At 69.6% G+C, this 55315-nt stretch carries 56 protein-coding genes, 2 tRNA genes and 1 pseudogene (1 of these 59 cut by a window edge); 29 read left to right on the top strand and 30 right to left on the bottom strand.

The window, feature by feature from the left end; all coding sequences use genetic code 11:
* Both gpmI and DP107_RS15940 read right to left on the bottom strand, forming a co-directional pair.
* Positions 1 to 1498: the 5' portion of a 2,3-bisphosphoglycerate-independent phosphoglycerate mutase gene (gpmI, locus tag DP107_RS15945; RefSeq protein ID WP_144263130.1), read on the bottom strand. Its footprint begins 23 nt before the window's first position; only the first 1498 of its 1521 coding nucleotides appear in the window; it begins with the start codon at positions 1496 to 1498; its stop codon lies beyond the left edge, outside the window.
* Between the two features lie 519 nt (positions 1499 to 2017).
* Complete coding sequence (locus DP107_RS15940; protein ID WP_144263129.1) at positions 2018 to 2686, bottom strand: DUF7344 domain-containing protein; 669 nt, start codon at positions 2684 to 2686, stop codon at positions 2018 to 2020.
* Positions 2687 to 2963: 277 nt separating this feature from the next.
* Here DP107_RS15940 and DP107_RS15935 point away from each other — a divergent pair, with 277 nt between their 5' ends.
* The gene (locus DP107_RS15935) at positions 2964 to 3902 is read left to right on the top strand and encodes a hypothetical protein (RefSeq protein WP_144263128.1); all 939 of its coding nucleotides are present in this window, start codon (positions 2964 to 2966) and stop codon (positions 3900 to 3902) included.
* A gap of 182 nt (positions 3903 to 4084) precedes the next feature.
* Here the strand turns inward: DP107_RS15935 and DP107_RS15930 are convergent, their stop codons facing one another.
* Positions 4085 to 4717, bottom strand: a complete 633-nt coding sequence (locus tag DP107_RS15930) for an NUDIX hydrolase (protein ID WP_144263127.1) — start codon at positions 4715 to 4717, stop codon at positions 4085 to 4087.
* Between the two features lie 143 nt (positions 4718 to 4860).
* Between DP107_RS15930 and DP107_RS15925 the strand changes: the two genes are divergently transcribed.
* Positions 4861 to 6303 (top strand): arylsulfotransferase family protein, encoded by a 1443-nt coding sequence (locus tag DP107_RS15925; RefSeq protein WP_144263126.1) that lies wholly within the window; start codon positions 4861 to 4863, stop codon positions 6301 to 6303.
* 459 nt (positions 6304 to 6762) lie between these two features.
* Here DP107_RS15925 and DP107_RS15920 read toward each other — a convergent pair whose 3' ends face one another.
* On the bottom strand, positions 6763 to 8118 hold the full coding sequence (locus DP107_RS15920) for an aryl-sulfate sulfotransferase (protein ID WP_144263125.1): 1356 nt from the start codon (positions 8116 to 8118) through the stop codon (positions 6763 to 6765).
* 65 nt (positions 8119 to 8183) lie between these two features.
* Positions 8184 to 9014 carry a DUF5781 family protein gene (locus DP107_RS15915; protein ID WP_144263124.1) on the bottom strand — a complete coding sequence of 277 codons (831 nt, stop codon included), beginning with the start codon at positions 9012 to 9014 and terminating at the stop codon, positions 8184 to 8186.
* 131 nt (positions 9015 to 9145) lie between these two features.
* On the opposite strand from DP107_RS15915, the gene DP107_RS20550 reads away from it, so the two are divergent.
* Both DP107_RS20550 and DP107_RS15905 read left to right on the top strand, forming a co-directional pair.
* Positions 9146 to 10012, top strand: a complete 867-nt coding sequence (locus DP107_RS20550) for a J domain-containing protein (RefSeq protein WP_144263123.1) — start codon at positions 9146 to 9148, stop codon at positions 10010 to 10012.
* Positions 10013 to 10131: 119 nt separating this feature from the next.
* Positions 10132 to 12318 (top strand): elongation factor EF-2, encoded by a 2187-nt coding sequence (locus tag DP107_RS15905; protein ID WP_144263122.1) that lies wholly within the window; start codon positions 10132 to 10134, stop codon positions 12316 to 12318.
* Positions 12319 to 13022: 704 nt separating this feature from the next.
* Here the strand turns inward: DP107_RS15905 and DP107_RS15900 are convergent.
* Positions 13023 to 13247, bottom strand: a complete 225-nt coding sequence (locus tag DP107_RS15900) for a hypothetical protein (RefSeq protein WP_144263121.1) — start codon at positions 13245 to 13247, stop codon at positions 13023 to 13025.
* 162 nt (positions 13248 to 13409) lie between these two features.
* Positions 13410 to 13544 (bottom strand): hypothetical protein, encoded by a 135-nt coding sequence (locus DP107_RS21170; RefSeq protein ID WP_272949854.1) that lies wholly within the window; start codon positions 13542 to 13544, stop codon positions 13410 to 13412.
* Positions 13545 to 13741: 197 nt separating this feature from the next.
* Between DP107_RS21170 and DP107_RS15895 the strand changes: the two genes are divergently transcribed.
* The 7 genes from DP107_RS15895 to DP107_RS15865 all read left to right on the top strand — a co-directional run bounded on the left by DP107_RS15895 (position 13742) and on the right by DP107_RS15865 (position 20235).
* On the top strand, positions 13742 to 14269 hold the full coding sequence (locus tag DP107_RS15895) for an amino acid-binding protein (RefSeq protein WP_144263120.1): 528 nt from the start codon (positions 13742 to 13744) through the stop codon (positions 14267 to 14269).
* Positions 14266 to 15216: a homoserine dehydrogenase gene (locus DP107_RS15890; RefSeq protein ID WP_144263119.1), complete on the top strand. Its 951-nt coding sequence runs from the start codon at positions 14266 to 14268 to the stop codon at positions 15214 to 15216. The genes DP107_RS15895 and DP107_RS15890 overlap by 4 nt, the downstream gene beginning before the upstream one ends.
* Positions 15217 to 15603: 387 nt before the next feature.
* A complete protein-coding gene (gene tuf, locus DP107_RS15885) occupies positions 15604 to 16869 on the top strand; it encodes a translation elongation factor EF-1 subunit alpha (protein WP_144263118.1) in 1266 nt (421 codons plus the stop codon).
* Position 16870: 1 nt separating this feature from the next.
* Positions 16871 to 17179, top strand: a complete 309-nt coding sequence (rpsJ, locus tag DP107_RS15880; RefSeq protein WP_144263117.1) for a 30S ribosomal protein S10 — start codon at positions 16871 to 16873, stop codon at positions 17177 to 17179.
* Between the two features lie 314 nt (positions 17180 to 17493).
* Positions 17494 to 17718, top strand: coding sequence for a hypothetical protein (locus DP107_RS15875; RefSeq protein WP_144263116.1), 225 nt, complete (start codon positions 17494 to 17496; stop codon positions 17716 to 17718).
* Between the two features lie 45 nt (positions 17719 to 17763).
* Positions 17764 to 17835: transfer RNA gene (locus DP107_RS15870), tRNA-Ala, on the top strand.
* 1917 nt (positions 17836 to 19752) lie between these two features.
* A complete protein-coding gene (locus DP107_RS15865; protein WP_144263115.1) occupies positions 19753 to 20235 on the top strand; it encodes a cupin domain-containing protein in 483 nt (160 codons plus the stop codon).
* Between the two features lie 667 nt (positions 20236 to 20902).
* Here DP107_RS15865 and DP107_RS15860 read toward each other — a convergent pair.
* The 3 genes from DP107_RS15860 to DP107_RS15850 are packed head-to-tail and all read right to left on the bottom strand — an operon-like array spanning position 20903 to position 23345.
* A complete protein-coding gene (locus DP107_RS15860) occupies positions 20903 to 21622 on the bottom strand; it encodes an ABC transporter ATP-binding protein (RefSeq protein WP_144263114.1) in 720 nt (239 codons plus the stop codon).
* Positions 21619 to 22446, bottom strand: coding sequence for an ABC transporter ATP-binding protein (locus DP107_RS15855; protein ID WP_144263113.1), 828 nt, complete (start codon positions 22444 to 22446; stop codon positions 21619 to 21621). Before DP107_RS15855 ends, DP107_RS15860 begins: the two co-directional genes overlap by 4 nt.
* Positions 22443 to 23345: a branched-chain amino acid ABC transporter permease gene (locus tag DP107_RS15850; RefSeq protein WP_144263112.1), complete on the bottom strand. Its 903-nt coding sequence runs from the start codon at positions 23343 to 23345 to the stop codon at positions 22443 to 22445. Before DP107_RS15850 ends, DP107_RS15855 begins: the two co-directional genes overlap by 4 nt.
* Positions 23346 to 23472: 127 nt before the next feature.
* On the opposite strand from DP107_RS15850, the gene DP107_RS15845 reads away from it, so the two are divergent.
* Both DP107_RS15845 and DP107_RS15840 read left to right on the top strand, forming a co-directional pair.
* Positions 23473 to 24834 carry an ABC transporter substrate-binding protein gene (locus DP107_RS15845; protein ID WP_144263111.1) on the top strand — a complete coding sequence of 454 codons (1362 nt, stop codon included), beginning with the start codon at positions 23473 to 23475 and terminating at the stop codon, positions 24832 to 24834.
* Entirely contained in the window at positions 24835 to 25926 is a 1092-nt protein-coding gene (locus tag DP107_RS15840; RefSeq protein WP_144263110.1) for a branched-chain amino acid ABC transporter permease, read from the top strand. It abuts the gene before it with no gap.
* A 107-nt stretch (positions 25927 to 26033) separates the two neighbouring features.
* On the opposite strand, the gene fer is transcribed toward DP107_RS15840, so the two are convergent.
* Complete coding sequence (fer, locus tag DP107_RS15835; protein WP_144263109.1) at positions 26034 to 26699, bottom strand: ferredoxin Fer; 666 nt, start codon at positions 26697 to 26699, stop codon at positions 26034 to 26036.
* A 126-nt stretch (positions 26700 to 26825) separates the two neighbouring features.
* Here fer and DP107_RS15830 point away from each other — a divergent pair, with 126 nt between their 5' ends.
* Together DP107_RS15830 and DP107_RS15825 are read left to right on the top strand one after the other, a co-directional pair.
* Positions 26826 to 27539, top strand: a complete 714-nt coding sequence (locus DP107_RS15830) for a sterol carrier protein (RefSeq protein ID WP_144263108.1) — start codon at positions 26826 to 26828, stop codon at positions 27537 to 27539.
* A gap of 123 nt (positions 27540 to 27662) precedes the next feature.
* Positions 27663 to 28373, top strand: a complete 711-nt coding sequence (locus tag DP107_RS15825; RefSeq protein ID WP_238330906.1) for a hypothetical protein — start codon at positions 27663 to 27665, stop codon at positions 28371 to 28373.
* Between the two features lie 189 nt (positions 28374 to 28562).
* Here the strand turns inward: DP107_RS15825 and DP107_RS15820 are convergent, their stop codons facing one another.
* Positions 28563 to 29096, bottom strand: coding sequence for a 50S ribosomal protein L16 (locus DP107_RS15820; RefSeq protein WP_144263107.1), 534 nt, complete (start codon positions 29094 to 29096; stop codon positions 28563 to 28565).
* A gap of 133 nt (positions 29097 to 29229) precedes the next feature.
* Between DP107_RS15820 and DP107_RS15815 the strand changes: the two genes are divergently transcribed.
* A complete protein-coding gene (locus DP107_RS15815) occupies positions 29230 to 29670 on the top strand; it encodes a universal stress protein (RefSeq protein WP_144263106.1) in 441 nt (146 codons plus the stop codon).
* A gap of 48 nt (positions 29671 to 29718) precedes the next feature.
* Positions 29719 to 30438 carry a DNA repair and recombination protein RadB gene (gene radB, locus DP107_RS15810; protein WP_144263105.1) on the top strand — a complete coding sequence of 240 codons (720 nt, stop codon included), beginning with the start codon at positions 29719 to 29721 and terminating at the stop codon, positions 30436 to 30438.
* A 99-nt stretch (positions 30439 to 30537) separates the two neighbouring features.
* On the opposite strand, the gene DP107_RS15805 is transcribed toward radB, so the two are convergent.
* Positions 30538 to 31347 (bottom strand): response regulator, encoded by an 810-nt coding sequence (locus DP107_RS15805; RefSeq protein ID WP_144263104.1) that lies wholly within the window; start codon positions 31345 to 31347, stop codon positions 30538 to 30540.
* Here DP107_RS15805 and DP107_RS20885 point away from each other — a divergent pair.
* Both DP107_RS20885 and DP107_RS20880 read left to right on the top strand, forming a co-directional pair.
* A pseudogene (locus DP107_RS20885) lies at positions 31335 to 31505 on the top strand (hypothetical protein); the annotation flags it as partial. The gene DP107_RS15805 and the pseudogene DP107_RS20885 sit on opposite strands and share 13 nt — an antisense overlap.
* Positions 31506 to 31521: 16 nt before the next feature.
* On the top strand, positions 31522 to 31671 hold the full coding sequence (locus DP107_RS20880; protein ID WP_238330909.1) for a DUF4385 domain-containing protein: 150 nt from the start codon (positions 31522 to 31524) through the stop codon (positions 31669 to 31671).
* A 64-nt stretch (positions 31672 to 31735) separates the two neighbouring features.
* On the opposite strand, the gene DP107_RS15795 is transcribed toward DP107_RS20880, so the two are convergent.
* From DP107_RS15795 to DP107_RS15770, 6 genes are all read right to left on the bottom strand, one after another.
* Positions 31736 to 32182, bottom strand: a complete 447-nt coding sequence (locus DP107_RS15795; protein WP_144263103.1) for a DUF4385 family protein — start codon at positions 32180 to 32182, stop codon at positions 31736 to 31738.
* Positions 32183 to 32244: 62 nt separating this feature from the next.
* Positions 32245 to 33129 carry a hypothetical protein gene (locus DP107_RS15790; RefSeq protein WP_144263102.1) on the bottom strand — a complete coding sequence of 295 codons (885 nt, stop codon included), beginning with the start codon at positions 33127 to 33129 and terminating at the stop codon, positions 32245 to 32247.
* A gap of 36 nt (positions 33130 to 33165) precedes the next feature.
* Complete coding sequence (locus DP107_RS15785; protein WP_144263101.1) at positions 33166 to 34506, bottom strand: MFS transporter; 1341 nt, start codon at positions 34504 to 34506, stop codon at positions 33166 to 33168.
* 387 nt (positions 34507 to 34893) lie between these two features.
* Complete coding sequence (locus DP107_RS15780) at positions 34894 to 35298, bottom strand: hypothetical protein (protein ID WP_144263100.1); 405 nt, start codon at positions 35296 to 35298, stop codon at positions 34894 to 34896.
* Between the two features lie 43 nt (positions 35299 to 35341).
* Positions 35342 to 35665 (bottom strand): hypothetical protein, encoded by a 324-nt coding sequence (locus DP107_RS15775; protein WP_144263099.1) that lies wholly within the window; start codon positions 35663 to 35665, stop codon positions 35342 to 35344.
* Positions 35666 to 35751: 86 nt separating this feature from the next.
* Positions 35752 to 37791 carry a DEAD/DEAH box helicase gene (locus tag DP107_RS15770; protein ID WP_144263098.1) on the bottom strand — a complete coding sequence of 680 codons (2040 nt, stop codon included), beginning with the start codon at positions 37789 to 37791 and terminating at the stop codon, positions 35752 to 35754.
* 82 nt (positions 37792 to 37873) lie between these two features.
* Between DP107_RS15770 and DP107_RS15765 the strand changes: the two genes are divergently transcribed.
* The gene (locus DP107_RS15765) at positions 37874 to 38080 is read left to right on the top strand and encodes a hypothetical protein (RefSeq protein WP_144263097.1); all 207 of its coding nucleotides are present in this window, start codon (positions 37874 to 37876) and stop codon (positions 38078 to 38080) included.
* A gap of 22 nt (positions 38081 to 38102) precedes the next feature.
* Here DP107_RS15765 and DP107_RS15760 read toward each other — a convergent pair whose 3' ends face one another.
* A complete protein-coding gene (locus DP107_RS15760; RefSeq protein WP_144263096.1) occupies positions 38103 to 38528 on the bottom strand; it encodes a cupin domain-containing protein in 426 nt (141 codons plus the stop codon).
* Positions 38529 to 38694: 166 nt separating this feature from the next.
* Here DP107_RS15760 and DP107_RS15755 point away from each other — a divergent pair, with 166 nt between their 5' ends.
* Both DP107_RS15755 and argS read left to right on the top strand, forming a co-directional pair.
* A complete protein-coding gene (locus DP107_RS15755; protein ID WP_144263095.1) occupies positions 38695 to 39195 on the top strand; it encodes an HTH domain-containing protein in 501 nt (166 codons plus the stop codon).
* A 193-nt stretch (positions 39196 to 39388) separates the two neighbouring features.
* Positions 39389 to 41146, top strand: coding sequence for an arginine--tRNA ligase (gene argS / locus DP107_RS15750; protein ID WP_144263094.1), 1758 nt, complete (start codon positions 39389 to 39391; stop codon positions 41144 to 41146).
* A 23-nt stretch (positions 41147 to 41169) separates the two neighbouring features.
* Here the strand turns inward: argS and DP107_RS15745 are convergent, their stop codons facing one another.
* Together DP107_RS15745 and DP107_RS15740 are read right to left on the bottom strand one after the other, a co-directional pair.
* Positions 41170 to 42327 carry a CNNM domain-containing protein gene (locus DP107_RS15745; protein ID WP_144263093.1) on the bottom strand — a complete coding sequence of 386 codons (1158 nt, stop codon included), beginning with the start codon at positions 42325 to 42327 and terminating at the stop codon, positions 41170 to 41172.
* Positions 42328 to 42366: 39 nt separating this feature from the next.
* Positions 42367 to 44178, bottom strand: coding sequence for an L-aspartate oxidase (locus DP107_RS15740; RefSeq protein WP_144263092.1), 1812 nt, complete (start codon positions 44176 to 44178; stop codon positions 42367 to 42369).
* Positions 44179 to 44360: 182 nt separating this feature from the next.
* Here DP107_RS15740 and DP107_RS15735 point away from each other — a divergent pair, with 182 nt between their 5' ends.
* Positions 44361 to 44858: a LabA-like NYN domain-containing protein gene (locus tag DP107_RS15735; protein WP_144263091.1), complete on the top strand. Its 498-nt coding sequence runs from the start codon at positions 44361 to 44363 to the stop codon at positions 44856 to 44858.
* Between the two features lie 189 nt (positions 44859 to 45047).
* Here DP107_RS15735 and DP107_RS15730 read toward each other — a convergent pair whose 3' ends face one another.
* Both DP107_RS15730 and DP107_RS15725 read right to left on the bottom strand, forming a co-directional pair.
* Positions 45048 to 45632, bottom strand: a complete 585-nt coding sequence (locus tag DP107_RS15730; protein ID WP_144263090.1) for a hypothetical protein — start codon at positions 45630 to 45632, stop codon at positions 45048 to 45050.
* 435 nt (positions 45633 to 46067) lie between these two features.
* Positions 46068 to 46250: a hypothetical protein gene (locus DP107_RS15725; RefSeq protein WP_144263089.1), complete on the bottom strand. Its 183-nt coding sequence runs from the start codon at positions 46248 to 46250 to the stop codon at positions 46068 to 46070.
* A gap of 100 nt (positions 46251 to 46350) precedes the next feature.
* Here DP107_RS15725 and DP107_RS15720 point away from each other — a divergent pair, with 100 nt between their 5' ends.
* The 3 genes from DP107_RS15720 to DP107_RS15715 all read left to right on the top strand — a co-directional run bounded on the left by DP107_RS15720 (position 46351) and on the right by DP107_RS15715 (position 48703).
* Positions 46351 to 46956, top strand: a complete 606-nt coding sequence (locus tag DP107_RS15720) for a PUA domain-containing protein (protein WP_144263088.1) — start codon at positions 46351 to 46353, stop codon at positions 46954 to 46956.
* A gap of 64 nt (positions 46957 to 47020) precedes the next feature.
* Positions 47021 to 47179 (top strand): hypothetical protein, encoded by a 159-nt coding sequence (locus DP107_RS20230; RefSeq protein WP_185977356.1) that lies wholly within the window; start codon positions 47021 to 47023, stop codon positions 47177 to 47179.
* Positions 47180 to 47254: 75 nt separating this feature from the next.
* Positions 47255 to 48703: an amidase gene (locus DP107_RS15715; protein ID WP_144263087.1), complete on the top strand. Its 1449-nt coding sequence runs from the start codon at positions 47255 to 47257 to the stop codon at positions 48701 to 48703.
* Between the two features lie 162 nt (positions 48704 to 48865).
* Here DP107_RS15715 and DP107_RS15710 read toward each other — a convergent pair whose 3' ends face one another.
* Positions 48866 to 49933 (bottom strand): NAD(P)-dependent glycerol-1-phosphate dehydrogenase, encoded by a 1068-nt coding sequence (locus DP107_RS15710; RefSeq protein ID WP_144263086.1) that lies wholly within the window; start codon positions 49931 to 49933, stop codon positions 48866 to 48868.
* A gap of 106 nt (positions 49934 to 50039) precedes the next feature.
* On the opposite strand from DP107_RS15710, the gene DP107_RS15705 reads away from it, so the two are divergent.
* Entirely contained in the window at positions 50040 to 50456 is a 417-nt protein-coding gene (locus DP107_RS15705) for a plastocyanin/azurin family copper-binding protein (protein WP_144263085.1), read from the top strand.
* A gap of 33 nt (positions 50457 to 50489) precedes the next feature.
* Here DP107_RS15705 and DP107_RS15700 read toward each other — a convergent pair whose 3' ends face one another.
* The 4 genes from DP107_RS15700 to DP107_RS15685 are packed head-to-tail and all read right to left on the bottom strand — an operon-like array spanning position 50490 to position 53189.
* Positions 50490 to 51125 carry a 30S ribosomal protein S3ae gene (locus tag DP107_RS15700; RefSeq protein ID WP_144263084.1) on the bottom strand — a complete coding sequence of 212 codons (636 nt, stop codon included), beginning with the start codon at positions 51123 to 51125 and terminating at the stop codon, positions 50490 to 50492.
* Complete coding sequence (locus tag DP107_RS21495) at positions 51122 to 51505, bottom strand: KEOPS complex subunit Pcc1 (protein ID WP_394348551.1); 384 nt, start codon at positions 51503 to 51505, stop codon at positions 51122 to 51124. Before DP107_RS21495 ends, DP107_RS15700 begins: the two co-directional genes overlap by 4 nt.
* Complete coding sequence (locus DP107_RS15690; protein WP_144263083.1) at positions 51502 to 52704, bottom strand: hypothetical protein; 1203 nt, start codon at positions 52702 to 52704, stop codon at positions 51502 to 51504. Before DP107_RS15690 ends, DP107_RS21495 begins: the two co-directional genes overlap by 4 nt.
* Positions 52705 to 52724: 20 nt before the next feature.
* A complete protein-coding gene (locus DP107_RS15685; RefSeq protein ID WP_144263082.1) occupies positions 52725 to 53189 on the bottom strand; it encodes a 30S ribosomal protein S15 in 465 nt (154 codons plus the stop codon).
* A gap of 293 nt (positions 53190 to 53482) precedes the next feature.
* Between DP107_RS15685 and DP107_RS15680 the strand changes: the two genes are divergently transcribed.
* Together DP107_RS15680 and DP107_RS15675 are read left to right on the top strand one after the other, a co-directional pair.
* A tRNA-Ala gene (locus DP107_RS15680) sits at positions 53483 to 53554 on the top strand.
* Positions 53555 to 54349: 795 nt separating this feature from the next.
* Positions 54350 to 54589: a DUF7386 family protein gene (locus tag DP107_RS15675; RefSeq protein ID WP_144263081.1), complete on the top strand. Its 240-nt coding sequence runs from the start codon at positions 54350 to 54352 to the stop codon at positions 54587 to 54589.
* 82 nt (positions 54590 to 54671) lie between these two features.
* Here DP107_RS15675 and DP107_RS15670 read toward each other — a convergent pair.
* Positions 54672 to 55315, bottom strand: a 644-nt coding sequence (locus DP107_RS15670; RefSeq protein WP_144263080.1) for a sensor histidine kinase, incomplete at its 5' end; no start/stop codon positions are given.

Raw genomic sequence — 55315 nt, 5'->3', positions numbered from 1 at the left:
CCATCGCGTCGGGCGCTTCGATGTCCATCCGGTCCAGTAGTGTCGGCGCCAGGTCCGCCAGCGTCCCCGTCTCGCGGACCGTCACGTCACTGTCACCACCCTCGGACGGCAGCGAGATGAACGGGACCGGATTGAGTGTGTGCGCCGTGTGCGGGTCCTCCCCGGTCCCCATGTCGTCGGCGTTGCCGTGGTCGGCCGTCACCAGCACGTGCGCGCCGGCGTCGTGGCAGGCGGCGACCAGCCGCTCCAGTTGCTCGTCGACGGCCTCGACGGCGGCGACGGCGGCGTCGAAGTCGCCCGTGTGCCCGACCATGTCCGGGTTCGCGTAGTTCAACACGAGCACGTCCGGGTCCTCGCGCCCGATGCGGCCGACGACGGCGTCCGTGAGTTCGGGCGCGTGCATCGCCGGTTGCCGGTCGTAGGTCGCCACGTCCGGGCTCTCGACGATCTCGCGCTCCTCACCCTCGAACGCGACCTCGCGGCCGCCGTTGAGGAAGTAGGTGACGTGGGCGTACTTCTCGGATTCGGCGGCCCGGAGCTGGGTGCACCCCGCGTCCGAAACCGCCTCGCCCAGCACGCCCACAGGCCGGCTCGGCGGGTAGGCCACGGGCAGGTCGAAGGTGGCGTCGTACTCGGTCATCGTCACGACGCGCACGTCGGGCGGGTCGGTGTCGACGTCCCACTCCGGGCGGACGTCCGCGAGCATGCGGACGAGTTGCCGGGCGCGGTCGGCCCGGAAATTGAAGCAGACGACCGCGTCGCCCTCGGCGAGCGCGGGCCCGCCCTCGACCAGCGTCGGCTCGACGTGCTCGTCGGTGGTGTCGCGGTCGTACGACTCCTCGACGGCCGCGACCGCGGAGGGGGCCTCGTGGTCGGCCTCGCGACGGACGATGGCGTCGTACGCCCGTTTCGTCCGTTCCCAGTTCTCGTTCCGGTCCATCGCGTAGTAGCGGCCGGTCACCGTCGCCACGTCGCCGGTGCCGTACTGCTCGGTCACGGCCCCGAACTCGCGGAGGAAGTCCGCACCGGAGGTGGGTGCCGTGTCCCGACCGTCCGTGGACGCGTGGGTGACTGCGGGCACGTCCTGCCGGTCCGCGAGTTCGACGAGCGCGTGGAGGTGCTCCTGCATCGAGTGGACGCCGCCGTCGCTGACCAGGCCCATGAGGTGGACGCGACCGTCATGGGCGTCGGCGTACTGGAAGGCCGACAGCAGCGTCCCGTTCTCGAAGAAGGAGCCGTCGGCGACGTCGTCGGAGACGCGGGTCGAGTCCTGCTTGACGACCCGCCCGGCGCCGACGTTGAGGTGGCCGACCTCGCTGTTACCCATCTGGCCCTCCGGGAGCCCGACCGCGCGGCCGTGGGTGGTGAGCGTCCCGAAGGCGCCGGCCTCGCGGTAGCGGTCGAAGTTCGGGGTGTCGGCGGCGGCCACGGCGTCCCGGCCGACCTGGTCCTCGGGGGAGAGCCCCCAGCCGTCGAGCACGACGAGTGCGCCTCGCATCCGTTGTCGAGGTTCGGATGCCGGCGGATTAGAACGTGTCGGAAGGGAGGCCCCGCAGAGCGGTTCCGATGGAGCGCCGTCTGGCCGTGGGCGTCGCCCCCCGCGTCGTTGCTCCGACGCCTCGTCCTCCACCGTCGTGACGACCACGTCGGCCCCGGAGTGCTCAGGATGCCGACGTACCCCTGTCCACTCGGTACGCAGCAGGCGTTCGTGTTCGACGCCGTCGACCGGTCCGACGTCGGACACGCCGGGGTGGGAGTCGAACGGTGACTCGACGTGCTCACCTCGACGCCGCGCTCCCGGACGTACGGGATGAGTCCCGACGTCCCTGCTCCTGCATCACACGCCCGGAACGGGTACGGTCGGGAGGAGCCACGAGGTGTTCGAACCCGGCGGCCGCCTCCCCGGCGTGGACAGCGACGAACCGAACGCCCCGTCCACCCGGCCCGCTGGCTCCGCCGCGTTCGTGCGGGGCACGCACGGCTCCTGCGGGAACGACACGGCGGGTCGCCGCGGTTCTCAGTCGCCGTCGGCGTCGGCCGCGGCCCCGGACCGCATCACCTCCGGCGGCGGCCCGTCGCACCCGAGCCGCATCCGGGTCCGCATGTCGTACAGGAACACGAGCGAGGAGACGAGGAAGCCGACCGCGACCCCGACACCCCAGACGGCGCCCATCTCGACCTGTGGCAGGAAGCCGGTCCCGGCCCCCAGCACCGCGAAGATGCCGAGCACCGAGAGCAGGATGAAGTACGCCGCCCAGGGCACCTCACCTCCCGTCACCGCCTCCAGATAGAGGTCCACGTCGCGTCCGGCGTCGGTCAGGCGTACCGTCCCGCGGTTCGCGTCGTAGTCGACCAGTGCCGCGTCGTCCAGCCGCGGCACGTGGTGCTGATACAGCGAGTTGTGGACGGTCTTGCGCTCGTCGTAGTCCAGGGCCTCCGGTTCGACCCCCTTCTCCCAGGCGGCGACCCACCGCGACAGCTCCCCCATCCCGACCCGCTCGCCGGGGCGTTGCTTCAGGTAGTGGATCGCGAACCGGCGCCGTCGGTTGCTCAATAGGTCGAACAGTTCGTCGTGGTCGATATCGGTTCGTCCCCTGTCCTCGCCCGGTGCTCCCAGTGCGTCGTCGGCCGGGCCCTCCGGACCCGCCGACCCGCTCTTCCCGTCGGTGTTCGATGCCGCACACATCCGTCAGTTCCCCGTGGCATGTACTCTCATAGCGCCTATTATTATCCACGGTTCCCGGTAACTATTCGTCGCCCACCGGCACCGGCACGCGCCGGGTGCGCTAATCACCCGTTAATGGCTCTCGCCCTCGCCCGTCGGCCGACCGGTACCGTCGTCGGGGCGGACCTGGCCCCGTTTACGCCGCCGAAACGGCCCCCATGTGTCCGGGTTGGTGTGTGTATACTAAGAAGGGCACCAAGCACACCGGTGAGTGAGTGCATCCGGCACTCAGTCATCGATGAACCGACGGAAATACATCGCGGCGCTGGGGTCGGTCGCGGCCGGGAGTGCCTTCGCGATCGGATCCAGTGCGAGCATCGACATCTGGGCGGATCGAGAGACAAGCATCGACGTCGTGCGGGATACCGACGGCCTCATCTCGTTCTCGACCGAGGGGAGCGAGAACAGCCAGTTCGCAACGACCGACGGGGGGACCCTGGGTATCGACCTCTCCCGGGCCAGCGACGCCGAGGGGGTCACCGGGTTCAACGTCGGCGCTCGAACGACGATCGACGACATCTTCCGTATCCGGAATCAGGCCGGCAGCGACCAAGTCGTCTGGATCAAGGACACCACCGACGACGGCAACGACCTGCTCGGTGACGAGGGGCCGCTCCATTTCTTCCGTGGGCCGCTTCGGATCACCAGCACGGAGAACGGGGCCTTAGGTGCTAGACGGCGCGTATTCAGCCAGATCGACCCGGTTCCCGGCACACCCGATGCACAGCAACGGCTGACCATCACCGGACTGGTACCCGCACAGGCGAACATCAGCCCGGATCCAAGCAACACGCAGCGACAGGCGTGGATCAATCAGGGACACCCAGTCACCGTGGTCAAGGCCGACGGACCGGCCATCACGGATGAGTTCCGGACCAACCGATTCAATAATCCGACGGACTCGAACAACGTCTTCCTCGATAGGGGTGTGGTCGTGGGTAACAGCCAGGGTCGGTACTTCCTCGAACCGGGCGAGGAGATGGTCGTCGGCATCGACGCGGATTTCAGGGGATTCAGCCTCGATGGTGACGACGACCTCGTCGGCCCGGACGGCACGTCGTACACCGACCCGCTGCCCGATGAAATCCAGATCGTGAGCCGGGGTCCTGATGACGCACGCAACCTTGCGACGGGGGACACCGAGTTCAACACCGTGCCCGGGACCGACGAGGAATAACACCGGAACAGTCGAAAGCGAGGGTCCGAGTTCCCCACACTCCTCTCCTCCGTCGTCGGAGCGTCCCGCCGAACGCCTGACGATCCGACTGGCAGACTTGGATAACGCCCCCGGCTTCCATCGGCTGGTTGGCACACGGCAAACAGTCATCGGAGGCTTGCTATCAGCCGCCGAGGTTCGCCTCAGACCGGGAACTCGGCGTCCGGTTCGACCTCCCGGTCGGGTTCGGGCGGCATCTCCCAGCCGACGGCGAGTTCGAGGAACTGCACCAGCATCCGGGCGGTGGCGCCCCAGACGGTGTAGCCGTCGACGCGGAAGTAGTGGAGCCGGATGTCGCCGTAGTGGGGGTGGTCGCGGCGCTCGGAGTCGTAGTTGGCGCGGTCAGTGAGGTCGGCGACGGACAGCGCCGCGACCGCCGCCACCTCGCGGGTGTCGCGTGGCTCGTACGGGCCGTTCGGGACGCGTGCGACGTACGGCCGGACGGCGTACTCCGTGACGGTGCGGATGTCGTCCAGCCGGCCGACCACGTCGGCGCCGTCGGGGTCGACGCCGACCTCCTCGTTGGCCTCGCGCAGCGCCGTCCCCTGCAGGTCGTGGTCGAACGTCTCGCGGCCGCCGCCGGGGAAGCTCATCTGGCCGGCGTGTTCGCCGAGGTCGTCCTGGCGCTTGATGAAGAGGACGTGCGGGTCCTCGGGCGGCGCCCCGTGGGGCCACGACCCGTTCCCGGGGTCGACGACCGCGACCAGCACGCCGGCCTCGCGCTCCTCGTCGGTGACGGGGACGGGGTCGTGTCGCGCGACCCGCGACAGTTGCATATCCGTCCGTAGCACACCGGCGCTCTTAACGCCCTCGGCGATGGCAACTGCGGGTCCCGTCGTGCCACCGCGGCAGCCGGGTGACCCGGCCATCGGGCGTGCGGAACCACAAGAGACAGATAGGGGCCACCACACGCGCCGGTATGGATTCGTCGGTCCCCGACCGTCTCCGCGGCCGCCTGACCGGGGCGCGCCGTCGGCTCGCCGAGTCCCGGGCCTGGCGCGCCCGGGCCGTCCTCGCGGTCGTCTGCCTCCTCCTGCTCGCCCCGACGGTCGTCTCCGCGGCCTCGGACCCCGGCACGCGGCTCGGTCCCGGCACGGTCGACCGGCCCGCCGAGGAGACCACCTACGTCTCCGTCCAGGGGTTCCACTTCAAGGGCGTCGGCAACGCGAAGAAACCAGCCCGGGTCGTGGCCGCGGACGGCGACGCCGACGGCGAGGAACTCATCTCCGGCGTCGACAACGACCTGCCGGTGCAGGCGCGCTGGTTCTACGACGCCGACCCGCTGCCGAACGGGAACCTGCTGGTCACCTCCACCAACCCCTCCGGCACGGTCGTCTTCTCCTACGACCCCGACACCGACGAGGTGGCGTGGTCCGAGCGGTTCGACTTCACCGACACCCACGACGTCGACCGCATCAACGGCGACCAACTGCTCGTCGCCAACATGCGCGAGTACGAGGACGGCGTCGCGAACGACCGGGTGCTGGTCTACGACCGCGGGAACGAGTCGGTCGTCTGGGAGTGGCGGTTCCGCGACCACTACGCCAACGACACGGAGGGCGGGTTCAACACGGACTGGACTCACGTCAACGACGTCGACAAGGTCGGCGACGGCCGCTACCTGGTCTCGCCACGCAACTTCGACCAGGTCATCGTCATCAACCGCTCCACGGACGAGATCGAGTACCGGCTCGGCAGCGACGGGAACCACTCCCGGCTGTTCGAGCAGCATAATCCCGACTTCTTCCTCGACGAGTCGGGTACGCCCACCGTCCTGGTGGCGGACTCGGAGAACGACCGCGTCGTCGAGTACGCCCACCGGAACGGCTCCTGGGAGCGGGTCTGGAGCGTCGGCGGCTTCAACTGGCCGCGCGACGCCGACCGACTGCCCAACGGGAACACGCTCGTGACGGACTCGCTCAACCACCGCGCCGTCGAGGTCACGCCGCAGGGGGAGATCGTCTGGGAGTTCTACGCCGCGTGGGCGCCGTACGACGCCGAGCGAGGTGCGCCGGGGTCGAACGGCCCCTCGATGGCCGCGCTCGGCGAGGCCGGCAGCCACACCGTGACCGGCGGCGCCGGCACCGGCCCCGCCTCCCAGGAGACGTTCCCGGACTGGCTCCGCCGCAACACCGCCGACACGCCCGTCGCGTCACTCGGCGCGGAAGTCGCCGCCAGTTACAGCCACGTCACGCCCTTCCTCCGCCCCGTCTGGATGTCCTCGTGGGCGCTGCTCGGGGTGTTCCTGCTCGTCCCGCTGTTGCTGGCCTGGGGCGCCGGCGAGGTCGTCTACCAGCGCCGGCGCATCCTGGAGGCCGTCCAGGGACTCTCCTCAGGTGGGACCCCCGAGGAACGTCTCTGACCCGTAATCTGCATACGTTCCACATAAGTATTTTACTGGGGAATATAGACCACTGAAGGCCCGTATCGGTGATAAGGTACTGGAATAGCTCGGGAATCTGCCCTCTACCTGACCGCGATAACGGCGGTCCCTGGGCCCTCGCGCTCGCCCTCCGGGGGCCTCGATCCCCCGCTGTCCGCCTCACCGCGTCCGGTCCCCCTCGACCCCGCCCGGGCCGGGTTTCGGATCGAGCGCGCTCGGGCGTGACGGTTCCAGCGGAGCGGGATGACCCCACCTCGCGGTCCCTGATGATGGACCCAGCCGAGCGGACGACCGCTCGTCGGCCCGGAGTGGGGGCCTCGGGGATGCCCCTGCTACCGCCGCTATCCTCGGGACGCGGGGGAATCCCGGGGCCGTATCTGTCGCCGTCGTCGCGGCACACGCCCGTCTCCCTCGTGATACCGTCCCCGCCCCGAACCGCTATCCCCGGAGTCGGTAAGCGACGCCGACCGCCAGCAGCAGTCCCAGCACGACGAGTACGACCGGGACGCTGCCGGCTCGCTCGGTGAGGCCCCGGACCGCGCCGCCGGACCCGAGGAGGGTTCCCCGGCCGGCTACCTCGTCGAGCGTCTCGGCGCACTCCTCCTGCCGGGCGAGGCCCAGATCCGCGTCGCCGGTGGGGCGGTGGCGCCCGCTCGCGCCCTGGTCGGCGATGGTCGGGCCGCCGTCCTCGTTCCCGTCGGGGACCCGGGCGACGTCGTACACCAGCCAGGGGGCGTACACCTCCCAGACGACCTCGCCCTCGGGAGTCACCTCCAGCACCCGGTGGTTCCGGGAGTCGGCGACGAGCGTGTTGCCGTTCGCGAGGCGGTCGGCGTCGCGGGGCCAGTCGAACGACGCGTCGCTCCCGAGCGTCCAGACACGCTCCCAGGCGCCGCCCGGCCCGGCAGTGCCCGCGGTGGCGTTGGCCCCCTCGCGGAGTTCGTACTCGACGACGCGGTCGTTCTCCGAGTCGACGACCAGCAGTGTCGGGCGGCCGTCCTCGCTCGTGAGGAGTTGCGGGTTGTGCTGCTCGTACAGCGTCGAGCGGTCGCCGTCACGGCCCAGTCGGAGGTCGATGTCGCCGGTCGACCGGTTCACGAGGATCACCTCGTCGAGGTTGCGGGGGGAGGCCAGGAACGCCTCGCCGCCCCGAACGGGGTCGATGTCGTTGACGTGAGTCCAGTCGTCGCCGTAATTCCCGCCGGCGCCCGGCGGGTAGCGGGGGTCGAACCGCCACTCCCACTCCGTCTCGCCCGTCGTCCGGTTGTAGATCAGCAGTCGGTCGTCGTTCGTGCCGTTCGCCGGGTCGGCGTTGCGCATGTTGGCGATGGCGATGCGCTCGTCGTCCAGCAGGTCCGCGTCGTGGGTGTCGAGGAGGTCGAGCGTCTCGGCACAGACGACCGACTGGTCGGTCGGGTCGAACCGCACGAACCGCGTCATCCCCTCGCCGTCGACGCGGGTCGTCGCGGTGAGGAACAGGTCCCCGTTCTCCAGCGGGTCGACGTCGTACGACCAGACGACGTCGTCGGGTTCGTACACCCAGCGGATGTTGCCGCGGGGGCCGAACGCGACCAGCCGGGCGGTGGTCTTCCCCACCTCGGGCTGGAAGCGGGCGCCCTGGACGCTGACGACGGTGATGCCGTCTGCGGGCTCGGTCACCGTTCCGGCGCAGACGCCGAGCTCCGGGGGCGTCGTCGCGTTGGTAGCGGCCGTCCCGTCGTGGGCGCCACCGAGGGCCGTCGCGGGCCCGGCGACGAGACAGAGGGCGAGCAGGACGGCGACGGGACGGAACACACCACCACGTCACGACAGGCCAGTAGAAACGTCTTCTCCTGCGCTGGCTCCGGGTCCCGCTGCGATCAGTCGGCGGCCGAGGCGGCACCGCCGGCGTACTCGCGGGTGATGTCGACCAGGGCCTTCCGGTACTCCGAGTCGCCGGGGTCGTCCGCCAGCGTCCGGAAGTGCGATTTGAAACTGGCCAGCGACACGTCCGGGGCGTCGGCCGCGGCGGCCCCGGCGAGGTCGTACAGCCGGTGGTCCGTCGAGAGCAGGTTGTGGCGCTCGCACAGCGCCAGCGCGAACGCGGCGTTGACCGCGGTGATGTCGGGGTCCGAGGCGGGGGTGAGCCGCTGCCACCCGCCCTCCGACGCGGCCGCGGTCGCCGCGGTGCCGTCGCGACCGGCACCGGTGGTCCCGGGCTGCCAGCCGCCGCGCGCACCGGCCTCGGCCGGACGGTCCGCCACGGCCGTCGCCAGCGACGACTCCAGGAAGGAGACCAGCTTGTCCGCCGGGCCGACGTCGAGCGTGATGTCGTCGGCGTAGACATCCTTCATGTGGTTGGCGATCTGGTAGCAGTGGGTGAGCTTGCGCCGTTCGACGGAGCACCCGGCCAGCGCGAGGAACAGCGCCTCCTCCATCGACTGCGTGTGGGAGGGGTGGGACTCCTCGTAGCGGAGCATATGCGAGAACTCGTGCAGGGCGAGTTCCCGGGCCATCGCCCCGCGGGCGGCCTGCTCGCTCATCACGAGGACGTGGCGCTCGTCGTCGTAGTGGCCGGTGAGGGTCCGCTCGTCCGGGTCGGTCCGGACCTCGACCTCGACCGGCCACGCGAGGTCGTGCTCCGTCTCGAAGAGGTCCCGGGCCGAGAGGAACGGGTCGGCCGGGCCGCGACCCTGTACACGAAGGTCCATGTGTACCGTCGACACGGGGGCGGCGCGTTTGAGGCTTACCCTCCCGGCGACGCCCGCCGCCCGCAAGCGCCGGTCTGACGGCCGTCGCCCGGGGCGAGAGTTTTACAACGCGGGGAGCCCTCCGTTCCGCCGTGGACACCGGATGGCTCCTCGTCGGGGGTGCCGGCGTCGCCGGCGGCCTCGCACTCGTGCTGGTCGGGGCCGGTATCGCGACGGCCCCCCTGCTCCTCCCGGTCGGCGCCCTGCTGGCGGTCGTCGCCTACCTGGCGTGGGCCGCGGGCACCTCACATATCGTCGCCTCCGTCTACGACGGCGTCGACGACCCGGGCCGGAGCACCGCCGACGGCCGGACCGGCCGGCCTGAGGACCGGGTCGATCCGGACGGGAACTGGCGGAGCACCGCGGCCGACGGCGGACGAACGGCCGGTCCCGACGCCGGAGCGACGGGCGGCGTCGGCGGTCCCGGCGCGGGTGCCGGCCTCGGCCCCGACGACGAGCCCATCTGGGACGCGACCGAACGGGACCGGGCGGGCGGCTGGGACGACTGGGAGGCCCACTGGGAGTGGAGTGACCGGCACTGGAACGAGTTCCGGCGCGGGCACGACGGCGACCGAACCGGCAACACGGGCTCGACGGGACGCGGCGGCCGCGGTCAGGGCCGGAGCGGTCGTCGGACGACCCGGGGAGACGACGGCCGGACGGGCGACCGTGGTGGCCGCCGCCGGGAGCGAACCGACACTGGGAGCCGACAGCGCGCGCACGAGGGCGAGTCGTCGCGGCGGCGCCGGCGCGGGGACCGGCGGCGGGGGCGCACCCGGCGTCGTGACGGGCAGGCCCGGCGGGCCCGTGACCTGCTCGAGGTCGACCCGGATGCCTCCGAGGAGACGCTCCGGACGGCCTACCGCGAGCGGGTGAAGGAGGTCCACCCGGACCGGGGTGGCGACCCCGAACAGTTCAAGCGGGTGCAGTGGGCCTACGAGTACCTCTCCGAGGGCTGAGACGCTGGCCGGGACGCCGCGACGAACCCGCCGCCGCGTGTCCCCCTCGCCCGCCCGAACGCGGGGCCGCACGGTGAAACACTACCCTTTTCACGGTCCTGCCGGTACTCATGCGCATAATGGGCCGACGCAAGAAAATCGTACAGGAGTGCGAGAAACTGATGGACCGGCCGGAGCAGATCCGGAACATCGCCATCGCCGCACACGTCGATCACGGGAAGACCACGCTGACTGACAACCTGCTCGCCGGGGCGGGTATGATCGGCCAGGAGAGCGCCGGCGAACAGCTCGCCATGGACACGGAGGAGGACGAGCAGGAGCGGGGCATCACCATCGACGCGGCCAACGTCTCGATGACTCACGAGTACGAGGAGAAGAACCACCTCATCAACCTCATCGACACGCCGGGTCACGTCGACTTCGGCGGCGACGTGACTCGCGCGATGCGGGCCGTCGACGGTGCGCTCGTGGTGGTCGACGCCGTCGAGGGCGCCATGCCCCAGACGGAGACGGTGCTGCGGCAGGCGCTCCGCGAGGGGGTCAAGCCCGCGCTATTCATCAACAAGGTCGACCGTCTCATCTCCGAGCTCCAGGAGGGGCCCGAGGAGATGCAGCAGCGTCTCCAGAAGGTCATCCGCGACGTGAACGAGCTCATTCGCGGCATGACCGAGGAGATGGACGACATCGACGACTGGACCGTCTCCATCCAGGAGGGCACCGTCGGCATGGGGTCGGCGCTGTACAAGTGGGGTATCTCCTTCCCGTCGATGCAGCGCACCGGGATGGACTTCGGCGACATCATCGATATGGAGCGCGCCGACAAGCGCCAGGAGCTCCACGAGCGGACGCCGCTCTCGGACGTCGTCCTCGACATGGTCTGCGAGCACTTCCCGAACCCCATCGACGCACAGCCCCGCCGCATCCCGCGGGTCTGGCGTGGCGACGCCGACTCCGAGGTCGCCGAGCAGATGCAGCTGGTCGACGACGACGGCGAGGTCGTCCTGATGGTCACCGACATCGGTGTCGACCCGCACGCCGGCGAGATCGCCGCCGGCCGCGTCTTCTCGGGCACCATCGAGAAGGGTCAGGAGCTGTACGTCTCCGGCACTGCGGGCAGGAACCGCGTCCAGAGCGTCGGCATCTACATGGGTGGCGAACGTGAGGAGGTCGACCGCGTTCCCGCCGGCAACATCGCCGCAGTGACGGGGCTGAAGGACGCCATCGCCGGCTCCACCGTCTCCTCCATCGAGATGACCCCGTTCGAGTCCATCGAGCACATCTCGGAGCCGGTCATCACGAAGTCCGTCGAGGCCAAGAACATGGACGACCTCCCGAAGCTCATCGAGACGCTCCGGCAGGTCTCCAAGGAGGACCCCACCATCCGCATCGAGATCAACGAGGACACCGGCGAGCATCTCATCTCGGGGCAGGGTGAGCTCCACCTTGAGGTCATCACCCAGCGCATCGAGCGCAACCAGGGCATCCCGGTCACGACCGGTGAGCCCATCGTCGTCTACCGCGAGGCGCCGACCCAGGGTACCGAGCAGGTCGAGGGTATCTCGCCGAACCGTCACAACCGCTTCTACGTCTCGCTGGAACCGCTCGACCAGGAGATCATCGACGTGCTGAAGAAGGGCGAGGCGACCATGGACATGCCCGAGCTGGAGCGCCGTGAGGCGCTGCAGGAGGCCGGCATGGACAAGGAGACCTCCCAGAACGTGGAGCACGTCTTCGGCTCCAACATCTTCATCGACGACACGAAGGGTGTCCAGCAGCTCAACGAGACGATGGAGCTCGTCCTCGAAGGCTTCGAGGAGGCGCTGGAGGACGGCCCGCTGGCGGCCGAACCCGTCGAGGGGGCGCTCCTGCGGCTCCACGACGCCCGGCTCCACGAGGACGCCATCCACCGCGGCCCCGCGCAGGTCATCCCCGCCGTCCGGGACGCGGTCCACCGCTCGCTCATCCACGGCGAGGTGCGGCTCCTCGAGCCGATCCAGAACGTCCGTATCGACGTGCCCAACGAGCACATGGGTGCCGCCTCCGGCGAGATCCAGGGCCGCCGTGGCCGCGTCGACGACATGTACCAGGAGGGCGACCTCATGGTCGTCGAGGGCATCGCGCCCGTCGACGAGATGATCGGCTTCTCCAGCGACATCCGGAGCGCCACGGAGGGCCGTGCCTCCTGGAACACGGAGAACGCCGGCTTCCGCGTCCTCGCGGACAACCTCCAGCCCGACATCATCACGGAGATCCGCGAGCGCAAGGGGATGAAGACGGAGCTGCCCCAGTCGATCGACTACTTCTAGGAACGCGAGCTTCTTGCTGCGGCGGGTTTCCTCGGCGAGCGCCTGACGGCGCTCGCCCGCGGGCTCCGCTCGCGACCCACTCCTCGCGAAAACGTTCGGAGAAACTCTACTGGCCTCCGCGCCCTGCGGGCGCTCCGGCCGGTTTCTCCGAGGATCTCCGATCCTCGGGAGGAGGAGCCGGCTCCGCCGTCTCGAGCCCGACTACGCTCGCGCGGATGCGGTGTCCCATACGACGACCCGGAAGTCCCACCACAGCGCCGCGAGCAGGAGCGGAACGGCCAGCAGGAGTTGCGTCCGGGTCGAGCGTGGCGAACTGCGCGTCGGCGAGGTGGCCGACGAGGCCGAACAGGGGCGATGCGGCGAGGCCGAACTGCACCATCGACACCGCCGCGTCCGAGAGCAGCCGGTCCGGACCGAGGCTCAGGGGTCAGGATTCCAGGACGGACGCGACCGCCAGCGCTACCCCGACGCCGGGACCCCCGTTCGTCGCCGACTGGACGGCGGTGACGACGGCGGCCAACAGCGGCAGTACGGCGCGCCGGGTTCGATATCGATGGTACTGCCGGCGGCGAACAGTACGGTCGCGAGTGCCCTGAAGGCCGCCGAGCGTCGTCGCGACACGCCCGGCGCCGCGGTCGTCAGTGGATCCGTCACAGCCTGGCACCCGGGTGGTGGAAGAGCCCCTGCGGTGGTCGCCGTGCGGGTCAGAACGGCAGGTACCGGTCGTAGAGCTCGTCGAACTGCTCGTTGTACTCCCGGCCGGTCTCGACGCTGACGCCCCACGGGTGCCGCGAGAAGTAGAAGGCGGCCGCGGCGGCGACCCCGACGCTGGTGGCGGCCTGCGGCGCGGCGATGCTCAGCGCGAACGCGACGCTGCCGGCGAGGAGTCCCGCAAGCAGGATATCGACGATCTGGTGGGCGGTGGACATACCGACCGGTTCGAGGGGGTCCGGCAACGGGATTGCGGTTCTGGGTCGGTGTGCGGTTCCCGGGAATCCCGGACGGGCCAGGACCGAACACCCGCATCTCGAGGATACTCGGGATATCCAGGACGCCGCCGCCGTAACGGGGATATACCGGCCGTCGTCGGGCTACGTGCGGCGGCGGAGGAGCACCGCGGCCACGACCACCACCAGCGTCCCGATGAGGCCGACACCGGGGTCCGGACTGGTGACGCTGGAGGCGCCGGCGACGGTCGTGGGTGTCGGCGTCGGGGGGTGTGTCACGCCACGACCGAGTCGCCGGGTCGACTTGATACTGCGGGGCCGCTGCGCGGCCGGGCAGGTCGGTTGCCGGGTTCCGGGGGGCTTATCACCGGCCGTGCCGGGTATCCGGTCATGCAATCGAATCGTCGAGCGCGGGCCGGCGGCCGCGTTGGCGACGGCCCGTGGCTCCGCCGGTGCGGCGCCCCAGGGGTGGTCGCGTGAGCGAGTCCGACGTCCGTTCGTACACCGTCCGCCTCGAGCTGCAGGACGAGCCCGGCGAGCTGCTGCGGGCGCTGGAACCCATCGCCGACAACGGCGGGAACCTCCTCTCCATCTTCCACGAGCGGGGGAACGTCACGCCGCGCGGGCACATCCCCGTCGAGGTGGACATGGAGGCCACGCCGGAGCGGTTCGAGGGGATCGTCGAGGCGTTGCGCGACGCCGGGGTGAACGTCATCCGGGCTGGCAGCGAACAGTACAGCGAGGAGCTGGTGGTCCTGCTGGTCGGCCACCTCGTCGACACCGACCTGTCGGATACGCTGTCCCGCATCGAGGACTGCGGTAACGCCTCCATCGACGACGTGGCGCTGTCGGCTCCGGACGGGACGGACGAACTCTCCTCGGCCCGGGTACGGATGGATACCCACGCCGGGGCCGTCGAGGAGACGCTGGCGACGGTGCGGGCGGTCGCCGACCGGAAGGGACTGCACGTGGTCGAGCCGCTCGCGGAGGGTGGTGACGCGTGAAGCTCGCCGTCATGGGTGCCGGGGCGGTCGGCCGGTCGGTCGCGAAGCTGGCGGGCGAGTACGGCCACACCGTGACCGCGCTGGCCGACTCGTCGGGCGCGGTCGTCGACGCCGACGGCATCGACGTGGCGGCCGTCCTGGCGCGCAAGCGGGGTTCGGGCACGGTCGGCGACGCCGAGGTCGCGACGGCGCTCGACGCGCCCTACGACGCGCTCGTGGAGGCCACGCCGACGACGCTCTCCGACGCCCAGCCCGGCTTCGGTCACGTCGAGGCCGCGCTGGAACGGGACCGCCACGTCGTGCTCGCGAACAAGGGCCCGGTGGCCGAGCGCTACGACGAGGTCCGGGCGCTGGCGGCCGACTCCCGCGGCGAGGTGCTGTTTGAGGCCGCGGTCGCGGGCGCCATCCCGACGCTGTCGACCATCGACTCGCTCGGCCCCGAGCGCGTCCGCGCGGTCCGGGGGGTCCTCAACGGGACCGCGAACTTCGTCCTCTCCCGGATGGCCGCCGAGGGGCTCGACTACGAGCACGTCCTGGCCGAGGCCCAGGACCTCGGGGTCGCGGAGGCCGACCCCTCCTTCGACGTGGAGGGGACCGACGCCGCCCTGAAATGCGTCATCCTCGCGAACGTTCTCTACGACGGGGGCTACACCCTCGCCGACGCCGAGGTCGAGGGCATCCGGTCCATCCCGGGGAGCGCTCTCGAACTCGCCGCCGAGGACGGTCGCACGGTCCGGCTCATCGGCGAGGTCAGCGACGGGTCCGTCCGGGTCGGGCCGCGGCTGGTGCCCGAGAACGGCACCCTCGCGGTCACCGGGACGACCAACATCGTCCAGCTGGAGACCGAACACGCCGGCCAGCTGAACATCTCCGGTGCGGGCGCGGGCGGCCCCGAAACCGCGAGCGCGGTGCTGGCCGACGTGGGCCGACTGCCGCCGGTGGACTAGCGGGAGGAATCGTTCTTCTGCGCCGCCGGCCGGGCCTCCATGGCCGGCCGGATCTGTCCGGACTGCAACGTGGCCCCCGAACCGGTGGACCACGTCCCGGACCACCGGGGCAACGGCATCCATACCGACGACCCGGAGAACGACGGGTTCGCGGGTCTCGTCGGTGGGAGGACGTACCCGGACTGCCCCTTGCCCGGAGTGTCGGCTGGGCCGATGCTACGCGGACTGAGGTCGATCCGTGCCACCGGCCAGGACCCGTGTGAACGGCACGCACGGCCCGCGAGACCGGCGGATTCGTGGGATTCTCACCCGTTGTATCGAAATCTTCTTACGCACGTCGGGGTAACGTTCTCCGCACATAGCGCCACGCGAGGCGTGACATCAACCATGAGCGACAAACCGCACCAGAACCTGGCCGTCATCGGCCACGTCGACCACGGGAAGAGCACGATGGTCGGGCGGCTCCTGTTCGAGACAGGGAGCGTCCCCGAGCACGTCATCGAGCAGTATCGAGAGGAGGCCGAGGAGAAGGGCAAGGGTGGCTTCGAGTTCGCCTACGTCATGGACAACCTCGCCGAGGAGCGTGAGCGAGGCGTAACCATCGACATCGCCCACCAGGAGTTCGACACCGACGAGTACTACTTCACCATCGTCGACTGTCCGGGCCACCGTGACTTCGTGAAGAACATGATCACGGGCGCAAGCCAGGCCGACAACGCCGTGCTCGTGGTCGCCGCGGACGACGGCGTCCAGCCCCAGACCCAGGAGCACGTCTTCCTGGCGAAGACCCTGGGTATCGACGAGCTCATCATCGCGGTCAACAAGATGGACCTGGTCGACTACCAGGAGAGCCGCTACGACGAGACCGTCGAGGAGGTCAAGCAGCTGCTCAAGCAGGTCCGCTTCGACACCGAGGACGCGAGCTTCATCCCGACCTCGGCGTTCGAGGGCGACAACGTCTCCGAGGAGTCGGACAACACGCCGTGGTACGACGGGGTGACCCTGCTGGAGGCCCTCAACGGCCTGCCGGAGCCGCAGCCGCCGACGGACGCGCCGCTGCGCCTCCCCATCCAGGACGTCTACACCATCTCCGGTATCGGGACCGTCCCGGTCGGGCGCATCGAGACGGGTATCATGAAGCCCGGCAACGACGTCAGCTTCCAGCCCTCCGACGTCGGCGGCGAGGTCAAGACCGTCGAGATGCACCATGAGGAGGTCGACCAGGCGGGTCCCGGTGACAACGTCGGGTTCAACGTCCGCGGCGTCGGCAAGGACGACATCCGCCGTGGCGACGTCTGTGGCTCGGCCGACGACCCGCCGACGGTCGCCGAGACCTTCCAGGCCCAGGTCGTCGTGATGCAGCACCCGTCGGTTATCACCGCGGGCTACACGCCGGTCTTCCACGCCCATACGGCGCAGGTCGCGTGTACGATCGAGTCCATCGACAAGAAGCTCGACCCCTCCTCCGGCGAGGTCGCCGAGGAGAACCCGGACTTCATCCAGTCGGGCGACGCGGCGGTCGTCACCGTCCGCCCGCAGAAGCCCCTCAGCATCGAGCCGTCCTCCGAAATCCCGGAGCTCGGCTCCTTCGCCATCCGCGACATGGGCCAGACCATCGCCGCCGGAAAGGTCCTGGGCGTGGACGAGCGATAAGATGCAACAGGCACGCGTCCGCCTCGCGGGGACCAGCCCCGAGGACCTCGACGACATCTGTGATGACGTCCGCGACATCGCGGACAACACGGGCGTCCAGCTCAGCGGCCCGGTGCCGCTCCCGACGAAGAAGCTGGAGATTCCGTCGCGCAAGTCCCCGGACGGCGAGGGGACCGCCACCTGGGAGCACTGGGAGATGCGCGTCCACAAGCGGCTGATCGACATCGACGCCGACGAACGCGCGCTCCGCAAGCTGATGCGCATCCAGGTCCCGAACGACGTCTCCATCGAGATCGTCCTCGAGGACTGAGCGCCCGCTTTGCGAGCGCGAAGGTCGACGGACGGCCTCCGTCGGAACTGAACGGGACGGGGTGCAGCCCCGCGACGTCCTGTGGACGCGACGCCTCTCGGGACCGAGCGAACGCGTGGCGCCCACCGGACCCTGTCGGACGACCCCGAGCGGGGCCGGCCTCCCGGCGGTCGAACCGCGAACGGGCCCGGCCCCACGCCGTGACGGCCACGGTGCTCGCTTCTGTCGCTCCTCGCAGCTCCGCGCTACGGAGCCAGTTCAACCGACGAACAGCTCGGCCACAGCCGGAGGTCCGTGACCGCCCGACTGCGGATGTGACCGACCGGACACCGGATGGCTCTGCGGTCATCGCGGACGCCGACCCGGAGCGCACGGCCGTCGCGGCCCTCCGTCTCCTCGGCGTTGTCATGCTGGTGGTGGCACTGGGACTGTGGCCGTACACGGCGGCGGGGCTCCGGTGGACCCCCGCGTCGCTGGTGGTCGGCGGTGTCGTACCGCTCACGCTCCCCGATATCGCCGTCGAACAGGTCGCGAGCTAGGGGAAACGGAATCCTCAAGTGAGGCGCTCGACTCCCTAAGGATGCGGGCTCGTAGATCAGCGGCAGATCGCTTCCTTCGCAAGGAAGAGGCCCGGGGTTCAAATCCCCGCGAGTCCATCGGAGCAGTGAGAATGGTCGAAGCGGGGTTTTAATCAGGGAAGTCGCAGCGCGCGAGCGAAGCGAGTGCGACCGTCTTCCCGTGGTTCAAATCCCCGCGAGTCCACTCTCGATCTCCCGCGTTTCCGAATCAGCAGACGGCAGCGGGTTGTCGGTACGGATGCGGCTCGGTGCTGGGCCGTGCAATTCCGCACCGCACCCTCGTTCCGTGAGGTGTCCCCGAGCAGTGAACTGGGCCACACCACCCCAAGTACCGGCCAGCGATCGAGCCGGGTCGCCGGGGGGGAGGACGACCGACGGTCACGACGTTGACCCGCACACCAGCACACGTGTCCTCGGATTCCGGCATCAATCTTCAGCGGATACGCGGCGAATTACCGCGATAACGACGGTATAGCGGCACGAAACGACTGGTATCTGACTAATCGACTCGTTATTCACTAATACGTGGGGATGGCTCGCTCTCCTCCGAACGCGAAATGCGACGGGAGCAGATCTCGGCGAACCCGCTTTCGCCTCCTCGCCGTGTCCCGGTTCGCTACCGCCGGGAACGAGTTCCTCCGAGAGGCGCCGCCTCTGGACTCAGGACCACTCCATCGACGGCGCAACTGAACCGTGGGCGCGGATAGCCGTGGGGTCAGGACTTCCGAAACGGGGTGGAGCCTGACATCGCACGAGCACGTCCCGTCGTCGAGGCCGACGACCAGCCGGCCGAACCTCGCACGGGGCAGCTTCACCCGGAGACCCGTGTCGGAGCCCGGAACGTAGGCATCGACGGGTCGTGGCCCTCGGCTTCCTCGATGCGGGGGGAGGTGGTCGAGGCCGCGGTGGCGGCGACTCGACCGTACAACCGGAGCGGTCCGGGTATCCTGCCCGCGGTGACGCTCCATGGGCCGAACACCACCGCGACGGGGGGAGTGTACAGACCAGGACTGTGCTGGCGGTCCTCGGTTCGACCGGGAACGGCGGCGCTCCCGCCTGAGACGGGACGCGAGCCCCGGGCGGTCCCCTCGTGTGTGGTACGCTCGACGGAGTCATGATAGCGCGTTGGACGCCGGGGCCGGTGGGTTTACTCTCGTCCGGCCACCAACTGCTCTCATGCGACGACGCGCGGTGCTGGCCGCGCTCGCGGGAGCGGGCGCCTTGGCCGGCTGTTCCTCGCTCGTGCGGCCGTCCGGGGGCGCGTCGCGGGACACGCTTACCCCAGCCCCCGTCGGGACGGACGGAGGGCGCGACGTGACGACAGCGACGCCGGCATCGTGTCCGGAGCTACCGACGAACGCCGAAGTGTACCTCTGTTCCGAGACGGCGGCCGAGGGACTGCAACTCCGCCCGGCTGGTGCCCGCGGCCGATGGCCCCGGCCAGGCGGAAGCGTATCGCCACGCGAGGACCGGTAAGCCGCTGGGGCGGGGCATCGCGACGCTCACAGCTGACCGACTCGACCGGCTCTGACCCGGAGGGCGCTCGTTGAGAGTTCGGCCAGTTACCATCCCCGGGCCCCAATCGTCGGTGTTCGGCCCGGACGACGGGCGGCCTCCGGTATGCGTTCCTCGTGCCGACGGTGTCGACCGGGACGTGGACGCGGAGGCGATTCCCCGCGGAGTCGCCGCCGGCAGCCGGGTCATGCGGCCGAGGCTCCGCCGTCTCGGCTCCCCTCGACCGCTACGTCCTGCGTGCGATACGCCTCTCCGAACCAGCGCGCGGCGGTGTGTGACCGTTGACTCCGGAGCACAGAGGTGCCGAGCGTGGTCACCGGGTCCACCCCTCTCCCGCTTCGCTCGCCGACCGATACACTCGCGTGCACCACCTGCTGTCCCCCGCATCCCCCCCGTCGCCCGTTCTCCCTTCAGCCGGCAGTTCCCCCGACGGGGTCCCGCGGGCCAACTATTAGACCCTGGCGCCCGCATCGGTCGACGATGGCGACGTTTTCAACACCGGCCATCGGTGGGGCGGACGGGCAGGCGTACCGATTCCTCGACACGCTGGCGTACGTGCGCGTTCCGGGGACGGCGACGGACGGCCGACTCTCCGTCGTCGACCTGCGAATGCGCGAGGGGCACACCACCCCGATGCACGTCCACGAGGACGCCGACGAGGCGTTCCACGTGCTCGAGGGCGAACTGACCGCGCACCGACCCGACGGGACCAATACAGTCACGGCGGGGGAGAGCGTCGTGCTGCCGCGTGGCGAGCCCCACGCCGTCGTCGTCGAGTCGCAGGCCCGTGCCGTCGTGAGCACGACCCCGGCGGGGTTCGACGAGTTCGTGACCGCCGTCGGCGAGCCGACGGACGACGAGACGGTTCCGACGGAGCCGCCGAGCGAGGCGGCCATCGGTCGCGTCGAGGAACTCGGCCCCGAGCACGGCATCAGCATCCGCGGCCCGCCGCCCCGGCCGTAGCGGCCCAAAGCTCACGCCGGCAGTTCGGGGGCTGCAGCGCCCTTCGGACTCATCGACACGCAGTGTCTCCGTGGGAACGACTGGACCGACCGCTTACCGTTCCACATCGAACGGCACGCTCCTGCCGAGAACACGGTACCCGCGACCCAGTGTGCCTCCCCCGGACCCTCGACCGCCGATACGCCGTGTGGCGTCGTTCGACGAACCGCTCCCGGTGAGTAGCTAGCCGGCGTCAGGCTCTCGATGGGTGACGTCGGTGATCTCAACTCGAACTCCGGGGTCCCGCCGGCGTGTGGTGGTTGAGGTCGATGGCGACCGTCCCCCCTATCGGGATGAACGCTTCTGTCGTGCTGGCCCTCCGACCACCGGAGGACGTGCCGTCTGCCCCGTCGCTGCTGGGTCGGGGACGCGGGTCCGTCGAGCGAGTCAGCACGCCCCTCGATCGCTCACCGCATCACCGCTCCGAGGTGACTCCGAGAGCGGTCCCCGTCCCCTGCGTCGGGTCGACCGGTTCCTCGGTGAGACGGTCGGCCCGCGACTGTTAGCCGATCACCAGGGACGGCGACGACGCTCGGAACGACGCGGTGGCGGGCAGGCGGCACGTGGCGCATCCGAGTGTCCGCGCCGGGCGAATCAGGGCGCGACTGTGTTCGCGTGGTGGGCGGCCTCAGTCCGCCTCCGCGCCCCCGACGGAGAGGTACTCGTCGAGCAGGTCCTCACGCTCGTTCAGTTCGTCGACGGTCCCCCCCCACGCGTTCGCCCCTTTCTCGATGATGTAGGCCCGTTCCGACAGTTCGAGGGCGAAATCCACGTTCTGTTCGGTGATGACGACCGTCACGTCCTCGGCGACGACCTCCGAGAGCACGTCGTAGAGGTCATCGACGATGACCGGCGCGAGCCCTTCCGTCGGTTCGTCGAGCAGCAGGAGATCAGGGTCCTGGATGAGTGCACGTGCGACCGACAGCATCTGCTGTTCCCCCCCGGAGAGGTTCCGACCACGGTTCTCGCGGAGTTCGTCCAGAACGGGGAACACGTCGTACATCTCCTGGATGTCACGCGGATTGCCACTCGACATGTCACGGGCGACCTGCATGTTCTCGGTAACGGTGAGCGTCGGGAAGATACGCCGCTCCTCGGGAACGAGTTTCACCCCACGATTCGAGATCTTATCGACCGAGTCATCGGCGATATCCTCACCCCGGAACTCGATGCGCCCCTCACGACGCGGGACCGTCCCCGTGATGGTGCGAAGCGTCGTCGTCTTCCCGGCGCCGTTGCGGCCCAGCAGCGCGACGACCTCGTTCTGCTCGACCTCGAGATCCAGGTCGAACAGTATGTGGCTGTTACCGTAGTAGCTGTTCACGTCCTCCAGGGTGAGGACACTCACGCCATCTCACCTCCATCGTCGCCGCCGTCCGTCCCGAGTCCGGCCTCGAGCTCTTCGTCCCCCTCGAGCCCGAGATACGCCTCCCGGACCTGCTCGTCGGAGAGTACCTCGTCGGGCGTGCCATCGGCGATGAGCGAGCCGTTGTCGAGTACGAGGATACGGTCGGAGATACCGACCACGACCTCCATGTCGTGTTCGGTCACGACGAACGTGGTGTCCGTCTCATCGTTGAGTCGGCCGATGAGCTGGACCATCTGTCTGGTCTCCGTCGCGTTCATCCCTGCGGTCGGTTCGTCGAGCAGGACGACCGACGGGTCCGTGCCGAGCGCGAGGGCGATCTCCACCTTCCGCTTGTCACCGTGCGAGAGGTTCGCACACTCCGTCTCGGCGACGTCCTCCAGGCCGACCAGTTCGATAACATCCCACGCGCCGTCCGTGAGTTCGGAGTCCTCACTCGTGATGGCCGTGATATCCGTCGTCCGGTTCTCGCGGGTGATCCGGGCGATCCGGACGTTGTCGAGCACGGTGAGGCCCTCGAACAGGTTGTTGATCTGGAACCCCCGCGAGAGTCCGAGGTTGGCGATGTCGTTGGCGGAGCGGTCGGTCACATCGATGAGGTCACCATCGCGACCACGGAGCCTGACGGTGCCGCTCGTCGGGTCGAGTCGGCCGGTGAGCAGGTTGTAGAAGGTCGTCTTGCCCGCGCCGTTCGGGCCGATGATGCTCGTGATCTCACCGGCATGGATGTCGACCGTTACGTCATCGACGGCGACGAGCCGGCCGAACTGTCGGCGGAGATCCTCCGTTTCGAGGACCGGACTCACGCCTCGGCACCTCCGAAGAGCCCCTCGGGTTTGAGAAGTAGAACGACGATCATCGCGATGAACGGGATGAGTTGGCCCGCGCCGGCGACGATGAGACTGCCGACGGCGATCGAGATGCCGACGAGATACGCGCCGACGAACGCCCCGGCGAACGAACCGAGCCCCCCGATAACGGCGATGACGAAGGCGTTGATGATGACCTGATTCCCGAGCGCGGGCGTGATCGATTGTGTCGGCACTGCGAGGGCCCCCCCGAGCCCGGCCAGTGCCGCACCGACGAAGAAGACGACCGTGTACAGCCGCGGAACGTTCACGCCCAGTAGCGCCGCCATGTCGCGGTCGGATGACGTCGCCCGGACCAGTCGGCCGACGTTCGTCGTCTGGAGCACGACGAAGATCGCAGCGAGCACCACGATCGACATCAGGATCACGAACGCCCGGTAGTTGGGTAGCGAGAGGCTACTGGTGAGCGTCAGGCTCCCGGCCAGCAGTCCCGGCGGATCGACCACGTTCGATCCGGAGCCGAACGTCGTCTTGACCACGTCGGTCAGCATCAGGACGAACGCGAACGTGAGCAGGAGTTGATCGAGCGGTTCGCGGTCGTAAACGCGCCGGATGAACCCCGCCTCGATGAGAACACCGACGAGCCCGGCGGCCAGGATCGCGACCACGAGCCCCGGCCAGAATCCGATGCCGAGCAAGCCGATGAAGGGGATCGATACTGCCCCGATCGCCCACAGTGCGGCGTAAGCCCCGATCATATACAGGACACCGTGTGCGAAGTTCAACACGTCGAGCACACCGAAGATGAGACTCAGCCCGACCGCGATGAGGAACAGCCGAGCCCCGATAGTGAGTCCAGTGATGAGCTGGTCGAAGACTAGCCCCAATGATACCATACCGTGTTACTCAGATACTGCATGATTAAAGCTTACGCACCCGGTCAACTACGGGATAGTATACCGGGTCTCCGTCCGGACGCTTCCCAGTGGATATTTATGATAGATAGCCGAACGGGAGGTCAGGATGTCGGACGACCGCACTCAGCAAGACAGCACGAGTAGCGACGGGACATCGAGAGGACTGAACCGTCGTCACTTCCTCGCTGCAGCGGGAACGGGCGCAACAGCAGCCGTCGCCGGCTGTACCGGACTCGGCGGTGGTGGCGGTAGCGATACGATCAAAATCGGGGGCGTCTACCTGCTCTCGGGGATCGCACAGGCACTGGGGACCTCGTCCGCGAACGCGGCGGAGGTCGCCGTCAAGCAGATCAACGAGAACGGTGGCATCAACGGCAAGGACATCGAGATCGAGGTTCGTGACCACGGTGAGGACCCGCAGGCGCAGATTCGGAGCCTGGCACAGGAGTTCAACGCCGACGTGATGATCGGGCTGACCTCCTCGGGCGTGACGCTCGCGTCCGCCCCGACCATCGAGTCGCTGGGCGTGCCGTTCACCCTCACCGACATCGGGACGCCGTACATCACGGAGCCCGACACGGAGTCGTACGGCAACTACTTCGAGTCCGACAGCGGGAGGGCGGCGTTCACCCCGAACATGTTCCGGACGAACTCCAACACGTCCCACATGACCTACGCCATCGCGAAGTACGTCGCCGACAACTACGGCGAGTCCCGCGTCGCCAACATGGGGCCGGACTACGCCTACGGCCAGCAGTGCTGGGACTACTTCAAGGCGTACTCCGAGGGGCTCGGAATGAACCACGAGTACGTCACCAGCGAGTTCCCGTCGCTGGGCGCAAGCGACATGACGCCACAGATCAACTCCGTGCTCAGCGCCGACCCGGACCTCCTGTTCACGAGTTTCTGGGCCGGCGACGCGACGACGTTCATCTCGCAGGCCGCCGAACAGGGGCTCTTCGAGGAGGTCGACGACGTCTTCGACACCATCGGCGCGGACCCGACGGTGTACGAGGCGCTCGGCGACACGACGCCCGAGGGCATCCACATGTCCGGCTGGTACTGGCCCACCGCCTACGACAACGAGAACAACCAGGCGTTCCTCGACGCGTACCGCGAGGAGTTCCAGGACGACGATACGACGCCGAGCATCCCCGGCTTCACCGGCGGGAGCACGTACGCGGCCATCTACATGTACAAGAAGGCCATCGAGGCGGCCGGTGGGACGAACCCCGAGGACGTCATCTCCGAGCTAGAGGGGATCACCATCGACAACGACCCGCGCGGCCAGACGACGATCAAGGAGGACACGCACCAGGCGACCGCGCCCTGTGTCATCGGTGAGACCAGCTTCGACGCCGACGTGCCGTACGACGGTGCCGGTCTGGTCAACACACAGACGTACACCCTGACTCGGGAGCGCTCGCTGGAACTCCTCGACGGAAGCGGGCTGGGTCCCGGGCTATAGATGAGCTACGGTGTTCGCGAACGACTGCTCGCTCCCGACAACCGGATGCGGGTCGTCGGGGTCGCAGCCGTGGCTATCGTGTTAGTCGCCGCTCCGTTCGTCCTCGGCGGGTTCCAGACCTCGCTGCTCGCGCGAACGCTCGTCTTCGCGCTGTTCGCCACGGCGTTCAATCTGCTGTACGGCTACACCGGTCTGCTCTCGTTCGGACACGCGATGTTCGTCGCGGCGTCCGGCTACACTGTCGCGAAGATCGTCCAACAGGTCGCGCCCGCGCTCGGCATCGAGAGCATCTTTGGCGGCGCCGCGCTGATGGTCGTCTGGATCCTCGCACTCGTGATCGGAACGGCCATGGCGGCGCTGCTCGCCGTGTTCATCGGCTATCTCTCGGTCCAGCTCGAGGAGATCTACTTCGCCATGATCACCCTGTCGTTCAGCATGGCCATCTGGGTCATCGTCAACCAGGACATCATCGGGAGCGCCCTCGCGGCGCTCGGCATCGGCGGCGGCACGTTCACGAACGGCTCCGACGGGCTGACCTTCCGGCTCGGGGAGGTGGACCTCTTCGGGCTGGAGTTCCGGCTCGTCGATATCGCGGACCCGATCGCGTTCTACCTCCTGACGCTGCTGGTGGTCGCCATCGGGATGTACGCGCTCTACCGGGTCATCAACTCGCCGTTCGGGACGACGTGTCAGGCGATCCGTGAGAACCCGGAACGGGCGCGCGCACTCGGCATCGACACCCAGTTCCACTCGTGGATGACCTTCATCATCTCGGGAGCGTTCTCGGGACTCGCGGGGGCGATGCTCGTCATGCTGAAAACGGGAATCCTCCCGTCCGACGCGTTCTGGACCTCATCGGCGACGCCAGTCGTCATGACGGTCATCGGCGGGCCGTACGCGTTCCTCGGCCCGGCCGTCGGGGCGTTCACCTACGAATACCTGCGATGGATCATCCGGCAGTACCCGCTGCTGGAGGAGTTCTGGGAGTTCAGCTTCGGCTTCCTGCTGCTCATCGTCGTGCTGTTCTTCGACAACGGCGTCTACGGGGGTATCCAGCGGCTCCGCGAGTACGTCTCGGACCGACAGGAGTAGCTTCTACCACTCCTTCGTCCGTTCCCTCGTTCGGTTTCACTCCGTCCACCGAGGAGCCCCCTGCGAGTCAGCGACACGGCCCTACTGCGCCGGGAGTGACACGCCCGTCAGTCCCCGCTCGACCGGGCCTTGTCGAACCGACTCGCCGGGAGCAGCAGTTCCTCCAGTCCGGGGAGGTGTTTCACGTTGAACACGACTTTCATGCCGTCCGAGACCGGGGCGCTCACGCAGGAGAGCCGAACGCCGCGGTCGATCCACTCCTGTGGGAGGATGTGGCTTGAGTGCATCGGCATCTCGCCGTCGATGATGGCGACGGCGCAGTTGGTGCAGGCGCCGCCGCGGCAGGCGAAGGGCCAGGCATGGCCGGCCTCCTCGGCGGCCTTGAGGAGCGGCTGGCCGGGTTCGGCGCGGAACTCGCCGTAGTCGCCGACCTCGAGGTCGGTATCGGCGGCCTTCTCGAACAGGTCGGCGTCGGTCAGCTCCCAGCCGTGGTCCGCCAGCGCCCGGTAGTCGAGATACTGGACGGGGACGCCGACGGGGTCCGGTTCGGCCGGCTCGGGGGTGTTCTCGGCCTCGGCCGGCGACCCGGCGTCGTCCGTGTCCGGGTCGTAACCGGCCTGGATACGCTCGTACGCCCGGCGGATACGCTGGAACGCGGCCGCGGAGCCGCCGTGGTCCGGATGCGCCTCGAACACCTGCTCGCGGTAGGCCTGCTCGATGGTGTCCTCGTCCGCGTCCGGCGACACCCCCAGGACCTCGAACGGAGAGTCCACACCGAACCCTACGTCCTGACGCTCATAAAATCCCCTTTTGCCGGCGAGTTATCGCTCAATGTCATGGATTACCATGTCAATCCGGTCCGTTTATGTAGCTGTCTCGCAAGGATGTGGGTAGTTCCCATGAGTTTATATCCCACGGAACAGTGGTTGACGGCGTACGGGCGGGCGCTCGACGGGAGTGCCGCCCTCGACGACCTGGCCGACGGTTGGGGTGTGGGGTTCAACGGTGACGTGCTGCTCGCGATCGAGGACGTGCCGCTCGCGGAGACGACCATCGGGGAGCTTCCCGACGAGGTGATGGCGGACCTGCCCGAGGACATCCGTGCGGGCGTCAGCGACGTGACGCTGGCCGAGGCGCCGACGGAGTTCGGCGGCCGCCTCCGCACGGCGCTCCCGGCGTCGGTCCAGGACCTGCTCCACCAGATCGAGTCGAAGGTCCACGATGGGACCATCTACGCCTACGTCGGCCTGGAGGCGGGCGACTGCACCGGGACGGCGGTGCTGGAGACCCCCGGCGACCGCGAGGTCGGCTACGTGGTCCACGGGCCGTACGAGACCTGGCGTCGCATCATCGACGGGCGCCCGGCCGTCTCGGCCGTCCTGAGCGGTGACCTCGGTGTCACGGGGAACAGGCTCCGGCTACTCCGGTACGCCTCCGTCCTCCAGCTGCTCGGCGACATCGCCGCCGAGGTCGAGACCACGCACCTGTTCCCGGGCGGGACCGCCCACCCCGGTGAGGTGGTGCTCGACGAGGCCGTCCGGCAGCCGGTCATCCTCGGCCGCCTCGCCGAGCGTCAGGTCAGCCTCGCGACGAAGGCGCTCAGCCCTTTCTGACGCCCTGCCCGTGGCGAACGCGGCTCGCCCGGGCGGTGGCGCCCCCGCTCGACGACGGCTGACGCGGGCGTCCCCGCCGTCGGCACCCGTACTGTTAGGTGGCGGTCGGTCCACGGATGGGCCATGCCCGCCAGAGCGAGCGGTCCGCCGACGGGGTACGAGACGACCCTCCGCTGGGAGGGCGGCGTCGAGTGGCTCGTCCATCCGGAGGAGACGATGCAGCGCGCCAGCCAGGCGCTCGCGACCGACGACGGGGTCTACCTCGTCGACCCGCTCGACGCGCCCGGCCTGGACGACCGCATCGCCGAGATGGGGGAGGTGGCCGGCGTCGTGCTCCTCTCCATCTACCACACCCGCGACGCGGGGCCGCTCGCCCGGCGCCACGACGTCCCGGCCCTCATCCCCGCGCCGGTCCCCGACGCGGAGCTGCCGGAGCTTGCGGTCCCGGTCGAGCGGCCCGACGTGGGGGCGTCCCTGGGGGAGTACGAGCTGCTGGAGGTAGCCGCCGGGTCGGCGCTGGGCGCTCCCTGGTTCGAGTACGCCCTCTGGAACGGCGAGACGCTCCGGGTCGGCGAGTCGCTCGGGACGGCCCCGTACATGCGCGTCGGCGACGAGCGGCTGGGCGTCATGCTGATGCGCCGGTTCGACCCCCCCACGGCGCTTCGCGGGCTCGACGCCGAGCGGATCTGCTCGGGCCACGGGCGCGGCCTCGACGAGGACGCGGCGGCCGCGCTGGAGGCGGCGCTGGATAACGCCCGCGAGGACCTGCCGCGGGCACTGCTACACAACGGCGTGGACCAGGCCCGGACGATACTGGCCGCGCTGCGGTCGTGAGGCGAACTGCCGCCACAGTGGTCGGATGTCCGGGACCGTGACACGGTTTCCGAACGCACAGGTCGCGTGTTCCGTTCGCTGCTCCGGGGAATCAGCTATTACTCCCGAAACCCGGGAGTTGCCAGGAAACGTCGGATACAGGCCGATTCCCCCACGGGCAGGGAGACGGCCGGGAGAACGGGAGCCGGATCAGGAGATGAGCGTCTCCTCGCCACGCTCGACGACGACGCGACAGGGCGGGGAGATCTTGTTGTAGGCGCGGCGGAAGGCGTCCTTGACGAGGTCGGCGTCCTCGGGGTTGCACCACGCGGTGAACAGCCGGTCGCCGGCCTGGACGCGGGCCGCGGTGCCGACGATCTTCCCGAACGACTGGCGCATCCCGTCGGAGACACGGTCGGCGCCGGCGCCGGTGGCCTGCTTGTTCTCCCGGATGACCTGGTGGGGAAACTTCCGGAGGATCATCTTGTAGTCCCCGTCCTCGCCGAGCAGTTTCAGCATCCGACGGTTGGCGGACAGGCGCGAGGACTCCAGCGAGCCGTGCCGGAGCTGGCAGGACTCCTCGAGGACCAGCGAGATCTGGACCTCGTACTCGTCGGGGTCCTTATCGATCTGGCCCATCTTGTGCTGTGCGATCTTCGACCCCGGGATGCCCGTGATGTACTCCCGTCGCGTGTACGACGGCTTGTCGATGTCCCGGTACATCGAAGCCGGTTTGTCGCTCATATTAACCAAGATGACGCCCACGAGCGGTATGAACGCTTCGGAACGCCGCGTGGCCGGAGCGCGCCGTCCCCGCCGCTCGCCGCCCGGGCGAGGACCGTTTGGCTTCTTATACCCGGGCGCTGTCGCCCCGGATATGGAGGCGGATCTCGTGCTGGCGCCGGTCGACGGGAGCGACAACGCCGCCGCGGCGTTCGAGTACGCCGTGGCGGTGGCCGAACGCTACGACGCGGAGGTCCACGTCCTGTTCGTCATAGGCGAGGAGGTCGCCCGCCCACTGCAGGACGGCGTCATCGACGGCGACACGGTCGCCGAGACGACGATGGCCGCGGTCCAGCCCGTCCAGGACCGGCTCGGCGGGACCGACGTGCCCTCGACCCACTCGGCGGCGCACGGCTACTCGACCGAGCGGCTCACCCAGCACCCCGGCAGCGTCATCGTGGAGGTGGCCGAGCAGCTGTCGGCCGACTTCGTGGTGCTGCCGCGCGAGCCCGTCACCGGCGACCCGGAGGCGGCCATCGAGAAGGCCGCACAGTACGTCATCGCGCACGCCGACCAGCCGGTGCTGTCGGTCTGAGCGGTCGCGACTCCGCACGTTTTTGTCGGATTGCGCCGAACGACGCCTGTGAGCGAGCCCATCCCGACGGGGTGTTCGACGGTCGACGACCTGCTCGGCGGCGGCCTCGAGCGGGGTGCTGTCACCCAGATCTACGGCCCGCCGGCGGCCGGCAAGACCAACCTTGCCCTGTCGGCCGCCGTCGACGTCGCCGCTCGCGGCGGGAGCGCGCTGTACGTCGACACCGAGGGGCTCTCGGTCGACCGGCTGGAGCAGCTCGCCGCCGCCCGGGCGGCCGACGCCCCCGACATCACCGTCGAGGACCTCGCCTCGCGCATCATCATCACGGAGGCCTACGACTTCGACGACCAGGCCGAGGCCGTCCGCGACGCCGCCGAGTTCGCCGAGCGGGTCGACCTCGTCGTCCTCGATTCGGCCACGGGCTTCTACCGGCTCGCCCGCGACGACGACGACGGCGGCGCCGCCCTCCGGGACGTCGCCCGGCAGGTGACCCACCTGCTCTCCATCGCGCGCAAGCACGACCTCGCGGTCGCCATCACGAACCAGGTGTACTCGGACCCGGAGAGCGAGTCCGAGCGCCCCCGACCGCTGGGCGGGCACACCCTCACCCACTGGTCCGGCGTCGTGCTCCGGGTCGAGCGGTTCCGGGCCGGCAACCGCCGCACCACCCTGGAGAAACACCGCTCGAAACCCGCCGGCGACACCGCCCGCTTCCGCATCACCGAGACGGGACTGGAGGGTGTCGAGGACGGCGAGGAACGCTTCTGACCGACCCGGGGCACGCACCTCCGGCCGCTACCCCTCGTCGGCGAACCGGTCGCGGGTCCGACGGGCCAGCGCGGCCGTCTCGTCCGTCAGCTGCTCGTCCTACAGCGCCCGGTTGAGCGCGTCGACGGCCTGTTCGATCGGCCCGGCCACCGGGTCGGAGCTGTCCTCGCGGAGTTCGAAGACGACGACGACGAGCCCGCCGCCGGGGAGCGACGCGACCGACTTCGACTCCGGGAACTCCGTCCCGTCGGCGCGGAGCCCCGTCCCCAGCCCGGTCCACTCGCCCTCGGCGTCGACGGCCGGGAGTATCTCGGCGCGCGTGCGCTCGACCTCGTCCTCCGGGTGTACCGCCTGCCATGCCGTCCCCAGCAGCGCCTCGCGCCCGTAGCCGTAGAGGTCGCAGTAGGCCTCGTTCGCGTAGGTGAACCGGCCGTCCGCGTCGATGATGCAGATCCCCTCACGAGTGGCGTCCATCGCCGCCAGCCGCTGTTTCCGGTCCAGCTCCCGTCGGGACCGCTCCGTCTCCCGGCGGATGCGGTTGGCCAGCACCGTGTAGTGACCCTCGCCGGAGCCCTTGCGGAGGTAGTCATCGACCCCCCGCGAGATGGCCTCGGCGGCGATCTCCTCGCTCCCCTTCCCCGTGTACAGCAGGAACGGGATGTCGGGCCGGCGTTCCCGGACCGCGGCGAGAAAGGCCAGTCCGTCCTGCCCCGGCATATCGAAATCCGAGAGGATGCAGTCGAACGGCTCCGTAGCCAGCCGCTCCAGCGCGGCCTCGGCGCCGGTCTCGCCGGTCACGGCCAGTCCCTCGTCGACCCGCTCCAGATACCGGCTGACGAGGTCCAGCATCGCGTCGTCGTCATCGACGTGGAGGACGCGGATGGCGTCGTCATGCGATGGCCGGGCCATGTAGTCGGACCTGGGACTCACCCCTGATACGTGTTACTCGGATCCGGCTTACAGGCCCGTCGAGTCCACGGGCGTTCGAGCCCTATCGCGGGTATGAGCACGGCCCGGAGTACGACACGGATTTCCGCGAGCAGCCGACGGCGTACCGCGTCGGCCGCGGCGATGAGGGGCCGTTTGAAGTCGAACCGCACAAGAGCGAACTCCACTCCGCTGTGGGAGATCAAGACCGTCCCCGAGGCCGAGCAGGGTGCGCCCGACGCCCTCGTCAACTACCGCGAGCGCGACGAGTCCCCGGGGATGGACATGGCGCGCATGTCGAACTGAGCGACTCACTACGTCCTCATCCGTGGGGCCGTTCCAGCGGAAACGGGGTGTTGGTCCGTCCCGACTAACGGCGTTCGTTCTTCCACTCCTCCTTGCGCTGCTGATAGGCCTCATCGTCCTGGACGGCGTCGAGATGATCACGATACACCTGCGAGATGTGGTACTTCTCCTCGTCGTACCACTGCTGGGGGTCGCGCTCCTCGCCGTCGTCGTCGTACTTGCGCCCACCGGGGTACTTCGCGTAGCGGAGGCTCCGCGTCCAGCCCATCTGGAGGTATTTCCGGGCCATATCCTGGCCGACGAAGTCGTCCCGCTCCCGGTACTCGCGGAACCGCTCATGGATGGCCGCCGCGGCCTCCTCGGCCTCCTCCAGCGTCCTGATACCCCACAGCGGGAGTAGTTCGTCCTTGTACGGCTGCACCTTGAACGCGCCCTGTTCGCCCCGTCCGACCTCGTACACCTCCGGGTGCTCGCGGAAGTCGGTGTCGTACTCGGGGTCGCCGTCGCCCATACCCACCGGTTCGGGCCCCTCGCCCTTCCATCCCACGCGGCCCGGGCGAGGCCCCCGCCCGCCTACCCCAGCCGAACGGGGTTCTCGGTCGGCACCACGTCGACGGTCACGTGGTCGCCGACCGCGCACGAGTGACCCGGGTGGACCACCTTCGCGCCGAGTCCGTTGTGGCCGACGAACAGCGACAACCCCGTCGCGGGGGCGCCGTCCACCCGGACCGCCACGTCGCCCCAGGTCACGTCCCGGCCCTCGGCGACGCCGACCCGCTCGCCGAACAGCGAGAGCGACCCCGCCGCGTCGTGCCCGTACGCCCCGCCGCCGGCGTAGTGCCGCAGGCCGCCGTCCAGCGCGACGCCCCCGTCGCTCGCGAGCGCCGCCCAGCCGTCGCCCGGGTGTGCCGGCCGGTCCAGCCGGACGTACGTCTCGCCCGCCTCGACGACCGTCCCCGTCCCGTCCCATGTGACCGGCGTGACGGTCACGTCGGCGGCGGTCCCGAGCCGCGGCGAGCCCCGTGCCCGGAGCAGGTTCGCGTCGCGGGGCCGCAGTTCCAGGTGGACGTGGTTGGCGACCCAGGGGGTGAAGAAGCCCGACCGGACGAGCCGGCCCAGCGACGCGCCCGGCTCGACCCGGTCGCCCGGCTCGACGGCGGGGTCGACGTGGAGGACCCGGGCCATCCAGTCGGCGTCGGCCGGGGCCGACAGTCCGGGCGTGGCGGCCACGTCCACGGCCACCAGCAGGACGGTGTCGGTCGCCTCTGCGTACTCCTTCGTCGGCACCCGCCGCTCGTGGCTGTCGACCACCTCGCCGGCCACGGGCGAGGGCGCCCGGTCGTCGTCGCGGTCGGGGTACAGGTCCACGGCGCAGCCGCGATTGTGGGCCGGATACGGCGAGTTGTACAGCGAGAAGCGCTCGTAGCGGGCGAGGAGCGCGTCCCCGAGCGTTGGCATACGTACGGTTGTGGTGGCGGGCGTTTAGCCGCGTCGCTACGCCCTGTCGTCCCCGTCCGCCGGCACCGTCACGTCGAACGCCGCCGGGTCGGCGTCCGAGACCGCGGGGAGCCGCCGGAGCCGCGGCCGCAGGAGGACGTAGCACCCCGTGAAGCCGAACCCGAACGCGGCCAGCCCCATCGTCGCCGTGGTCCCCAGCAGTTCGGCGACGAGGCCGCCGGCGAGCGAGCCAAGCGGCAGCGTCGCGCCCGAGGCGGTCCCCTTGAGCGACGACACGCGGCCGAGGCGGTCGGCCGGGAGGACGGTCTGGTTCAGCGTCGCCGTGAGCACCCCGCTCGCACCGGCGGGCACCCACGCGAGCCCGAACAGGACGACGGCGAGCCACGGCGACGGCGCGTACGCCGCGGCGACCCAGCAGCAGGCGCCCACCGAGTGGCCGACCAGCAGCAGCCGGCCGTACGCGACCCGTTCGAGCGCGGGCGCGACGAGCGAGCCGACGAGCCGGCCGACACCGAGCGCGCCGAGCAGCAGGCCGTAGACGGCGGGCCCGCCGAGCCCGTCGCCGAACGCGGGGAGGACGGCGAGCGTCACGCCGGTCGCCAGGTTGGCCACCGCCGTCAGGAACACCAGTTCGACGAAGACGGTCCCCCGGAGGACCTCGACCCCGTCCCGGAGGTCGGCGACGTACGAGCCGAGAACCGACCCGTCGGCCGCGGACCGTCCTGCCGGGTCCTCCGCGTCGCCGGAGGCCGGGATGGCGACTCCGGCGAACAGGAGGCCGGCGACGGCGAAGGTCGCCGAATCGAGCAGGAACAGCGTCGTCGCGCCGAAGACGGCGACGAACGCGCCGCCGAGGGCGTCGAACACCATATCCAGCCCGAGCGTGACGGCCGCGAGCGCGGAGTTCGCTCTCGACAGCCGCGTCTCGTCCACGAGCCGGGGCAGGAGGGTCGCCTGCATCGGCGCCATCGGGAGCGTCGCGAGTGCAAGCACCGGGACGACCGTCAGCAGGAGCGCGACGCTTAGCCGTCCCGTCGCCGCCGCGAGCGGGAGCACGAGCACGACGACGCCCTGCACCACCTGCGATCCGACGAGCACGGGCCGGAGGGGGAGCCGGTCCACGACCGGGCCGGCGAGCGCCTGCAGCAGCCACGGGAGCAACAGCAGCGCGCTCGCGACTCCCGTGATGGTGGTGGAGCCGCTGAGATCGAAGACGAGCCACAGGAGGGCGACGGAGTAGAGGCTGTCCCCGGCGTTCGTCACGAACTGCCCGGCGAAGAACCGCCGGAAGCCGCGGTTCCGCCACAGCGACGGCGCCGCGGCCCCACCGGTCCCGTCGCTGGGGTCGGCCGTCTCGACCCCGTCGGCTGTGGTCATCGACGACCACCTCCGGTGAGCGGTCGCTCGAGCGGTCGGCGTGACCGCGTGCGATGCCGCCCTTCGGGCGGCGCGTCGTGGTCTGGTGGCGATGCGTGGTCGGTGGGGGTCTGGTCGCATGCCAGCGCCCCGTCGGAGGTCGGCATATGGGTGTGTGTTCGAGCGGCGGACTGCGGCTACGGAACGTAGCGAGGCGAACCCGGGTGCTGCGGCTATCGGGCCCGCCGCGCGGCCGGCGGCGAGAGGGGGTCGACCGGACGGGACGCGAGCCGGGACCTCATAGAACGGTCTACCCGGACTCTGTGTGGCATCCGGCATATCTCTACTGGCTCGGTGGGAGCCGTTCACGGACCGTGGTCGTGGAGCGCCGGCCGGGGGGAGGGATGCTCACACCAGTCCGATCTCGCCGGCGACCTCCGCGTACGTCCCGTGGAAGGCGGCGGGCTCCGCGAGCGCGCCGGCCGCGACGCCGAAGACGTTGACTGTCGCCTCGCCGTCGGGGCCCTCCAGCGTGACCGACCAGTTCAGCCGGCCCTGCTGCCACGCGCCGTCGTGGGCACGCACGAGCGTCTCCCCCAAGTAGCTCCCGAGCTGGACCGCCACGCCCGAGAGGGCCTCGGGGTCGCTGTCGACGTCGTCCGGGCCGTAGTAGGTGTCGACCAGCGAGTCGAGGTGGCGCAGCGACGCCGGCGTGAAGTCCAGTGGGTAGTCGTCCCAGTAGTCGACGAACTCCCCGGCGGCGACGCGGAACGACTCGGGCGGGTCGGGATCGGCGCTGGCGTCGGCGGACACGGGTGTGTCCTCGGCCGCGGGCGCCGAAGCCCTTGCGCCCGGGCTACTCGAACAGCGGCCCCTCGGTGAGGGGGATCTCCGTCGGGCCGTCGGCCGCGGACTCCGTCCCCCCGCCGGTGCCCTCGGCTGCCGCGGACGGCTCCAGCGACTCGCCACCGTCCGGCATGAGGTCCGGTTTCGCCTGCTCCGTGGCGTCGTCGAGGACGCTGCCGCCGATATATCCCAGGGCGCTGCCGAGGCCGGCGTGGAACCCGGCCGAGAACGGGCCGCCGCACTTCGAGCCGACCTGCGATCCGAGGTACGCGCCCACCTGAGCGCCGTCCCGCGCGCCGCGGTCGCTCTCGTCATCGAACGGTAGGAGATCCATGACGGTTCGAAGGAGGGTCGCCAGCGGTTTCAATCCGTTCCCGAGATATGGCGGGGCGGCGGCGCGGACGGCGACACCCCCTCGGCTCAGTGCTCGTCCATGAGCTCGATGTCGGCGACGATGCCGTCCGGCGAGCGGCCCTTGCGGATGCCGTCGAGCATGGTGAACGCCTGGTCGGGCGCGAGGAAGTGCCGGCAGACCGTCCGGCCCATCGGTGTCGGCTCCAGCCCCTCGATGAACCCGTACTCCAGCAGTTTGCCCAGCGCGTGTTTGGTCGGCACCTCGCCGACCATCCGGGCGTTGAGCCGCCGGGTCTGGTCCCCGCCGACGACGAGGTTGGCCAGCGTCTCCTCGACCGCCGCGCCCCCGTCGTAGGTGGTCACGACGGGCTCCATCTCACCCTTCAGCAGCTTGAACGCCACCTCGTCCTCGGTCATCTCCATCGAGCTGTGGTAGGAGCCGTCCGGCTCCACGAGCAGGTAGACGGTCCCCTTGTCGTGGTAGTCGGGACGGCCCGCACGGCCGAGCATCTGGGAGAACTCCTGCACCGAGAGCCACTCGATGCCCATCGCCAGCGAGTCGAAGATCACCTGCGAGGCGGGGAAGTCGACGCCGGCCGCGAGCGCAGCCGTCGTCACGACGGCCGCGAGGTCCTGGTCGCCGAACTGCTGCTCGACGCGCTTGCGGCGCTTGTAGTCCAGCCCCGCGTGGTACGGCGCCGAGTCGTACCGGAGCCGCCGCGAGATCTCGTGGCAACGCCGCCGGGAGTTGGTGAAGACGATGGTCTGCCCGCGATACCCCTTCGAGGACTTCGTGTCGAACGCCCGCTTCACGAGGCGGTCCTCGATGTCGACCTTCTCCTGGTCGTCGGCAAAGGTGACGTGGCGCTCGATGGGGACCGGCCGCTCCTCGAACTCGATGAGCGTGGCCTCCAGCGACCGCGCCAGCGACTCCGGGTTGCCGACCGTCGCCGAGAGGTAGATCCACTGGGTGCCCTGGTCCCGCGTCTCGGTGTAGTACTTCAGCCGGGAGACCAGGCCGTCCAGCCGATGGCCCCGCTCGCCCTCCCCCAGCGTGTGGACCTCGTCGATGACGACGGAGCCGATGTCGCCGATGTCGCGGCCGGTCCGGAGGGCGTGGTCGATGCCCTCGTAGGTGCCGACGATGACGTCCGCCGAGGGGTCGAACCGGTTGCCGTCGTCGTTGACGCGGGACGCCCCCACCCGGAGGGTGACGTCGACGACGTCGCCGTACTCCTCGGTGAAGTCGTCGTACTTCTGGTTGGCCAGCGCGACCAGCGGAACGAGAAAGAGCATCTTCCCCTCGCCGTTCAGCGCGCGGTCGATGCCGGCCATCTCCCCGACGAGCGTCTTCCCCGTGGCGGTGGCGCTCACGACGAGCTGGTCCTCTCCCTCCAGCACGCCGTTGGCGACCGCCAACGACTGTACCGGGAGCAGACTGTCGAACCGCGACTCCAGCTTCGACTGGATGCCCGGGTGGAGCTCCAGCGAGGCCGTCGGGACGGGGTCGATATCCTCGACGGTCGCGGAGATCTCGTCGAACTTCGTCAGGTCGGGGTCCAGATTACCCGACAGGAGGTTCCGGATGCGTTCCAGATCCCCCACGTCGAGCAGGAGCTCCTCCAGCCGGTCGCGGGCGCCCGAGCGGAGTCCGCGGTACTCGGCCTCCCGCTCGAGGTCCCGCAGCGCGCAGTCCGGGCAGATGTACTCGTCGTTGGACTCGATCTGCCGGTCGGTCGTCAGCGGCGAGTACCGCCCCGCGCCCGCGCACTTCCGGCAGGTGCGTACGGCCTTGGTCTTGTCGTCGAGCTGGTAGCCGGCGAACAGCTCGCGCAGCCGCTCGCGGGCCCCGGGCGCGGTCTGCTCGGAGATGCGGATGCGGGTCGCTCGCCGCGCGATATCGACGAACTGGTCCGGGGGGCGTGGCTCCTCGTCGTCGCCGTCGACGACGCGGAACCGGCCCGGCCGGGCGCCCGCGTCCGTCTGCTTCAACTGGAGTCGTCCGCGGAAGACGCGCGTCCCGTCCCGGATGGCGGCGACCGTGAAATCGTCCGCGTCCCGCTGGTGGAGGAACAGCGTCTGCACCGACGCGACCTGCTGTGACACGCCCGAGGATAGGGGAAGGGGGGATTTCAGCGTTCGGAGTCGGGGGCGCATCGCTCTTGTCGACACGTCCCCTACGGCGCCCATGGACCCGGACGCCGGCGGACGGGCCGTCCTGCTGGTAGCCCCGGCCCTGCTGCTCGCGACCGGTTTCGGTGCCGCGCTCACCGCCGGCGTCCCGCTGCGCGTGGTGGTGCCGGGCGCGGTCGGGATGGTGGTCACGGCCGCCGTCGGCTACTACTACGCCGGACAGGTCATCTCGCTCGGTTCGGACGCCGGCGACGACCCCTGACCGCGAGACCGGGGGCCCCCGGCTATTCCACGAGGTCGATACTATCCTGGCCGGTCGGAACCGCGCAGAGGAACGCCCCCGGCTCGTCGCCCTCGTTGCGGTACCAGTGGACCGTCCCCGCCGGGATGAGCAGCGAGTCGCCCGCGCCCACGACGTGTTCCTCCCCGGCGGCTTCGCCGTCCTCGTGGGCCGTCTCCGACGGCCCTCCGCCGATCCCGACGACGTACTCCCCTTCCAGCACGTACTGCTCGTGTTCGACCGCGTTGGTGTGCTTCGGGACCGTCGCGCCCGGGTCCAGCACGAACCGGCGGATGGCGAGGTTCGGGGCCCCCTCGGCCTCGCCGACGAGGACGCCCTTCCGCATCCCCTCGGCGGCGTCGACGGGTTCGTACTCGACCTCCTCGGCACGGCGGACCAGCGGGGCCGGCCCGGCGTCGGTGTCCGTCATGGTCGACCCGTCGGCCGCCGACGGTATATGGATGGGTACGTACACCTCGGTGGCCGTACGTCGTACTCGGCGACACGGAAAACGATATACGAAGGGAAATAGCGGTATAGCGCAATACTTGTGTTCTGTATCGGGTTATTAGTGGGTGCGCGTTCTTGGAGAACGCATGGCAGCGAACGGCACGAACGCCGACCGCATGGCGCCGCCGTCCGACGACGGGCCGGTGGGAGACGTGTCGCCGGCGCTTCCCGACGAGGTGTCGGTGACGCTGTGGCTCCGCGGGTCGGCGCCGGACGTGGCGGCCGAACGGCAGGACCGCATCACGGCTCGCGTCGAGGCGTTCGGCGAGGCCGGCGTGGAGACGACGGTCAGGGAGTGGCCCAGGCGGGTGTCCGACCCGACGACCGACCGGCAGCGCGCGGCGGTCGCGGCGTTCGACCGCTACCGGGCTGTCGCCGGCGTGAACGGCGTCCGACTGGACCCCTTCTTCGAGTGCCGGACGAACCCCGACGGAACGCGCACCATCAGCTTCCCGGTGGCCTGTCTCTCGCTCGAACGCGACGGCAACCTGACGGGCCTCTACCCCTGCTACGTCGACGGCGACCACGCGGCCATCGAGGACGGCCTGGACGCCATCGAGACGGGCGCCGCTGAGAACATCCGATAGGTCGGCGCGGTTCGGTCCGAACATCCGCTGTTCACTGTCAAAACGCGGAACTGGTTACCTGTAAACAGATCCTATCGTCTACCGATTAGACAGTACAGGAACTCTGTGACGGGTGCTGGCTGCGGCCGTGACGATGGTCGACGGGCCGGACGCTTCGGAAACCCATTTACCCGCCGCCGGGTACCGTACGCCCATGTACCTGTCATTCCGCGAGTCCGTCCGCGAGGCCGTCGCGGACGCGCTCGAGGCCGCGGGCTACCCGACCGACGACCTCGGCGTAGAGGACCCGCCCGAGGGCGTGGACGCGACGCTCGCCTCCAGCGTCGCCTTCAGGCTGGCCGGCGAGGCCGGCGCCCCCCCGCCGCAGGTGGCCGCCGAACTCGCCGCCGAACTGGACCCCGCCGACTACGGGTACGTCGGCGCCGTCCGCGCGCAGGGGCCGTATCTCAACTTCTTCACCGACGACGCGTACCTCGCCGACACGCTCCGCGGCGCGACCGACCCCGACTGGGGGCACCTCCCCGACCGGGACACCTCCGTCGTCGTCGAGCACACCTCCGCCAACCCGACCGGGCCGGTCCACGTCGGACGGGCGCGCAACCCCATCATCGGCGACGCCGTCGCGAACCTGCTCGACGCGGCCGGCTACGACGTCGACCGGCACTACTACGTCAACGACGCCGGCCGGCAGATGGCCGTCTTCACCTGGGCGTACGAGCGGTTCGACGAGGCCGACCTCCCCGAGCCCGAGCGGCCTCGTGCGGAGTACCGGATGGTCCGCTACTACCGGCGGGGCAACGAGTTCCTCGAGAACGCCGACCCCGACGCCGTCGAGGCGGCCGAGGCCGAGATCGACGCCATCCTGCGGGGGCTCGAAGCGGGCGACGAGGCGACCTACGACCGCGTCGGCGAGGTCGTCGACTCCGTGCTCGGGGGGATGAAGCGGTGTCTCGCCCGCCTGCCCGCCGAGTTCGACGAGTTCGTCAAGGAGACGCGGTTCATGCGTGACGGCTCCACGGACGACGTGGTCGCGCGCCTGCAGGAGCTGGACCCCGCGGTGTACGAGGAGGACGCCTGGCAGCTCGACCTCCCCGACTTCGAGAAGACCCTCGTCTTCCTCCGCTCGGACGGGACCTCGCTGTACACGACCCGCGACCTGGCCCATCACGAGTGGAAGTTCGACAACTACGACCGCGCCGTGACGGTGCTCGGCGAGGATCACAAGCTCCAGGCCGGGCAGCTCCGGAGCGCGCTGGACCTGCTGGGCAACGACGTCGACCGGCTGGAGACGGTCATCTACTCCTACGTCGACCTGCCGGAGGGGGGGATGAGCACCCGCGAGGGGACCGGCGTCGACCTGGACGACCTGCTCGACGAGTCCATCGCCCGGGCCCGCGAGGAGGTCGAGGACCGCATGGCGGACCGGCTCCGCGGCGACGACCTCACCGAGGACGACGTCGAGCGCATCGCCCGGCAGGTCGGCATCGGTGCCGTCCGCTACGACATCGTCAGCAAGCAGCCGACAAAGGGCATCACCTTCGAGTGGGACCGGGCGCTGGACTTCGAGGCCCAGTCCGCGCCGTACGTCCAGTACGTCCACGCGCGCTGCTGTGGCATCCTCGGGGAGGCCGGGCTCGACGTCGAGGCCACCGAGGTCGGCGACGTCGACGCGGGCGTCCTCGACACACCCGAGGAGCGGGCCCTGCTCCACACCATCGCCCGACTGGAGGGCGTCATCGAGGCGGCGGCCGTCGACCTCGAACCCCACCGCGTCGCGACCTACACCCGCGAGTTCGCGGAGACGTTCAACGCCTTCTACCGGGAGTGTCCCGTCCTCACCGCGGACGACGACGGGACCCGCGAGGCCCGGCTCGCGCTCGTTGCTGCCTCGCGCCACACGGTCGCCAACGCGCTCGGCGTGCTGGGGGTCGCGGCGCCGGAGTCGATGTAGGTTCGGCCGCCGTCGGGGACCGCTCAGGTCCCCCCCGGCCGCCCGTCCACCGCGCCCGTCCCCGCCGTGTCCTCGGCGTCGATCTCCTGATCGAGGGGGTCCTCGATCTCGCCGGTGACCGACTCGAGCAGGTCCGTCACGGTCACCATCCCGACGACCTCGCCGCTCGCGGGTTCCCCGCTCGCTCGGGGCGTCTCCGACGCCCCGCTGTCCTCGACGACCAGGGCGAGCTCCTGTCCCTCGACCTGGAACTGGTCGATGGCGTCGCTCACGTCCATGTCCGGCGAGAGCGTCACCGGCGGGGCCGCAAGCGCCTCGAAATCGACGGTCCCGTCGGCGAGGGCCTCGCGCCGGCGGGCCAGCGCCGGGAAGTAGACGACCCCCCGGTAGTCGGTCAGGTCCTCGCCGACCAGGGGGTAGCGGGTGTGGGGCCGTTCGGCCATCCGCTCGAAGTTCTCCTCCGGGGAGATGGCGGTCGACAGCGCGACGATCTCCTCCGGCGGCACCATCACCTCGCGGACCGGCCGCTCGCCGATCCGGAGCGCGTTCAGGACCTCCTCGCGGCGCTCGTCCGACAGGTCCCCCTCCTCGAGCACGCTGCCGAGCCGGTTGCGCAGGTCCGCCCGGGACTCGATGACGTCCTCCTCGGTCTCCAGCCAGGCGCCCGTCATCTCGACGCCGAACAGCTTCAGCGTCCCCTTCGCGACGTAGTCGCCGAGCGTGATGAGCGGCGAGATGAGCAGGTAGAAGTAGTACAGCGGCGTCGCGCCGTAGCGACAGACGAATCGGGACCGCTCGACACCGAGGTAGGTCGGGGTCTGCTCCCCGTGGGTCAGATGGATCAGGTTGATGATGAAGTAGGCGAGCAACGCCCCGGCGCCGACGGTGGCGAGGAACGTCCCACCGAACAGCGGCTCGAACAGCGCCGCCAGCGCCGGCTCCGCGACGATACCGACCGCGATGCTGGAGGCGGTGATGCCGACCTGACAGGTCGTCAGGTAGAGCTCCAGGTCGTCGGTCATGTCCCAGGCCCGCTGGAGGGCCGGCCGGTCGCCGACGAACTCCGACTCGGTGAACTGCCGGGCGCGGGTGAGCGCGAACTCGATGGCCACGAAGAAGCCGTTGGCCAGGATGAGCAACACCCCGGCGACGAGACGAAGCGCGAGTTCGAGTGGCGTCATCACCCGACTGTCGCACGGCCACACCGAAAACGCCGGCGGCTACTCCAGCTGGTGGTAGTCGAGCTCGTGGCCGGCGTCCAGGGCCGCCTGGACTGCCTCGCTCGGTTCGTCGACCGGCGTGGTGGACAGGTGCATCCCGCCGACGCTGTCGCGCTCGTAGCGGACGTTCCGGCGCCACTCGGGGTCGCGCTCGGTGTGGTCGGTCCGGTAGTGTGCCCCGCGGGATTCGGTCCGCTCCCGGGCGCCCCGAAGGACCGACTCGGCGACCGTCAGCGCGAACCCGAGGTCGATGGCGAACTCGTACGAGCGGCTCGTCCGGTCGCCGACCGCGAGGTCGCTCGCGCGCTCGCGAACCTGCCGGAGCCGGTCCAGCCCCGCCTCGATACCGTCCGCCTCACGCCGGATCCCGGAGGCGTCCCACAGCAGCTCGCGCACCTCGTCCAGCAGGGCGACGGGGTCGTGGGCCCCGTCGCTCTCGGCCAGCCTCGCCAGGTCGGTGAGATGGACGCGGGCGTGCTGGTGGAGGTCGTCGCTGTCGCGGCCGTCCGGAGCCGTCGCCAGCCGCTCGGCGATGGCCTCGCCGGCCACCTCGCCGAAGGCGATGGTCTCGGCCAGCGAGTTGCCGCCGAGCCGGTTGGCGCCGTGGACGCCGGCCATCGTCTCGCCGATGGCGTAGAGGCCACTCACCCGCGTCTCGCCCGCGTCGTCGACGGCGACCCCGCCCATCCCGTAGTGGGCGGTCGGGGCCACCTCGACCGGCTCCTCGGCCATGTCCACGCCGAGCTCGTCGAACCGCTCGTACATCCGTGGGAGCCGCTCCTCGATGAACGACCGGTCACGGTGGGAGATGTCGAGGTAGACGCCGCCGTTCTCGGTACCGCGGCCGGCCTCGATTTCGCTGGCGATGGCGCGGGCGACCACGTCCCGGGCGTCGAGCTCCATCTGATCCGGGGAGTACTCCTCCATGAACCGTTCGCCCTCCGAGTTGAACAGCCGACCGCCCTCGCCGCGGACGGCCTCCGTGACCAGCCGGCCGTCCCAGTCCTCGCCGTAGCGGTCGCCGACCATCCCGGTGGGGTGGAACTGGACGAACTCCATGTCCATCAGTTCGGCGCCAGCCTGGTAGGCCAGCGCCGGGCCGTCGCCGGTGTTCTCGTCGTCACGCGAGGAGTGACGCTTGTAGAGGCTGGTGTACCCGCCCGCGGCCAGCACGACCACGTCCGTGTCGAAGACGACGAACTCGCCGGTGTCGAGGTCCGTCCCGGCCGCCCCGAGCACGCGGCCGTCGGGCCCGTCGCCGTCGGTAACGAGCCGCGACACCAGCACGTTCTCGCGGTACGGGATGTCAAGCGACTGTGCCTTCGCGACCAGTGTCCGCAGCAGGGACTCGCCGGTGTGGTCCCCCGCGAACGCGGTCCGGCGGAACGACTGCGCGCCGAAGTAGCGCTGGTCGATCCCGCCGTCCTCGGTCCGACTGTACGCCATCCCCCAGTCGTCGAGTTCGCGTAGCAGCCGGGGCATCCGCTCGGTCACGGCCTCGACCGCGTCGGGGTCGTTGATGTGGTGGCCCTCGTTCAGTGTGTCCGCCGCGTGGACCGTCCAGTCGTCCTCCGGGTCGTGGGTTCCGAGCGCGCCGTTGATACCGCCGCGCGCCCACGTTGTGTGGGCGTCCCCGTGGCCGCGCTTCCCGATGACGAGGACGTCCTCCGGTGGGACCCCCTGTTCGACCAGTTCGATGGCCGCGCGAGCACCGGCAGCGCCCGCCCCGACGACCAGCACGCGCCGGTCGACGGTCTCGTACTCGGCGGACACGGCATCGTCGGCCGCTGCAATCTCGTTCCGTTGCGACATGGATAACTAGACGGGGGCGCCCCAGTTAAGTCCGTCGCGCGCGTGCGCGGGCTGATGGCGGCTCTGAGGCCCTCTGGATCCAGTATTCCGAATCGACGGGTAGAAAACTTCCCGTTGCGGCCCGCTCGCGCCGGGGGTCCCGACCCGACACGCTTTCCACGACGGCCCGACCATCCCCCGGTATGCCCCCCATCCACGACAGTCAGCGGGTGGCCGTGCTCGCGGACTCCCAGAACCTCTACCACACGGCCCATAGCCTCTACTCGCGGAACATCGACTACACCGCGTTGCTCGACGGCGCCACCCTCGACCGGGAGCTCGTGCGCGCCATCGCATACGTCATCCGCGCGGACTCGCCCGCCGAGGAGGACTTCTTCGACGCGCTCCGGGACATCGGCTTCGAGACGAAGATCAAGGAGATCAAGACCTTCGGCGACGGCACCAAGAAGGCCGACTGGGACGTCGGCATCGTGCTCGATGCCATCACGCTCGCCGAGCACGTCGACGCCATCGTCCTCGCCTCCGGCGACGGTGACTTCTCGCGGCTCTGCTCGCACGTCCGCCACCAGGGCACTCGCGTCGAGGTGATGAGCTTCGGCGAGTCCACCGCCGACGAACTCATCGACGCCGCCGACTCCTTCGTCGATATGAGCGAGGACCGGGAGCAGTTCCTGTTATAAACGAGCTTTTTGACGCCTCGGGCTTCCTCGCGCCGGCGAAGCCGGCGCTGCGGAGAGCCACTCGGCGCAAAAAACGTTCAGAAGAAAGGCCGGCCTCCGCGCCCTGCGGGCGCTCCGGCCGGTGAACCGCGCTCGCTCCGCTCGCGCGGACGCAGGGCACAGACGGTACCACAATTGTCCGTACAGAAGTCAGGCGATTCGTCGCCGCAATCCAGTCGTGAATACACGGACGATGTCAGCCGGGGTACGCTCCACGAGGTCTTCTATAGCGGATGAAGAGAAGTAGAACCCCCCGACAGCAGCGAGGATCATCAGTCCCAGGACCAGCGTATCATTGGCCTGGAACTGAAACCAAGCCGGCGTTGCGCCAGCGACCACCTCCGCGACGATTACGAGCGAGAACAGTGACAAAGTCAGCAATGAGAGCATGATATGATCAGCCACACGCTCAACTGCCTCCCGAGCCGCCCTCATCTCTTCAACTTCCAGATCACCAGGCACACCCCAGCTAGATTCGGGGTGCGCAAGCCCATACATCTGGACGTGGTGCTCGGTTACCTCACGATGCCGGAGAATCCCTTGAGAATGGAGATCTTTCGACCGCCGCTCGATAGTCCTCTGAGAAACATCGGCAAATGAGTCTGAATCGCTTATCTCACGCTCTATCCTCGGTTGCTCGGTATCCGGCTCGTCTCGTTCCACGAGAAAGCGAAGAATATCGATCTTCGTCTCGTCTAGGTCGCGGTCGCGAAATCGTTCTGGTATCTCTCTCATTCCTATGTCATTTAGGTAAGTACTCTGGCATATATCCCAGGGGCGGTTTACTCTGTCGTGCGCTCGACAACAGGGTGTCCAGTGGCCGACAGAGCACGTATCGGGGTCGACAAGCCATCTGAAGCTTGTGAACGGTAATACCCTTTCTCGATGCTTGGTCCAGGAATACCTGCCACAGAACGGGAATAGATTGCTGTCGCCAGATGATAGATGTCGAAGTCGAACCAGAAATAAACACTATTGGCAAATAACATGTCGCACAACTCGATTAGCCACCTATGCCATGCAGAAATATCCGGTTCCATGACATAGTTTTTCGAGTTGATTCAATTCATCGGGTGCAGTCTCCTGTACTGGCTTCAGGTACTTGCAGGGTAGGTCGGGATTCTGCCAGCCAACTCCCGCAGTCGCTTCGACGGACACAGCACGGCGACGCTAGACGCTCGCGTCCTCCTCGGACAGTCCCAGCAACAGCGTGCCCGCGACGACGCCGACCGCGCCGCCGACGGCGACGGCCGGCGGGATGGGCCCGTTCCGGAGGCCGTAACCGACCACGACGACGCTGCTGACCACCAAGAGGAGGAGCCCGAGCCCGACCTTCCGCCAGTCCGAAGCCATAGGCGACCTGAGGAGCGTCGAGAGCTTAAGTCCCGCTTTCCGCGACGACCCGGCGGGCCGGGTCGAAAGGCGTTTGCCCGGCGGTCCCGCCCGTCGAGATATGACCGAGGACGCCGAGGCCGACGACGGAGCGGGGCCGGCGGTCCACCCCGACGACCGTGTCGGCGTCGACTCGCCCATCACCGACGGGGAGCTGGCGCGGCTGCGGGCCATCGCCGCCTACCAGTTCGGTGACGGGGCGGAGGGGCTGTTCACGGGAGCCGAGGGGGTCCAGCGGACGAGTTCGGGGCGGCCGCGGCAGGTCGCCGACGCCGACGGCGCCCGGCTGGTCTCCTTCGGAACGGACGGCCGGTTCACCCTCGGCGTGGCCGGCGGCCGCCGGCTCCAGGCGCTCGCGGCGCCGGCCAACCGCGTCGCCGTCAACGCCGAGTCCGTTCCGTTCGTTGCCGAGGAGCGCAACGCGTTCGCCAAGTTCGTCGTCGGTGTCGACCCGGACATCCGCCCGGGCGACGAGGTGCTGGTCGTCCATGGCGGCGCGACGGTCGGTGAGGGGGTCGCGCTCGGGGGCGACGACGCCCCCGCCGAGACTGGCGCCGGTACCGCGGAGCGGCTGTTGGCCGTCGGCCGCGCGGAACTCCCGGCGTCGGGGATGACCGATTTCGAGACCGGGATGGCGGTAAAGATACGGGACGGTACGGAGTCCTGACCCGCGCGCCGCGCTGGCGCCCGAACTCGGAACCCCTTTACCGGCGCCAGCCCCACGCGGCGGTATGTCCGCCTCCGACCCCGGAACCCCGGAGAACACCGAAATCCCCATGACCTGGATCATCGTCTTCCTGCTGCTGGTGTTCGGCCTCGGTGCTGCCGCCATCCTGTTCTCCGGCGGTGACCTGGTGGCCGGGCAGCTCCTCGCCCCCGACGCGTTCTGACCCCTCCCCGCCCCGTTTCAGTGGCCGTTCCAGCGCGGCCCTAGAGCTAAGCCCCGACCGCACGCAGCCGCGGCCGTGACACCCTTCCAGCCAGCCGCCGACATCGCCCGCGCGGTCCGGGCGGGCGACCGGTCGGCCACCGAGGTCGTCGAGCCGTTCCTCGACCGCATCGCCGAGCGCGCCGACGTGACCAACGCCTTCGTCACCGTGCTCGAGGACCGTGCCCGCGAACGCGCCCGCGAGGTCGACGCACAGATCGAGCGCGGCGAGGACCCCGGCCCGCTCGCGGGCGTCCCACTGGCAGTGAAGGACCTCACGGAGCATATCGAGGGTGTCCGCAACACGTACGGCCTGGAACCCCTCTCGGACAACGTCGCCGAGGAGACGACGGTCACCGTCCGGCGGCTGGAGGCGGCTGGCGCCGTCATCGTCGGCACCACCAACACGCCGGAACTCGGGCACACGCCGCTGACGTACAACGAACTCCAGGGTCCGACGGGGACGCCGTTCGACCCGGACCGGAACGCGGGCGGCTCCTCCGGCGGCTCGGCGGCCGCGCTGGCCGACGGCCTGACCGCCCTCGCGACGGGGAGCGACGTCGGCGGCTCGCTGCGGAACCCGGCCTCCTGCTGCGGGGTCGTCTCGGTCAAGCCCTCCTTCGGCCTCGTCCCGAAGCAGACCCGGCCGGACGCGTTCTACTCGCACTCCCCGTTCGGCGTGCTCGGGCCGATGGCCCGGACCGTCGAGGACGCCGGCCTCATGCTCGACGCCCTCGCCGGCCAGTCCGACGTGGACCCGTTCTCCGTCCCCGCGGAGGGGGACTACCACGACGCGGCCACCGCGGGCGTCCCGGCAGGGGCGTTCGCCGTCGGCTACACGCCGGACCTCGACCGCTTCGCCGTCGAGGAGTCGGTGCGGACGGTCTGTGGCACCGCCGTCGACGCGCTCGCGGATGCGGGCACCGCCGTCGCGGACGTCACGGTCGGCGGCCCCTCCAAGCCCGACATGACATTCGACTACGGGAAGCAGGCGACCGTCTACTTCGCCACCATCGTCGACCGACTGGAGGACGAGCATCCGGAGCTGGATATCGAGGGCGAGCACGCCGGCGACGTCCCCCCGTCGCTGCTGAACACGCTCGGGATGGGCCGGGGGCACGGTGCCGACGACTACATGGACGCCAACGTCGGCCGGACGGCGTTCTACGACGCGGTCGAGGATACGCTGGACGGACTGGACGCGCTGGCGGTGCCCGTCCTGGCGACGCCGCCGCTTCCGAACGGCGCCGACTTCCCCACCGAGATCGACGGCGAGAACGTCTCCGGCCTGCCGATGGACTGGATGCTCTCCTGGCCGTTCAACATGAGTGGTCACCCGGCCGTAACGGTGCCGGCCGGGCTCACCGACGACGGGCTCCCGGTCGGGCTGCAGCTGGTCGGGCACCGCTACGACGAGGAGCGCCTGCTCTCGCTGGCCGCGGCGTACGAGCGGGCGAACCCCTGGTCGTACCCCGGGGCGGAGTGAGGCCGCCCCCGGCGCTCACCACTCCCTGCAGGGGAGGTACTCGCCCTCGTAGGCGATACGTGCGCGGCACTCCGGCTGCTCGGCGTCCACGCCATCCGGGCGATATGCTGGCATCCGTGGCTCCGGAGGTACGACCCGTTGCCGCAGCGCGGCGAGTCGCCGTCAGTCGCCGCCGATGACGCCCGTGACGGTGGCGGCCTCGCGGGCGGCGCGCTCGTCGACGCCGTCGCCGAGGATGGTGTAGCGGTTCCGGATGGTGTGGGCGGTCGTCACCGCCTCGAGGAACGCCCCGTCCTCTATCCCGAGTTCGGCCGCGTCCGTCGGCGCCCCGAGGCTCTCCAGCGCCGCGCGGACGGAGCGCCACTCCCCGTCCGTCCCCGAGTGGAGGTACTCGGTGACGACCGAGGCGACCCCGACCTGGTGGCCGTGGAGCGCCGTGCCGGGGGCGATGCGGTCGAGCTGGTGCGAGATGAGATGCTCGGCGCCCGACGCCGGCCGCGAGGAGCCCGCGATGGACATCGCCACGCCCGAGGAGACCAGCGCCTTCACGACGATCCAGGCGGACTCCTCCAGCCCCCGCTTGATGGAGTCGGCGCGCTCGACCAGCATCTCGGCGGTCATCTGGCTGAGCGCGCCGGCGTACTCGCTGTACTCGACGTTCTTCAGCCGGTGGGCCAGCTGCCAGTCCTTCACCGCGGTGTAGTTGGAGATGATGTCGGCGCAGCCGGCGGTCGTCAGGCGCCAGGGCGCCGCCGACAGCAGCTCCGTGTCCGCCACGACCGCCAGGGGCGGGTCCGCGGCGACGGAGTGGCGCGTGTCGCCCTCCGGTACCGAGCCGCGCCCCGAGACGATGCCGTCGTGGCTCGCCGCCGTCGGGACCGAGACGAGCGCCAGATCCAACTCGTCGGCGGCCATCTTCGCGATGTCGATGGGCTTGCCGCCGCCGATGCCGATGAGGAAGTCCGCGTCGGCCTCCCCCGCGGCCGCCATCACCTGCTCGACGGCGCCGAACGACGCCTCCTCGACGACCGTCGTCTCCGGCTCGACCCCGGCGGCCTCGAACTGCGTCGCCACCCGCTCCCCGGCGAGCTCGTACGGCGTCGGCGAGGTGACGAGCAGCGGGGTCCCGTCCAGATAGAGGTCGTCGACCGCCTCGCGTACCCGGCCGAGGACGCCGTGCCCCACCACCACGTTCCGGGGCAGCCGGATCCACGTCGACTTCTCGAACATATCCTCCGTGGTGGGTCCGTCGGCGTAAACGTTCGGCACCGCCGTCCCCCGGCGCCCGACGCCGGAACCACGCCGCCTAAGAGCGCTGGGGCCCTACAGTAAAGTGATGGACAGACGCACGTTCCTCGCGACGGCGGGTGCCGCGGCCGCGGTCGGGCTCGCCGGCTGTGGCGCCGCGGGCGGCTCGCTCTCCGAGACGGCGTACGACGTTGGAATGGTCCATAACGCCTTCCAGCCGGTCGAGTTCGAGGCCAGCGTCGGCGACACGGTCGTCTGGGGGAACAGCGGCAGCCGGGGCCACAGCGTCACCGCCTACGGGAACATGATCCCCGAGGACGCGGCGTACTTCGCCTCGGGCGGCGCGGCCTCCCAGAAGGAGGCCGTCTCGAACTGGCCCGACGAGGGGAACGTTCGCCCCGGGGAGACGTACAGCTACACCTTCGAGGTGCCCGGCGAGTACCGGTACTACTGCATCCCGCACGAGGCGGCCGGGATGAAGGGGACCGTCGTCGTCACGGAGTAGCCACTCGGCGGGCGGAACGGGAGAAACGCGGGGTCAGGCCTCGATGTCCTCGTCCTCGACGGCGACGGCGGTCTCCTCCTCCTCCGCGACCGTCTCCGGCCGGGCCTCGAGGGTCATCTTCTGGACCTCGACCCGGCGGACCGGGTAGATGGTCTTGGCCTCGGCGTAGATGGCCGAGGAGAGCTGGCCGTTGACGACCGCGTCGACGAGCTCCTCGAAGGTGCGGTCCTCCGCCGCCTCGCGGGTCAGGTCGATCATCGTCCGGCGGATCGCCTTCTCCTGGGAGTGGTCGGCCTTCTTGGTCGTGAACGCGACCGGCTGGATCTGGACGCGGTAGTCGTCCGTCGACAGCACGGTCTGGTAGGTGGCGATCTTCGAGGAGCCACGGCGGACCAGCGAGCGGAGGTAGTCACGGGTGAGCTCGTGCTTGATGAACTCCGTGTACGCCGAGTCCGAGCCGACATCGTTGATCTGGAACGTCAGCTTGGTGTTGTTCTCGCTGGCGTCGTTCTCCAGTTCGCCGAGCGTGGTCTCGATGGTTCGCTCGTAGAGCTGTTCCGGTTCCTCCGCGGGGGTGCCGCCGAGCTCCTGCCGGTCGAACTGCTCCGGCGCGAGCACGGTGTACCACCGCTTCTCCTGCTTCTGTCGGTCGACGCTTCGTTCGCTCATATGTCGTGTGTGTCGTGTGTGCTGATGTCGCTGTCGTTCCTGCCGCGCGATGCCGTCCGCTCGCTCGCCGTCGTGTCCACGCTGCCACCGTCGGCGCGACCGCCGTCGACGCCCGTCGGCACCTCGCCGCGCGCGATGGCGGCGACCGTCTCGGCTACGCGGCAGTTGACCACGTAGTCGTCGACGGTCGACCGCAGGCCGCCGGTCGTCGGCCGCTCGATGCGGGTCAGGACGTAGCCGTCGTCGGCCCCGACCGTCGTCCGCATCGCGTCGGTGTTGTCCGGCCGGACCGCCGCGGCGACGACCGCAGGGTCGTCGTGGCGCGTCCGGACGGTCGTCCGCTTGAGGCCGTCGCCGGCCCCGTCGTCGGGCCCGGTCATGTCTGCCCCTCCCGGAACGCGTCGATGCAGCCGGCGGGGTCGCTCGTGTCCAGCCGTGCGTACGCCGTGTCGCCCCGCTCGATGCTCGACGCAACCGCCGCCCCCGGGGCGGCCCGGGGTGCGCCGGCGGCCGTCGTGGCCGCCCGCAGCGGGCCGCCGACGTCGACGTCGTCGCCGGCCGCCGCGGCCTCGCCGTCCCCGACCGCGAGGACGGCGGGTTCGCGCGACCGGAAGTCACGGACCAGCCGGGCGACCGTCGTCACGGGACCGCTCCGCGTGACGACGGCAACGAGCCCCTCGTACCGGCTCATGTCGGCGGCCGCGACCGCGCGGTGCGCGGCACCGGCGTGGTCGCGCCACGCGTCGAGCGCGGCGTCGTGGGCGTCGTGCCCCAGCGCTAGCGCCAGCCCCGTTCCCGGGGCGCGGCGGGCCGTCGCGTCGAGCACGTCGCCGTACCCCTCGACCGTCGCGAACGGGCACCCGCCGCCGGCGCGGGGCCGGAGCGCGCGCTCGACCGCGTCGGCGGCACGGGGTGGCGCCGCGCCGGACCGGACGGCGTCGAACGCCAGCAACGACGCCAGCCGGCGGTCGGCATCGCCCGACGTCTCCGGCGTCCGTTCGGCCGGCAGGTCCCGGTCGTCGAGCGCCGCCCGGTACGCCGCCCGCTCGCCCGAGTCGGGCGTGTGGACGAGCGTCGTGTGCGCCAGCCCGTCGGCGAGGTCCGTCGTCGGGACCCCGACACCGGGTCGGCGTTCGCAGCCGGCCGCGTGGGCGTCCTCGCGGACCCTGTCCGCCGTGGTTCCGTCCTCGGCGAGCGTCGGGTCGTCGCCCGGGGTAGCGCCGGCCGCCAGCACGCCCGCAAGCGCGAGCGTCGGGTCGGCGGCGCCGGGTGCCAGCTCCCGGGCGGCCGCGTAGGCCGCCGGGCTCGCCGGGTGGTCGGGTAACGCGGCGTCACCGCCGGCCGCGCCGACCGTCACCGTCGCGTCCGCGTCCGTGCCGCCGCCGAGCGCTTCGCCCGGAAACGGTCGCACGGAGGCCTGGAACGGTGTTCCGGCCGCTGCGAGCGCCCGTGCGAGGACGCCCGCCGCGGCGACGGCGTCGCCGTCGTTCGTCGCCACGAGCCGGACGAGGCCGGCGTCGCGGCAGACGGCGGCGACGCTCTCGCCGGGGGCGGGCGTCGAGGGGTCTGCAGCAGCCATCGGTGGATGTGGTGTGGTGGTTACTCGACGAGCTCCTTCGCTCGCTCGTGCGTGTAGGCGAACGACTCGTCGATCTGGTCGCCGCGGTAGTAGTTCGCGAGGCGGCGGATCTTGGACTCGGTGTTCTGGAGCGCGCGCTTGTTCTGTGCGTCGCCGGGGTGCTCGTCCATGTGGGCTCGCAGGCGCACGGCGCGCTCGAGCAGGTTGTAGAGGTCCTCCGGGATCTCGGGGTCGGCGTCGTGCTCCTCGAGGATCTCGGTGACCTTCTTGCCCGTTGCGAGCTTGACGTCGGGGATCGGTGTCCCCTGGACGCCCTCGTCGCGCAGCTTCATGCCGATCTGGGACGGGTCGTGCCCCTGTTCCGCGAGTTCGACGACGCGCTCCTCGATGGCGTCCTCGTCCACGTCGCTCCACTCCGGCGGTTCGTCGGTCGCGGGCTTGTCCGAACCGGACGAGCCGCGACGGCGGGTGTGCATTCGTGCCATGTGTATACTCGTAGCTGTCTGATTGGAACCGCACGAGCCGCTGGCCCAATGGCGTGCACCGCGTGGTGCCGCCCGCGAGGGCCGCGATGCCGTGGCCGGTGCGGCGTCGCGTCGCTGTCGGCCTGCACCGCCGCACTCCCAAGCCGCCCGAACGGGCGGCAGGTCGGATATGCGGCTGTGCTGTTCCCGTCGGGAACTCCTCGCTCACGGATTAAACCGTTTCCGTTGTTGCCCTACGAACGCGGCGGATGACGATGGGTTTATCCCCGCGGCTGGACCAGAAACGGGTGCGAGGGCTCGTAGATCAGCGGTAGATCATCCCCCTGGCACGGGGAAGGCCCCGGGTTCAAATCCCGGCGAGTCCATCGAGTTACTGCGGTACAGCCTCTCTGACGAGTCTCTACGACCCCGGAGTGGTCCCGGTGTCTGAGGCTGTTCGCTTCGATTCCGACCAGCTTCCACTCCCCATCTGCGACTAGTGTGGGGAGCACATTCTCGAGGACGGTCAGCAGTGCTACGCCTGTGACGAGGGGGTGGGGTGCTCGCCACGGGCGCCGAGCAGCGGCGGCGCTCCGGGAGCGACCTCGAACCGGCCTGTAGCCGCACCGACAGTGACTGGCGGCCCGAGCCCGTCACCGGTGGCCTGCTCGCCTTCCACTCACCATGTCAGCAGTGCTTCCCCAAGCACGGGCCCGAGGAGGGCGCTGATACAACAATACGACAAGTACTTAAAGAAATAGGGCGTTTATGTTTGCCCGAATCTTCCCACATCGTATCTTAGCTGTATTGGTGCTTACATGGATTCTCATCTTCCCCGCTGCTGTCCCGCATATGAACAGAGTTCTCCGGGATTATGTTGGAGCGAACAGTCAAGAAGAAATTCGCTGGAGACGACTTCACCGATAGTCCCCCCATAGCTGCACCCACGATGGTACAGCTCCTCGGCGATACTCCCGATGTGTTCACATCGGGCGTTCGTGACTCCCGCAGACTGTGTTCACAGATCGGGGGTATCGAGCGGGATTGAGGCGACGCCGACCTCGATGCGCGGCCCTCTTTATCGGGAGATAGGGGCTCGAGTTACTCGCGCAGATCGCGATGGACGGGTTGCCCCCGGTTCAGCGGTCGTTGCTGGACCCTGTGTTCACAGCGCCTTCTGTATGGAACGCGACCGCATCGCGCTGCGTGCGACTGGCGATCGGGAGAAGCTGCTCGACCGGGCGAAAGGCTCCTTGGACTGTGACTCCGACGCCGAGGTGATCAACACCGCCCTCCGACACGCGGTGGAGTCCGTCGAGAACTTCGAGGATGTCAACTGCGAGGTCTCACCCGAACTCGCCGAGCGGCTGAGTGCCGACGAAGTTCGACCGACCCAGTACCCGCACGTCCGCGTGGACTGAACGTCGGGTTCTGCCGACGGGCTGTTCGAATGCTCCGTGAGTGACAGTTCTTCACGCTCGTCTTGAATGCATAGCCCGCCGGTCACACGTGCTTTTCAACGTCGGTGATCTCGAACCGTGCCCCGCCCTGCCAGCTCTCAGTCACGCTGATCTCCCAACCGTGAGCGTCGGTGATCTCCTTGACTATTCGCAGGCCGAATCCAGTCCCATCATCCGCAGTTGAGTACCCCGCCTCGAACACGTCTCCGCGGTCGGGCTCCAGGATTCCGGGGCCGGTGTCCGCTACAAAGAATCCCCCATCCATCTCCCCAATACGAACGATTACGTCACTACCTCCGTGTTCAACGGCATTACGACACAAGTTCTCGAGCAACTGTCGAAGGCTACTCCTATCGGCCCGGATAGTTAGCCCGGGCTCAGTCCTCAACTCTGCCGATTCGGTCATAACAGTCTGCCAACTCTGCTCGGCCACGTCTGAGAGTCCTACGGGGTCTCTCTCACCGATCTGCTCGCCCTGTCGTGCCAATGTCAGCGTGTCGTCCACTAACGTCTGACAGCGATCAACTGCGTCGATCACGTCGGCGAGATGCTCGCTGTCGCAGTCGGCACGAGCCATTTCCGCCCTCGCCTCGGCGACATGTAACGGGTTTCGAAGGTCGTGACTGATGATGCTATAGTAACCGTTAGAACTTTCTGCTCTTAGTGTGTTGGCGTATATAGTGAATC

It is taken from the genome of Haloglomus irregulare (assembly GCF_007421925.1).
Classification (GTDB): Archaea; Halobacteriota; Halobacteria; order Halobacteriales; family Haloarculaceae; genus Haloglomus; species Haloglomus irregulare.
Note: the sequence above shows the minus strand (reverse complement) of the source record. Positions and strands in the feature narration are given on the sequence as shown.

Excerpts from the sequence above, each read along its gene's own strand:
- DP107_RS15940 (WP_144263129.1), bottom strand. The coding sequence starts at position 2,686 with ATGTGTGCGGCATCGAACACCGACGGGAAGAGCGGGTCGGCGGGTCCG.
- DP107_RS15935 (WP_144263128.1), top strand. The coding sequence starts at position 2,964 with ATGAACCGACGGAAATACATCGCGGCGCTGGGGTCGGTCGCGGCCGGG.
- DP107_RS15930 (WP_144263127.1), bottom strand. The coding sequence starts at position 4,717 with ATGCAACTGTCGCGGGTCGCGCGACACGACCCCGTCCCCGTCACCGAC.
- DP107_RS15925 (WP_144263126.1), top strand. The coding sequence starts at position 4,861 with ATGGATTCGTCGGTCCCCGACCGTCTCCGCGGCCGCCTGACCGGGGCG.
- DP107_RS15915 (WP_144263124.1), bottom strand. The coding sequence starts at position 9,014 with ATGGACCTTCGTGTACAGGGTCGCGGCCCGGCCGACCCGTTCCTCTCG.
- DP107_RS15905 (WP_144263122.1), top strand. The coding sequence starts at position 10,132 with ATGGGCCGACGCAAGAAAATCGTACAGGAGTGCGAGAAACTGATGGAC.
- DP107_RS15900 (WP_144263121.1), bottom strand. The coding sequence starts at position 13,247 with ATGTCCACCGCCCACCAGATCGTCGATATCCTGCTTGCGGGACTCCTC.
- tuf (WP_144263118.1), top strand. The coding sequence starts at position 15,604 with ATGAGCGACAAACCGCACCAGAACCTGGCCGTCATCGGCCACGTCGAC.
- rpsJ (WP_144263117.1), top strand. The coding sequence starts at position 16,871 with ATGCAACAGGCACGCGTCCGCCTCGCGGGGACCAGCCCCGAGGACCTC.
- DP107_RS15865 (WP_144263115.1), top strand. The coding sequence starts at position 19,753 with ATGGCGACGTTTTCAACACCGGCCATCGGTGGGGCGGACGGGCAGGCG.
- DP107_RS15850 (WP_144263112.1), bottom strand. The coding sequence starts at position 23,345 with ATGGTATCATTGGGGCTAGTCTTCGACCAGCTCATCACTGGACTCACT.
- DP107_RS15845 (WP_144263111.1), top strand. The coding sequence starts at position 23,473 with ATGTCGGACGACCGCACTCAGCAAGACAGCACGAGTAGCGACGGGACA.
- DP107_RS15840 (WP_144263110.1), top strand. The coding sequence starts at position 24,835 with ATGAGCTACGGTGTTCGCGAACGACTGCTCGCTCCCGACAACCGGATG.
- DP107_RS15830 (WP_144263108.1), top strand. The coding sequence starts at position 26,826 with ATGAGTTTATATCCCACGGAACAGTGGTTGACGGCGTACGGGCGGGCG.
- DP107_RS15825 (WP_238330906.1), top strand. The coding sequence starts at position 27,663 with ATGCCCGCCAGAGCGAGCGGTCCGCCGACGGGGTACGAGACGACCCTC.
- DP107_RS15820 (WP_144263107.1), bottom strand. The coding sequence starts at position 29,096 with ATGAGCGACAAACCGGCTTCGATGTACCGGGACATCGACAAGCCGTCG.
- DP107_RS15815 (WP_144263106.1), top strand. The coding sequence starts at position 29,230 with ATGGAGGCGGATCTCGTGCTGGCGCCGGTCGACGGGAGCGACAACGCC.
- DP107_RS15805 (WP_144263104.1), bottom strand. The coding sequence starts at position 31,347 with ATGGCCCGGCCATCGCATGACGACGCCATCCGCGTCCTCCACGTCGAT.
- DP107_RS15795 (WP_144263103.1), bottom strand. The coding sequence starts at position 32,182 with ATGGGCGACGGCGACCCCGAGTACGACACCGACTTCCGCGAGCACCCG.
- DP107_RS15790 (WP_144263102.1), bottom strand. The coding sequence starts at position 33,129 with ATGCCAACGCTCGGGGACGCGCTCCTCGCCCGCTACGAGCGCTTCTCG.
- DP107_RS15785 (WP_144263101.1), bottom strand. The coding sequence starts at position 34,506 with ATGACCACAGCCGACGGGGTCGAGACGGCCGACCCCAGCGACGGGACC.
- DP107_RS15775 (WP_144263099.1), bottom strand. The coding sequence starts at position 35,665 with ATGGATCTCCTACCGTTCGATGACGAGAGCGACCGCGGCGCGCGGGAC.
- DP107_RS15765 (WP_144263097.1), top strand. The coding sequence starts at position 37,874 with ATGGACCCGGACGCCGGCGGACGGGCCGTCCTGCTGGTAGCCCCGGCC.
- DP107_RS15760 (WP_144263096.1), bottom strand. The coding sequence starts at position 38,528 with ATGACGGACACCGACGCCGGGCCGGCCCCGCTGGTCCGCCGTGCCGAG.
- DP107_RS15755 (WP_144263095.1), top strand. The coding sequence starts at position 38,695 with ATGGCAGCGAACGGCACGAACGCCGACCGCATGGCGCCGCCGTCCGAC.
- argS (WP_144263094.1), top strand. The coding sequence starts at position 39,389 with ATGTACCTGTCATTCCGCGAGTCCGTCCGCGAGGCCGTCGCGGACGCG.
- DP107_RS15745 (WP_144263093.1), bottom strand. The coding sequence starts at position 42,327 with ATGACGCCACTCGAACTCGCGCTTCGTCTCGTCGCCGGGGTGTTGCTC.
- DP107_RS15740 (WP_144263092.1), bottom strand. The coding sequence starts at position 44,178 with ATGTCGCAACGGAACGAGATTGCAGCGGCCGACGATGCCGTGTCCGCC.
- DP107_RS15735 (WP_144263091.1), top strand. The coding sequence starts at position 44,361 with ATGCCCCCCATCCACGACAGTCAGCGGGTGGCCGTGCTCGCGGACTCC.
- DP107_RS15730 (WP_144263090.1), bottom strand. The coding sequence starts at position 45,632 with ATGAGAGAGATACCAGAACGATTTCGCGACCGCGACCTAGACGAGACG.
- DP107_RS15725 (WP_144263089.1), bottom strand. The coding sequence starts at position 46,250 with ATGGCTTCGGACTGGCGGAAGGTCGGGCTCGGGCTCCTCCTCTTGGTG.
- DP107_RS15720 (WP_144263088.1), top strand. The coding sequence starts at position 46,351 with ATGACCGAGGACGCCGAGGCCGACGACGGAGCGGGGCCGGCGGTCCAC.
- DP107_RS20230 (WP_185977356.1), top strand. The coding sequence starts at position 47,021 with ATGTCCGCCTCCGACCCCGGAACCCCGGAGAACACCGAAATCCCCATG.
- DP107_RS15710 (WP_144263086.1), bottom strand. The coding sequence starts at position 49,933 with ATGTTCGAGAAGTCGACGTGGATCCGGCTGCCCCGGAACGTGGTGGTG.
- DP107_RS15705 (WP_144263085.1), top strand. The coding sequence starts at position 50,040 with ATGGACAGACGCACGTTCCTCGCGACGGCGGGTGCCGCGGCCGCGGTC.
- DP107_RS15700 (WP_144263084.1), bottom strand. The coding sequence starts at position 51,125 with ATGAGCGAACGAAGCGTCGACCGACAGAAGCAGGAGAAGCGGTGGTAC.
- DP107_RS21495 (WP_394348551.1), bottom strand. The coding sequence starts at position 51,505 with ATGACCGGGCCCGACGACGGGGCCGGCGACGGCCTCAAGCGGACGACC.
- DP107_RS15690 (WP_144263083.1), bottom strand. The coding sequence starts at position 52,704 with ATGGCTGCTGCAGACCCCTCGACGCCCGCCCCCGGCGAGAGCGTCGCC.
- DP107_RS15685 (WP_144263082.1), bottom strand. The coding sequence starts at position 53,189 with ATGGCACGAATGCACACCCGCCGTCGCGGCTCGTCCGGTTCGGACAAG.
- DP107_RS15675 (WP_144263081.1), top strand. The coding sequence starts at position 54,350 with ATGGAACGCGACCGCATCGCGCTGCGTGCGACTGGCGATCGGGAGAAG.